Source organism: Pseudomonas sp. NPDC077649, from assembly GCF_044542855.1.
GTDB lineage: Bacteria > Pseudomonadota > Gammaproteobacteria > Pseudomonadales > Pseudomonadaceae > Aquipseudomonas.
Map to the genome: position 1 here is coordinate 53902 of NZ_JBITVF010000009.1, position 56306 is coordinate 110207.

The following is a 56306-nucleotide window of genomic DNA, read 5'->3' on the forward strand; positions in this document are numbered from 1 at the left end:
GCCGCCACCTGCGCACCGGGCAAACGCCTGAGCAAATCGGCTGGCAGCTGGGCCTATGACTGGGCGACGCCCTGCCGCCCCCCACAGCGGGCACAATTCGGCCACAGTGCGAGGGTACTTTTCATTTTGGGGGCATATTTGGGGGCATGAACTTACGACCAAATCAGACCAGACCAGCAGTAGCATGACTTTCAGCCATGAGTTCGAGTCTCCCCCGGGCACCACCTTAGAGCCCGCAAGACCTTGGTCTTGCGGGCTTTTTCATGCCCGCGCCAGGGACTTCGCGCCGTGCCGCACAAGTGCTGCAACTGCACTTTCCCAGCCCCTCGGCGAGCCCCGTAAAACCTGGCCAACAGCCGCGCCGGCGGGGGTTGGCAATTGCGCAAAAGTTAGCGTAGAGTGATTGCACTGTTTGCATGGGTCGCTGTGAATCGTGACCTGATGCAGTAGATCATCAAGATCCGCTACATCCCGCTCGACTTCTATTACTCCTTGCAACCAGTCTCAGCCCTCTATAGTTAGAGGCTGTCATCAACTCTAGTTTCAAGGAAAAAGACATGTCGAATCGTCAGAACGGTACCGTCAAGTGGTTTAACGACGAGAAAGGTTTTGGTTTTATCACTCCCGAGAGCGGTCCGGATCTGTTCGTGCACTTCCGCGCGATCGAAGGCAATGGTTTCAAGAGCCTGAAAGAAGGTCAGAAAGTCAGCTTCGTCGCTGTGCAAGGTCAAAAAGGCATGCAGGCCGACCAGGTTCAGATCCTGGGCTGATCGCCGCTGCTTTGAAGAACCCCTGATGCTGCATCGGGGGTTTTTTTATGCCCATAGGAAAGTCGCGGTTAGAATGGCGCGCCCTATCGTCACAGCGAGCCCATCATGCCGAGACACCAGCTGCGCCCGCAGGGGGACTTCCCCACTGCCGGCCTGATCCGTCGCCTGGCGGCGATCTTCTACGACTTCCTGCTCTGCGTCGCGCTGATCATGGTGGTCACCCTGATCTATCAGCAGGGCATCCTGCGCCTGATCCACGGCAGCGAGACCCTGCTGGCCATGGCCGAAGCCGGCGCCCTGGACAACGACCCGATCCTGGCCAGCCTGGTGCTGCTCAGCCTGTTCGCCTTCTTCGCCAAGTTCTGGACCCACAACGGCCAGACCCTGGGCATGCAGGCCTGGGGCCTGCGCATCCAGAACGCCGACGGCAGCGCCATCGACCTGTGGCAGGCGCTGCTGCGCTTCGTGGTCGCCATCGGCTCCTGGCTGTTCGCCGGCCTCGGTTTTCTCTGGATGCTGTGGGACAAACAGGGCCGCACCTGGCACGACATTTACTCCGACAGCCGCGTGGTGCAGCTGCCGAAGAATATCCACAAGAAGTAGCGCGGCGCAGGCAGAAAAAAGCCGGCTCTGATAGCCGGCTTTTTCATGCGCACGCGCAGCTCAGCCCGCACGCCTCAGCAGCCACACCCCGGCCAGCGCGCAGATCCCCGCCGGCACCAGCACCGCCAGCAGCGGCGAGAAGCCGAACACCAGACTGGACGGCCCGAGCAGGTCCTGGGCGATGCGGAACACGAAGCCCACCAGCACGCCGGTGAACACCCGCTGCCCCAGGGTCACCGAGCGCAGCGGGCCGAAGATGAAGGAAATCGCCATCAACACCAGCGCGCCGGTCACCAGCGGCTGCAGCACCTTGCTCCAGAACGCCAGCCAGTAGCGGGCGTTGTTCAGGCCCTGCTCGCCCAGGTAGTGGATGTACTGCCACAGGCCGCTGACCGACAGCGACTCTGGCTCCATCACCACGGTGCTGAGCAGTTGCGGGCTCAATTCGATGTCCCAGCGCTCCTCGGGACTCTTGACCACCTCGGTGGCGCCTTCGCGGAAGTGGGTGGTCTGCACATTGCGCAACACCCAGTGATCGCCGCGGTGCTCGGCGCGCCGTGCAAAGCTGGCGGACTGCATGCGCCGTTCGTCGTCGAAGCGGTAGCGGGTCACCCCGAGCAGCAGGCCATTGGGTTGCACGGCGTTGATATGCACGTACTCCTGCCCCTGACGGTGCCACATGCCGCGCTTGGAGCTCTGCGCGGCGCCGCCGCCCTGGGCCAGGGCGCGGTCGGCCTGGGCCTGGTTCTCGGTCAGCGGCGCGACGTACTCGCCGACCAGAATGCCGGCCAGCATCAGCACCAGCATGGGCTTCATCACGGCCCAGACGATGCGGCCGATGGACACCCCGGCGGCGCGCATGATGGTCAGTTCGCTGTTGCTGGCCAGGCTGCCGAGGCCGATCAGGCAGCCGATCAGCGCCGCCATCGGCAGCATCTCGTAGGCACGCCGCGGCGCGGTCAGCAGCACGTACCAGAGCGCCTGGCCGACGCCGTAGTCGCCCTTGTTGAGGTCGCCCAGCTCGTCGATGAAGGCGAACAGCAGGGCCAGGCCGAGGATGATGCCCAGCACCGCGAGAATGGCCAGGAACACCTGGGTGCCGATGTACCTATCCAGCTTAGCCATGGGCCACCTCCACTGCCGCAGCGCGGCGGCCGGCCCACCACAGGCTCAATTGTTCCCAGTACAGCAGCAGCACACCGATCGCCAGGAAGATGCCATGCACCCACCACAGCCCCAGCCCGGGCGGCAGCTTGCCCTTGTCCAGCGCGCCGCGGGCCGCGATCAGCAGACCCAGATAGGCCATATACAGGAAGATTGCCGGCAACAGCTTGAGGAAGCGCCCCTGGCGCGGGTTGACCTTCGACAGCGGTACCGCCAGCAGGGTGACCACGAACACCAGCAGCGGAATCGACAGGCGCCACTGCAGTTCGGCCTGCAGGCGCGGATCATCGCTGCCCAGCAGCTCGCGGGTCGGCATCGCCTCGCGCTCGCTGGCCTCGATGGCCACCTCCGGCTTGGGCAGCAGCACGCCGTAGGTGTCGTACTGGATGGCGCGGTAATCGGCTTCGCCCGGCTCGCCGTCGTAGCGGTAGCCGTTCTCCAGGATCAAGTAGCGACTGCCGTCGGCCTGGATTTCCTGGCGCCCGCTCTCGGCCACCAGCACGGTGATGCCGCGTTCGGATCGACCGTCGGCGGAGAAGCGCTTCTCCGACATGAACACCCCGCGCAACTCGCTGCGGTCGGCCGACAGCTCCTGCGAATAGGTCACCCGCGAGCCGTCCTTCATCGACTGGAAGCGCCCCGGCACCAGGGTGTCCAGCTCGGTCAGGGCATCCTGTTCGTTGAGAATGCGCGACACCTCGGCCACGCCCTGCGGCGCCAGGCCCATGCTCAACCAGCCGGCCAGCAGGGCGACGATCAGCGCCGGCGCCATGCTGTAGGCGGTCAGCCGCTGCTGGCTGACGCCGGTGGCCGAGAGCACGGTCATTTCGCTGTCGAGATAGAGACGGCCATAGGCCAGGAGGAAACCGAGGAACAGGCCCAACGGCAGGATCAGCTGGAGGAAGCCGGGAATCCGGTACCCCATGATCAGAAACAGCACGCCGGGGTCCAGCGCCCCCTGCGCGGCCTGCGCCAGGTACTTGATGAAACGGCCGCTCATGATGATCACCAGCAGCACGGCGCTCACCGCACTGAGGGTTACCAGCACTTCGCGGGACAGATAACGGAAGACGATCAAACCGGACGCTCCAGGGTTGTCAGGCTCGGGCGCGAACGCTCACACTAGCCGCACCTTTGCCGGCCCGCCTTGCGGCGGGCCCTCGAAAAAATAGCGGGCATTATCCGCCAAACCCGACTCTTTGTCTTGGGGACAGCTCATATGGAATTCCTCGTCAAAAGCACCCGTCCGGAAACCCTGAAGACCGCCACCCTGGTGCTGGCCATCGGCGAAGGCCGCAAGCTGGGCGAAGCCGCCAAGGCCGTCGACGCGGCCAGCGGCGGCGCCCTCTCCGCCGTGCTCAAGCGTGGCGACATCGCCGGCAAGCCGGGCCAGACCCTGCTGCTGCACAGCCTGCCCGGACTCAAGGCCGAGCGCGTGCTGCTGGTGGGCAGCGGCAAGGGCGATCTATCCGACCGTCAGTTGCGCAAATTGGTTGCAAGCCTGCATGGCGTGCTCAAGGGCCTCGGCGGCAGCGACGCCGTGCTGGCCCTCGGCGAGCTCAAGGTCAAGGGGCGCGACGCCTACGGCAAGACGCGCCTGATCGTGGAAACCCTGGCCGACGGCGACTACCTGTTCGAGCAGTTCAAGAGCCAGAAGGCTGATGCCCGCGCACTGAAGAAGATCACCCTGATCGCCGACAAGGCCGAACTGGCCGCGGTCGAGCGCGGCGCGCAGCACGCCCGCGCCATCGCCAGCGGCATGGCCCTGACCAAGAACCTCGGCAACCTGCCGCCGAACCTCTGCCACCCCAGCTACCTGGCCGAAGAGGCCAAGGCCCTGGGCAAGGCGCACAAGAACCTCAAGGTGGACATCCTCGACGAGAAGAAGCTCAAGGAGCTCGGCGCCGGCGCCTTCCTCGCCGTGGCCCAGGGCAGCGAGCAGCCGCCGCGGATGATCGTCATGCACTACCAGGGCGGCAAGAAGGACGACAAACCCTTCGCCCTGGTCGGCAAGGGCATCACCTTCGACACCGGCGGCATCAGCATCAAGCCGGCGGCCGGCATGGACGAGATGAAGTACGACATGTGCGGCGCCGCCAGCGTGTTCGGCACCCTCAAGGCGGTACTCGAGCTGCAACTGCCGATCAACCTGGTGTGCCTGCTGGCCTGCGCCGAGAACATGCCCAGCGGCCGCGCCACTCGCCCCGGCGATATCGTCACCAGCATGAGCGGGCAGACCGTGGAGATCCTCAACACCGACGCCGAAGGCCGCCTGGTGCTGTGCGACACCCTGACCTACGCCGAGCGCTTCAAGCCGCAGGCGGTGATCGACATCGCCACCCTCACCGGCGCCTGCATCGTCGCCCTGGGCAGCAACGTCTCCGGCCTGATGGGCAACAACGAGGCGCTGATCAAGCAGATCCTCAAGGCCGGCGAGCAGGCCGACGACCGCGCCTGGCAGCTGCCGCTGTACGACGAATACCAGGAGCAGCTGGACAGCCCCTTCGCCGACATCGCCAATATCGGCGGGCCCAAGGCCGGCACCATCACCGCCGGCTGCTTCCTCTCGCGCTTCGCCAAGAACTATCACTGGGCGCACCTGGATATCGCCGGCACCGCCTGGATCAGCGGCGGCAAGGACAAGGGCGCCACCGGCCGCCCGGTGCCGCTGCTGACCCAGTACCTGCTGGATCGCGCGTAGGTTGGCGCTGAGCGCAGCGAAGCCCGACGAGGAGCGCGCAGCGCTCCGCCCGGCGGCCTGAAGCCAAGGCCGCCGAGCACATTGGCAACTCAAGCCCCCCAGCCACCCATAGCGTTCCCCGAGCCCCCTCATGCGTATCGAGTTCTACGTCCTCTCCTCCAGCGACGCCGAAGGCCGCCTGCGTGCCGCCTGCCAACTGGCGCTGAAGGCCTGGAGCGCCGGCCTGCCGGTGTTCGTCCGCGGCGGCGACACGGCGCAGTGCGAGGCGCTGGACCAGTTGCTGTGGGAGTTCAAGGCCGAGCGCTTCGTGCCCCACGACCTGCACCGCGATGCCCCGCAGTCGCCGGTGACCCTGGGCCTGGACGAGGCGCCGGGCTTCGAGCAGGGCGTGCTGATCAACCTCGGCAGCAGCCTGTCGCCGCATGTCGAACGCTTCGCGCGGATCATCGAGATCGTCAACCAACAGCCGGATCTACTCGACGCCTGTCGCGAGAATTTCCGTACCTATCGCCAGCGCGGGTATGATCCCAAGCGCGTAGAACTGTAAAGCGCGTCGCCCCATGGACAAGCCCCCGCACAAGCCGACCCAACTGCTCAACGACCTCGAGTCGATCCGCGAACTGCTGGGCGACGAAAGCCTCGAGCCGCCGCTGCTGATCGATTCGCTCGACCCGGACAGCATCCCGGTGCTCTCCGATATCGTCAGCGCGCCGCCCGGCCCGCCGCCACCCTTCAATATCGCCCCGCCGCCCAGCGGCCCGTCGGCCGCTGCCAGCAGCGCCACGCTGCGCGCCAGCTTGGAGCCGCGCCTGCAAGACAGCGCCCGCGACCTGCAGCGCCTGGACGGCGAACTGCGCGCCGCTGCGCAACTGATCCTGCAGGACGTGATCGACGATTTCGTGCCGCAGATCGAGGCCGAACTCAAGCGCCGCCTGGAAGCCCGCCTGCCGCGCCTGCTGCCGCCGCGCAAACCCTGACCTGCCCCTAACGCCTCTGGTGCGGCCCCACTACCGCTCGCTGACGCGCTGCCCTTACGCCGCAAGGCCCATCCCCGTTATACTTGCCGGCTTTTCCGATCAGCCGTCACAAGGGTCCCGCCGCGCATGGACAAGACCTACCAGCCGCACGCCATCGAATCCAACTGGTACCAGACCTGGGAGCAGAACAACTACTTCGCCCCACAGGGTAGCGGTGAGCCGTACTGCATCATGATCCCGCCGCCGAACGTCACCGGCAGCCTGCACATGGGCCACGGCTTCAACAACTCGATCATGGACTGCCTGATCCGCTTCCGCCGCATGCAGGGCCGCAACACCCTGTGGCAGCCGGGCACCGACCACGCGGGCATCGCCACCCAGATGGTGGTGGAGCGCCAGCTGGCCGCGCAGGGCATCGGCCGTCACGACCTGGGCCGCGAGAAGTTCCTGGAGAAGGTCTGGGAGTGGAAGGAACAGTCCGGCGGCACCATCACCCGGCAGATCCGTCGCCTGGGCAGCTCGGTGGACTGGTCGCGCGAGCGCTTCACCATGGACGAGGGCCTCTCGGAAGCAGTCAAGGAAGCCTTCGTGCGCCTGCATCAGGACGGCCTGATCTATCGCGGCAAGCGCCTGGTCAACTGGGACACCAAGTTCCACACCGCCATCTCCGACCTCGAAGTGGAAAACCACGACGAGAAGGGCCACCTGTGGAACCTGCGCTACCCGCTGGCCGACGGCAAGAAGACCGCCGACGGCAAGGATCATCTGATCGTCGCCACCACCCGCCCGGAAACCATGCTCGGCGACGCCGCCGTGGCCGTGCACCCGGAGGACGAGCGCTATAAGGCGCTGATCGGCAGCTTCGTCGAACTGCCGCTGGTGGGCCGCCGCATCCCGATCATCGCCGATGACTACTGCGACCCCGAGTTCGGCACCGGCTGCGTGAAGATCACCCCGGCGCACGACTTCAACGACTATGAAGTCGGCAAGCGCCACAACCTGCCGCTGATCAATATCTTCGATGCCGACGCCGCGGTACTGGCGCGCGCCCAGGTGTTCAATATCGACGGCAGCGTCAACACCGGGGTCGACGGCAGCCTGCCGGCCGAATACGCCGGCCTGGACCGCTTCGAGGCGCGCAAGCGCATCGTCGCCGCCTTCGAAGCCGCAGGCCTCTTGGAGAAGATCGAAGACCACGCCCTGAAAGTGCCGAAGGGCGACCGCTCCGGCACCGTGATCGAGCCCTGGCTGACCGACCAGTGGTACGTCTCCACCAAGCCGCTGGCCGAGAAGGCCATCGCCGTGGTCGAGAGCGGCGAGATCCAGTTCGTGCCCAAGCAGTACGAAAACATGTACTTCAGCTGGATGCGCGACATCCAGGACTGGTGCATCAGCCGTCAGCTGTGGTGGGGCCACCGCATCCCGGCCTGGTACGACGAGGCCGGCAACGTCTATGTCGGCCGCGACGAGGCGGAAGTGCGCGCCCAGCACAACCTGGGTGACATCGCCCTGCGTCAGGACGAAGACGTGCTGGACACCTGGTTCAGCTCCGGTCTGTGGACCTTCTCCACCCTCGGCTGGCCCGAGCAGACCGATTTCCTCAAGACCTTCCACCCGACCGACGTACTGGTCACCGGCTTCGACATCATCTTCTTCTGGGTCGCCCGGATGATCATGCTGTCGACCCACCTGACCGGGCAGATCCCGTTCAAGACCGTGTACGTGCACGGCCTGGTGCGCGACGGCCAGGGGCAGAAGATGTCCAAGTCCAAGGGCAACGTGCTCGACCCGCTGGACATAGTCGACGGCATCAGCCTGGACGAGCTGCTGGAAAAACGCACCAGCGGCATGATGCAGCCCAAGCTGGCCGAGAAGATCGCCAAGCAGACCCGCGCCGAGTTCCCCGAAGGCATCGCCGCCTACGGCACCGACGCCCTGCGCTTCACCAACCTGGCGCTGGCCTCCACCGGCCGCGACATCAAGTTCGACATGGGCCGCGTCGAGGGCTACCGCAACTTCTGCAACAAGCTGTGGAACGCCGCCAACTTCGTCATCGAGAACACCGATGGCCAGGACACCGGCGTCAACGGCGAGCCAGTGGATCTGTCGCCGGTCGACCGCTGGATCATCTCCGCCCTGCAGCGCTGCGAGCAGGACGTCACCCGCCACCTCGACGCCTTCCGCTTCGACATGGCGGCACAAGCCTTGTATGAGTTCATCTGGGACGAGTACTGCGCCTGGTACCTGGAGCTGGTCAAGCCGGTGCTGTGGGACGAGAACGCCCCGATCGAACGCCAGCGCGGCACCCGCCGCACCCTGGTGCGCGTGCTGGAAGTGATCCTGCGCCTGGCCCACCCCTTCATGCCCTTCATCACCGAGGAAATCTGGCAGCGCATCAAGGCCCTGGCCGGCAAGGACGGCGCCACCCTGATGCTGCAGCCCTGGCCGGTCGCCGCCGAGGAGCGCATCGACGCCGCCGCCGAGGCCGATATCGAGTGGGTCAAGCAGCTGATGCTCGGCGTGCGCCAGATCCGTGGCGAGATGAAGATCTCCATGGCCAAGCGCATCGACATCATCGTGCAGAACGCCGCGGCCTCCGACCTGCGCCGCCTGGCCGACTTCGAGCCGCTGCTGAACAAGCTGGCCAAGCTGGAATCGGTGCGCGTACTGGCCGCCGGTGAAGAAGCGCCGATGTCCGCCACCGCCCTGGTCGGCGAGATGCAGGTGCTGGTGCCGATGGCCGGGCTGATCGACAAGGACGCCGAGCTGGCGCGCCTGGACAAGGAAATCGCCCGCCTGCAGGGCGAGGTGCAGCGCGTCGGCGGCAAGCTCGCCAACGAAGGCTTCGTCGCCAAGGCGCCGGCCGAAGTGCTGGACAAGGAACGCGCCAAGCTGGCCGAGGCCGAGCAAGCGCTGAGCAAGCTGGTGGAGCAGCGCGGCAAGATCGCCGCGCTCTAATCCCTGCGCAATACCCACAGGCCCGCGCCCTAACCGGCGCGGGTTTTGTTTTTTCTGCAGAGGCCCGACTCGGCCTCCGTTTCATCGATTGACCGGTACACCCATGACTGCCCGCTCCCCTTCCCTACTCGACGCGCTGCTGCCGATCGGCGTGCTGGTGCTGCTGCTCGGCCTTTCCGTCTACCTGTTCGGCGACGGCTCCTCCAGCGGGCCGAACCAGATCGCCCTGATGAGCGCCGCCTTCGTCGCCGGCCTGGTCGGCCTGAAGAACGGCCTGCGCTGGGCCGAGATCGAGGAAGGCATACTCGCCGGCATCCATATGGCGATGAAGGCCAACCTGATCCTGCTGGCGGTCGGCGCCCTGATCGGCACCTGGATTCTCGCCGGCACCGTGCCGACCATGATCTGGCTCGGCCTGAAGCTGATCAGCGCCGAGTACTTCTACCTCACCAGTTGCCTGATCTGCGCGCTCACCGCGCTGTCGATCGGCAGCTCCTGGACGGTGGCCGGAACCCTCGGCATCGGCCTGATGGGCGTGGCCGCGGGTCTGGGTCTGGATCCGGCGATCACCGCGGGGGCGATCATTTCCGGCGCCTACTTCGGCGACAAGCTGTCGCCGCTGTCGGACACCACCAACCTGGCCCCGGCCGCCGCCGGCGCCGAGCTGTTCGCGCATATCCGCAACATGCTGCGCACCACGCTACCGGCGCTGCTGATCGCCCTGGCGATCTTCTTCGTGCTCGGCCAGCAGGCCGGCGCCAGCCACGACACCGGGCGCATCGCCGAGGTGCTGGCGGCGCTGGAAACGCAGTTCAGTCTGGGCTGGCACCTGCTGCTGCCGGTGGCCTTTCTGCTGCTGCTCGCGGTGCGCCAGTGGGCGGCCTTCCCCGCGGTGTTTCTCGCCGCCCTGCTCGGCGCGCTGTTCGCCGTGCTGTTCCAACCCGAAGTGATGAGCCGCCTGGCCGATCCGGCGGCCGGCGCCCTGGCGCCGCTGAAGACGGTATGGAGCGCGCTGTTCGCCGGCTATCAGTCGGCCAGCGGCAACGCCGAGCTGGACGGCCTGCTGTCCAAGGGCGGTATGGCCAGCATGCTCACCACCGTGTGGCTGATCATCTGCGCCATGTGCTTCGGCGGTGTGCTGGAGCGCCTCGGCCTGCTCCAGCGCCTGCTGCACAGCGCGCTGCGCCTGGTACGCAGCGACAGCGGTCTGGTCGCCAGCACCATCACCACCAGCATCGGCACCAACGTCATCACCGCCGACCAGTACATCGCCCTGGTGCTGCCGGGGCGCATGTACCGCGCCGAGTACGAGAAGCGCGGCCTGCCGCCGACCAGCCTGTCGCGCGCCCTGGAAGACGGCGGCACCCTGACCTCGGTGCTGGTGCCCTGGAACACCTGCGGCGCCTACATGGCCGCCACCCTCGGCGTGGCCACCCTGAGCTACCTGCCCTACTGCTTCTTCAACCTGATCATGCCGCTGCTGGCCATCGCCCTGGCCTATATCGCGCCGCCCAAGCCGCAAGCGCTCGACTAGGCATCCGCGCTAGCCACCGGGGCGACCGCCGCGCCGTCCCGGGACTCCTCATCAGGTCGCAAAACGCTGATGCTGTTTGCCCCTTTTCGCCATAAAAGCCTTCCCTTTTTCCAATTGATTCAGGCATCTTCAGCCGCCTGGCTACAGCCTCCGGCACTTCCCGACCAATAAAAATCAGAACGGAACCCCCGAACATGTATGCGTTGATGGCACTCGTCTTTGTCCTCGGCTACCTGTGCATCGCACTGGAGCACCCGTTAAAGATCGACAAGGCGGCCTCCGCGCTGCTCACCGCCGTGGTCGCCTGGACCATCCTGGTACTGGGCGCCGACAGCATCCTGCCGCTGCTGGGCACCGGCACCGCCGGCGCCAGCACCAACACCCATCACGTGGTCGAGGAACTGCGCCACCACCTGGGCGAGATCTCCGAGATCCTGTTCTTCCTCATGGGCGCCATGACCATAGTCGAGCTGATCGACGCCCACGAAGGCTTCAAGGTGATCACCGACCGCATCCGCACCACCAAGCGTGTGCACCTGCTGTGGCTGGTGGGGCTGATCACCTTCTTCCTCTCCGCCGCGCTGGACAACCTGGCCACCACCATCGTGATGATCTCGCTGCTGCGCAAGCTGATCGCCGACCAGCACGAGCGCTGGTTCTACGCCGGCATCGTGGTGATCGCCGCCAACTCCGGCGGCGCCTGGTCGCCCATCGGCGACGTCACCACCACCATGCTGTGGATCGGCGAGCAGGTCACCGCCACCGGCATCATCGCCAAGCTGTTCCTGCCCAGCCTGGTCTGCCTGCTGGTGCCGCTGATCCTCATGAGCTTCGTGCTCAAGGGCGAGGTCACCCCGCCGCGGCTCAAGGAAAGCGCCGAAAGCCGCCGCGACCCGACCACCCCGTTCGAGCGCAACCTGGTGTTCTGCTTAGGGCTAGGCGCGCTGATCTTCGTCCCGGTGTTCAAGACCATCACCCACCTGCCGCCGTACATGGGCATCCTCTTCGGCCTCGGCCTGCTGTGGGTGACCACCGAAATCATCCACCGCAGCAAGAACAGCGAGGACAAGGACCCGCTGTCGGTGGTCGGCGTGCTGCGCCGCATCGACATCACCAGCGTGCTGTTCTTCCTCGGCATCCTGCTGGCGGTGTCGGCGCTGTCCAGCGCCGGCCACCTGATCCAGGTCGCCACCTACCTCAAGGACAGCCTGGGCAACGTCTACAGCATCGCCATCTCCATCGGCATGCTGTCGGCGGTGGTGGACAACGTGCCGATGGTCGCCGGTGCGATGAAGATGTACCCGCTGGTCAGCCCGGAAACCCTGGCCACCGCCGCCGCCAGCGAACTGCCCTGGCTGCGCAACTTCGTGGTCAACGGCAACTTCTGGGAAATGCTCGCCTACTGCGCCGGCACCGGCGGCAGCTGCCTGATCATCGGCTCGGCGGCCGGGGTGGCCGCCATGGGCATGGAGAAGATCAACTTCATCTGGTACCTGAAGAAGATCACCGGCCTGGCCTTTATCGGCTACCTGGCCGGCGCCGCCACCTATATCGCCATCGCCAGCCTGTAACAGGGAGCGCCGCACATGGACGTGAGCAAGACCCGCACCAGCTTCTACCGCCGCCTCTACGTCGCCTGGCTGATCGACAGCGGCCAGGCCACCAGCGTGCCGGCGCTGATGGCCGCCACCGGCATGCCACGGCGCACCGCCCAGGACACCCTGGCGGCGCTGGCCGAACTGGATATCGACTGCCAGTTCGAGCAGAACGCGGGCGAGCGCAACAACGCCGGGCACTACCTGATCCGCGACTGGGGCCCCTTCGACAAGCGCTGGATCGCCGCTAACCTGCAACAGATCAAGACCACCCTCGGTTATCCCTGAAATACTCGCCAGCATTTAGAGCCTGCTCACAGCCTAGCGAGCTAGGTTCCTGCAAGGCGAAAACAGGAGAGGAGGCGCAGTTTACTTGTGGTAAATGAGCACTCCGAGCCTGTTTTCAACGCAGCAGGTTGTGAGCAGGCGTTAGAGAGTTGCGATGAATCCGGATCTGCTCTGGGTGCTGGGCCTGCTGGCCGGCGCCGTCACCCTCTTCGTCATCGGCAAGCCGCGCATGGACGTGGTCGCCCTGCTGGTGCTGGTCGCCCTGCCGCTGAGCGGCGTGCTCGACCTGCAACAGAGCCTGGCCGGCTTCAGCGACGCCAACGTGATCCTGATCGCCGCGCTGTTCGTCATCGGCGACGGCCTGGTGCGCACCGGCATCGCCTACCGCCTCGGCGACTGGCTGGTGGCCAGGGCCGATAGCAGCGAGACGCGCCTGTTGATCCTGCTGATGCTGACGGTCGCCGGCCTCGGCTCGGTGATGAGCTCCACCGGCGTGGTGGCGATCTTCATCCCGGTGGTGCTCGGCGTCGCCGCGCGCCTGCGCATCGCCCCGGCGCGGCTGATGATGCCGCTGGCCTTCGCCGGGCTGATCAGCGGCATGCTCACCCTGGTGGCCACCCCGCCCAACCTGGTGGTGCACGCCGAACTGCGCCGCGCCGGCCTGGACGGTTTTTCCTTCTTCGACTTCACCCCCATCGGCCTGGCCGTGCTGCTGCTCGGCATCGGCTACATGCTGCTGGCGCGGCGCTGGCTGGTGCGCAGCGCGGCCGGCAAGGGCGATGAGCCGCCACGCCTGACCCTCGCCGACCTGGCCGAACGCTACCGCCTGAACGGCCGCGAGCGGCGCCTGCTACTGCGCGCCGACTCGCCGCTGGCCAACCAGGTGCTCAACGAGCTGGCGCTGCGCCGCGACTACGGCATCAACGTGATCGCCGTCGAGCGCCGCCGACGCCTGCGCAGCCTGCTGCTGGTGGCCAGCGGCAACACCCAGCTGGAGCCCGGCGACGTGCTGCTGGTGGACATCGCCAGCCCCGCCATCGACCTGCTCGGCAGCTACCAGGCGCTGGGCCTGGAACCCATGCCGCTGCCGCACTCCTACTTCAGCCGGCACGCCCACCAGCTGGGCCTGGCCGAGGTGGCGCTGCCGCCGGAGTCGCAGCTGCCGGGCAAGACCATCCAGGAACTGGGCTTTCGCTCGCGGCACAAGCTCAACGTGGTCGGCCTGCGCCGCCAGGGTCGGGCCCTGGAAGGCCTGCTGGTGGACGAGAAGCTCAAGGCCTCGGACTGCCTGCTGGTGGCCGGCGAATGGAAGGACATCCACCGCCTGCAGACGCAGAGCCGCGATTTCCTGGTACTCAGCCTGCCGGCGGAAGTGGCCGAGGTGGCGCCGGCCGCGCGCAAGGCGCCCTACGCCCTGCTCAGCCTGGCGGTGATGGTGGCGCTGATGGTTTCCGGCCTGGTGCCCAACGTGCTGGCCGCGCTGATCGCCTGCCTGCTGCTGGGCGCGTTTCGCTGCATCGACCTCGATAGCGCCTACCGCGCCATCCACTGGCCGACGCTGATCCTCATCGTCGGCATGCTGCCCTTCGCCCAGGCCCTGCAGCAGACCGGCGGCGTCGAGCTGGCGGTCCAGCTGCTGGTCGGCGGCCTGGGCGGCGCCGGGCCCTACCTGATCCTCGCCAGCCTGTTCGCCCTGACCGCGCTGATCGGTCTGTTCATCTCCAACACCGCCACCGCGGTGCTGATGGCGCCGGTGGCCATCGCCACCGCGCAGGCGCTGGACGCCTCGCCGCTGCCCTTCGCCATGACCGTGGCGCTGGCCGCCTCGGCGGCGTTCATGACGCCGATCTCTTCGCCGGTCAACACCCTGGTGCTCGGCCCTGGCCAGTACCGCTTCGGCGACTTCGTGCGCATCGGCGTGCCCTTCACCCTGCTGGTGATGGTCGTCAGCGTGCTGCTGGTGCCGCTGATTTTTCCGCTGTAGCGCGGGGGATCACCAAGCGTAGGAGCGAGCTCTGCTCGCGAAGCTTTTGCCGCTAGCCAGGTTCGCTGAAGGCCAACGAATTCGCGAGCAGAGCTCGCTCCTACAAAGCCCGGCCTGGCTGTGGGAAAATCCCGCGCCCCGACTCGCCAGATGCCCGCCATGCCCCAGCCGCCGAAACGCCCGCGCAAGCCCGCCCCGCCCGCCGTCAAGACCGCTCCGGCCAAGGGCCAGCTGCACCCGCGCAACCGCCACCAGGGCCATTACGACTTTCCCGCGCTGATCCAGCTCAGCCCCGATCTGGGCCGCTTCGTCATCAGCAATCCCTATGGCAAGCCGAGCATCGACTTCGCCGATCCGGCCGCCGTGAAAGTATTCAACCGCGCCCTGCTCAAGCAGTTCTACGGCATCGAGCACTGGGACATTCCCGACGGCTACCTGTGCCCACCGATCCCCGGGCGCGCCGATTACCTGCACAACCTCGCCGATCTGCTGGCCAGCGAAAATGCCGGGCAGATCCCGCGTGGCGGCGCCATCCGCGCCCTGGATATCGGCGTCGGCGCCAACTGCATCTACCCGCTGATCGGCCACTGCGAATACGGCTGGCACTTCACCGGCGCCGATATCGCCGCCGAGGCGCTGGCCTCGGCGCGCGCCATAGTCGCCGCCAACCCACAGCTGGCCGGCGCCGTCGAGCTGCGCCAGCAAGGCGCGCCGCAGCACATCTTCCAGGGCCTGCTGCAGCCCGGCGAACGCTTCGACCTGAGCCTGTGCAACCCGCCCTTCCACGCCAGCGCCGACGACGCCAGCCGCGGCAGCACGCGCAAGTGGCGCAACCTCGGCAAGCTCGACCCCAAGCGCAAGCTGCCGGTGCTCAACTTCGGCGGCCAGGCCGCCGAGCTGTGGTGCCCGGGCGGCGAGGCGGCCTTCCTCAAGCGCATGGCCAGCGAGAGCGCGCAGGTGGCCGAGCAGCTGCTGTGGTTCAGCAGCCTGGTGTCCAAGGGCGGCAACGTCGAACTGCTGCAAGGCTGGCTGGCCAAGGCCGGCGCGTGTGAGGTGCGGGTGCTGGGCATGGCCCAGGGCCAGAAGCAGAGCCGCCTGGTGGCCTGGAGCTTCAAGGATGCCGAGCAGCGCAGCGCCTGGCGAAAAAGCCACTGGGGCTGAGCCAGCCATGCAGGGCGTACTCGCGAGGTAGGGCGTACGCGGCGTTGGCATCCGGCGTCGCGCTAGCTCCTGCATCCGTGCAGTGGTGGCGAGGCAGTGCGCCGCTCTGCCGCTTCTACCAGGGCAACCAGCCGCCCAGGCCCAGCCACAGCCCGGCCGCGGTCATGCTCAGCAGGGTCACCGGCACGCCGCTGCGGGCGTAGTCGACGAAGCCCAGCACCACGCCCTGGCGGCGCGCGCCCTCGGCGACGATCAGGTTGACCACGCTGCCGATCAGCAGCAGGTTGCCGGCCAGGGTCGACATCAGCGCCAGGCCCACCAGCACCGGCTCGGACATTTCCGGCAGCAGGCCCAGCAGCAGCACCACGAAGGGCACGTTGCCGATCAGGTTGCTGGCCAGCAGCGAGGCCGAGGCCAGCGCCCACACACCCTGCGGCAACAACCCCTGTTCGGCGAGCCAGTGGCCGGCGCCGGCCAGCTCCGGCAACTCCAGCGCCGCGCCGCTGACCAGAAACAGCCCGGCGAACAGCAGCAGCAGGTTCCAGTCCACCTTGTGCACGTAGTCGCGGCTGTCCACCCGCCGCGACACCATCACCAGCGCCGCCACCAGCAACGCCGACAGCTCGCGCGGCAGCGCCGTGGCGAACAGCGCCAGCAGCGCCAGGCTGGCCGCCAGCGGCTTGAGGTAGCTGTGCGCGCCGTAGATCCGCGCCGCCGGGGTTTCCTCCACCGGCAGCGGCTGCGGCGTGCCCCAGCGCCCCCGCCACTGCAGCCAGAGCACGGCGTAGACGATGGCCATGGCCAGCAGCGCCACCGGCGCGGCCAGGGCCAGGTAGCCCCAGAAATCCAGGCCGCCGGCCTGGCCGATGAGGATGTTCTGCGGGTTGCCGATCAGGCTGGCGGCCGAGCCGGCGTTGCACGACAGCGCCAGGGCCAGGAGAAACGGCCGCGGGTCGAGGCCGCGCAGCTGCAGGCTGTGGCACAGCAGCGGGGTTAGGGCGAAGGCGACGATATCGTTGACCAGCAGCGCCGAGAGCAGCCCGCCGAGCAGCACCACCCCGGCCAGCAGCACCGCCGGACGCTGGGCATGGTGGGTCAGGTACTGGTTGAGCCAGGCGTACACCCCGGAGAAGTCGAACTGCGCGGAAATCAGCATCAGCGCCAGCAGCAGCAGCAAGGCCCCGGCATCCAGGTGCCGCGCCGCCTCGTCCATGCTCAGCGCGCCGCTGACCAGCAACAGCACCGCGGCGCAGCCGGCGATCCAGCTGCGGTCGATGCGCAGCCCGCGCACGCCGCCGGCGGCCATGCCCAGGTAGGTGAAAAAGAACAGGCCGATAACCAGCCAGGAATTGATCGTCATGCCCGCTCCGCCCAGTGCGCCGCCCCTGCCTGCGTGGCAGTAGCGGCGCACTCTAGCGCCAGCGGCGGGACAAGGGAATGGGGCGCCTCAGGCCCCGACCATGCCCTCAGGCGCCGCCCCCTGCTGCAGCTCGGCCAGCACCAGATCGGCCACCGGCCCGCCGGAGGCCGGGTTCTGCCCGGTGATCAGGCGCTGGTCGGCGATGGCGAACGGCAGCCAGGGCTCCGGCGCCTTCTCGTAGTGGGCGCCGCGCCGGACCAGTTCGGTCTCGGTGAGAAACGGCACGTGCTGATCCAGCTGGACGAGCTTCTCCTCGGTATTGGAGAACCCGGTGACGCGCTTGCCGGCCACCAGCAGCGCGCCGTCGGACAGCTTGATATTGAGCAGGCCCACCGCGCCGTGGCAGACCGAGGACACCACCCCGCCGGCCTCGTAGATGTCGCGGGCCAGCGCCTGCAGCGCGGCGTTGTCGGGGAAGTCCCAGAGCACCCCGTGACCGCCGGCGTAGTAGATCGCAGCGTAGTCCTCGGCCTTGACCCGATCCGGGCGCTGGGTGGCGCCGAGGCGGTTCATAAAGGCCTTGTCCTGATACCACTGCCAGTCCACCGGTTCGGCCATGGCCAGGCTGTGCGGGTCGATGGGCGTATAGCCGCCCAGCGGGCTGATGTAGTCGACCGTGTGGCCGTCCGCCTGCAGTTTCTTGACGAAATGCACCGCCTCGCCCAGCCACAGGCCGGTGGCCCGGTCGAGGTTGGGATACTTGGCCACGCTGGTCAGCACCACCAGGATCTTCTTGCCCATCGCATCTGCTCCTGTAGCGGGTGAAGGGCGCCGCCCGCGCGGCGCATACCCCACCACAGTAGAACAGTTGCCGGCCCTTTCCCCGCCAGCGGACGGACGGCCCTGGCGCTGGCGTGGATGTCGCTTTTCACATCCGCCAGAACGCTGGATCGGCGACGCGTGATCCATCCTCCGCGCTGCCACGGAAAGCGACAGATCATTCGTATCGCGACACGAGTGGATCCCCGCCTTCGCGGGGATGACGGGAGTTGGATTGGTCATTCCCGCGCAGGCGGGAACCCAGCAAGCCGCGTGAAAACGCTAGCGGATAAACTCGCGGCTGACCTGGCGGAACAGCTCGCTGCCGGCTTGCCCCAGCCACTCGAAGGCGACCATCTCGCGCGAGACGATCGCCGCCCCGGCGCGCTGCATGCGCGCCAGGCCCAGGGCCTTGTCGCGCGGCGTGCGCGAACCCACCGCCTCGTCCACCACGAACACCTCGCGCCCGGCGGCCAGCAGGCCGAGCACCGTCTGCAGCACGCAGACGTGGGTTTCCGCGCCCATCACCACGAACTGCCGACGCGCGCCGCCCGGCAGGTCGAACAGCCCGGCGCCGGCCGTGGCGGCAAAGTGGATCTTCTCGCGCAGCGCGCCCGCCGGCAGCAGTTCGCGCAGCGGCGCCAGGGTCGGCCCCAGGCCCTTGGGGTACTGCTCGGTGGCGATCACCGGCACCTGCAGGCGCTGCGCCAGACGCAGCAGCCAGGCGGCCTGCTCGGCCAGCTCGGCGGCGCCGTCGATGGCCGGCAGCAGGCGTTCCTGCAGGTCGATCAGCAGCAGGGTGGACTCATTGGCTTGCATCAACATCGCTATGCTCCTTCCTTCACCGCAAAACGCGCGTCGAGCCGGCTGTAGCCGAGGCCGACGCCCTTGTATACGCGCAGCTGCACCGGGATGCGCTCCTTCATCGCCTCGACGTGGCTGATCACGCCGATGGTCTTGCCGCTGGCGTTGAGGTTGTCCAACGCGTCCAGCGCCACCTCCAGGGTCTCGCCGTCCAGGGTGCCGAAGCCCTCGTCGAGAAACAGCGAATCGATGCTGGTCTTGTGGCTGACCAGGTCCGACAGCGCCAGGGCCAGCGCCAGGCTGACCAGGAAACTCTCGCCGCCGGACAGCGTGCGGCAGTCGCGCGCCACGTCGGCCTGCCAGGTGTCGAGCACCTCCAGCTCCAGCTCGCCGCTGCCCTTGCGCGCCAGCTGGTAGCGGCCGTGCAGGCGCGCCAGCTGGCGGTTGGCCAGGTGGATCAGGTGATCCAGGGTCAGGCCCTGGGCGAACTTGCGGAACTTGGCGCCGTCGGCCGAACCGATCAGGCCGTTGAGCTGCTGCCACAGGGCGTGCTCGCTCTGCTGCGCTTCGATCTCGGCGAACAGCGCCTGCTGGCTGCTGCGCCGCGCATCGTCGGCCTGCAGTTGCGCGCGCAGTTCGCCCTGGCGCTGGCTCAGCGTGCGCACTTCGCTCTGCAGCGCCTGCAGCTGCGCGTCCAGCTCGGCCAGCGCCAGCTCCGTCTGCGGCGCAGCGCGCAACTGCTGCACCTGCGCTTCGGCGGCGGCCAGCAGGGTCGCGGCCTCGGTCAGGGCGCGCTGCAATCGCGCCTGCAAGGCGGCGAGACGTTCGCGTTCGTCCTCGGCCAGCAGCGCGGCGAGAAACGCCGGCAGGTCGGCGAAGGGGCTGGTCGCCAGCGCCTGCTGCCAACGCTGCTCGGCGTCGTTCAGGCGCGCCTGCAGTTGCTGCAGCAGCGCCTGCTGGCTCTGCTCCCGGCCACGCAGGGCATCGCCTTCGCGCTGGGCGCTGGCCAGGCTGGCGGCCGCATCGTGCAGGGCCTGCTCGGCTTGCGCCGCAGGCTCGGGCTCGGCCAATGCCGAAGCGCCGGCGGACTGCCAGCGCTGCCGCCACTGAGCGGCCTGCGCCTCGGCCTCGGCGAGCAGACGCTGCGCCTCGCGCTGCAGCTCCTGCACCTGCTGATCCTGCGCCTGGGCCTGCTGCCAGTCGCGCCAGGCGCCTTGCTGTTCGTCCAGCCAGGCGGCGCCATCGGCCGGCAACTGGTTGGCGAAGCCGTCCAGGCTGGCCAGCAGCGTCTGGCCCTGGTGCTGCAGCTCCCGTTCCAGCTGCTGCAGACGCCCCTGCTGCTCGGCCTGGCGCGCCTGCAGGTTGTCCAGATCGCGCGCCAGCAGCGCCTGGCGTTGCTGCGTATCGGCCAGGGCCCGCTCGGCGACCTCGCGGGCGCCGCGCGCCTGCGCCAGTTCGGCCTGCCGGCTATCGACCTGGGCCAGCCGGCTCTGCACTTGCGCCAGGCTCTGCTCATGGCTGCGCTGCAGCTCGGCCAGGGCCGCGCCATCGGCCAGCGACAACGCCTGCTCGGCCAGTTGCTGCTGCCACTGCGTATCCAGCTGGGCGGCCTGTTCGCGGGCCTGCTCCAGCTGCTGCTGCAGCTGGGCGATCTGCGTGGTTAGGCGGGTCAGCTCGTCGCGCAGGCTGGCGCCCTGGTTTTCCAGCTGCGCCAGATCGTTGCGGCCCTGCTCCAACGCCTGGCGCGTGGCGGAGACGTCGAGCGCCTGGTACTGGCTGACCGCCGGGTGCTCGTGCGAGCCGCACAGCGGGCAGGCCTCGCCGGGCTGCAAGCGGGCGCGGTAGGCCTCCAGATCCTGAATGCGCTGCTCCTGCTCCAGCAGCTTTTCCTTGTCGGCCAGCTGCTGCTTGAGCAGCTTGTAGCGCTCGCGCAGGCCGCCGATTTCGTCCTGCTTGCCGGCGTGCTGGTGCTGCAGCTGCGCCAGGCGCGGGCTCAGCTCGGCGAGCTGCCCGGCCAGGCGTTCGCGCGTCTGCGCCAGCTGCTCCAGACGGTCCAGCGCCCTGCCCTGCACCTGCAGCTGCTGCCAGCGCTCGCGCAGCCCGGCCTCGCCGCCGTCACCGAGCAAGGCCTGCAGCTCGCCCTGCTGCCGGGCTTCGCTGGCGCGCGCCTGCTCCAGGCGCGCGGCGGCTTGCTCATGCTGCGCCAAGCGCTCCTCGCCTTGACGCTGCAGGGCGACGAGTTGCTCGGCCTCCTGCGCCAGGCGGGTCTGCAGCGCCTGCTGCTCCCTGAGCAGCTGCCCGCGCTGGTCGAACTGCGCGCGCCAGCCGCCGAGCAACTCGCCCAGCCGCGCCTGCTGCGGGGCAGCGTTCAGGCGCGCCTGCAGGCTTCGCCGCCGATCGAGCAGCGCCTGCAATTCGCCCTGGCGCAGACTCAAGACTTGCTCGGCATAGCGGCTGGCCAGCCAGAGTTGCTGGCACTCGCGCTCGGCACAGCCGCGCTGCTGCCGCTGCAGCTCGTCCAGCCCCTCGTGCGCCTGCTGCCTGTCCTGCTGCGCCTGCTGCCAGCCCTGATACAGCGGCTGCAACCGCGCCGCCGGCTCGCTGGCGGCCAGGCGCTGCAGCTCGCCAGCCGCCTGCGCCTGAGCCTGCTGCGCCTGCTCCAGGCCCAGCTGCGCCTGCTGGCACTGCTGCTCGGCCTGTTGCAGGGCCTCGCGCCAACGGCGCTGGGCCTGCAGGCTTTGTTGCCGGGCCAGCAGCGGCGCTTCCTCCTGGCTCAGGCGCTGGTGCTCGGCCTGCAATTCGCCGCGCTGCGCCTCGTCGAGCAGTTCCATGCCCTGGGCACGGCTTTGCAGCAGGTTCAGCGCCTGCTCGGCGGCCTTGGTGCGCTCGTAGACCTGCTGCGAAATCCGCCCGTACACCTCGGTGCCGGTCAGCTCCTCGAGCAGCTCGGCGCGCTGGTTGGCGCCCGCCTCGAGAAAGGCGGCGAAACCGCCCTGGGCCAGCAGCATGGACTTGGTGAAGCGCTCGAAGTCCAGGCCGGTCAGCTCGGCGGTCAGGCTCTCCTTCTCACGAATCTTGTCGGTGAGGATCTCGCCGCCGGCGATACGCGCCAGCTCCACCTTGGGCGCCTGCAGCGCGCCGTCGACCTTGTCGCGCGCGCGGCGCTGGCTCCAGAAGGCGCGATAGCCCTGCCCCTTGACCTCGAACTCGACCTCGGCCAGGCAGTCGGCGGTGTGCCGGGTCATCAGCTCGTTGCCGCTGGCCGACAGCGTGCCCATGCGCGGCGTGCGGTGATACAGGGCCAGGCAGATGGCGTCGAGCAGCGTGGTCTTGCCCGCCCCGGTCGGCCCGGTGATGGCGAACAGGCCGCTGTCGGCGAAGGGCGCGGCGGAAAAATCGATCTTCCACTCGCCCTTGAGCGAGTTGAGGTTCTTCAGGCGCAGGCTGAGGATTTTCATGCGGGAATGGCTAGCCGGGAATCAGGCGGGCATTCTGGCATTGTTGGCAGGGTTGTGCAGGCGCGGTGGACTGGACAGATGGCGCTGTTGCCCAACGATAACCACAGAGTCAAATACCGCGACACGTTTCACCCTGTGGCTATCGCAACGGTGCGCCAAGATTATCCTTATTGGGCCGACCATATATGGTGATCGCCAAGGCTGGCATGCAGTGCGGCCCTGACATCGCCGGCGGATGCGCTAGCAGCAGCTATGCAGACGGCAACGGTGTTCTTCGAGCCCTTCTTTCGTTGCACCTCGATCTTGTAGGGATAGGTCCTGTTACCAATCGGCACCGCATCGACGTGCAATTTGTCGCTCTCGTACTGCGAGTTCCTCGTCCGACTTCTAAAGATCTTGGAAGTGTCGTCAATCGAGTCGATAAGCCCCTGCGCCTCTTGAAACAAGCGCGGCTCGATACTGATGTCCTCGAGACCACGCCCACCGGTAGGCGCCCCCTCATCGTTGATGTTTGGATTTAAAGCCATGCTTCGCTCCTTGAATAACCTGGTCATGGTGAGTTGGCGGCGAGCAGCATCCCTGAGCCAAACTGCATGGACTAAATTCTGCGGATCGCTGGCGAGCCCCCGAGCCTTGCAGGGTAGTCGTACTTGGACCGTCATGCCCGACGACGCTTGGAGCGGCCGGCTTCAATCCCCCGTCAACTCGTCCAGCACCCGGCGATAAAGCCCCTGCAAGCGCTGCGTCTCTTCCTCGCCCAGTTGCTCCTGCTGCAGGCGTCTGTCGAACACCTCGGCGGCGGACAGTTCGTCCAGCGTCTCGCGCGCCTCGCTGGCCAGGCTGGCGGCGGCATTGCCGCGTTCGCGGCGGATGCGCAGCACTTCCACCGGCAGCCCTTCGCACAGTGCGGCGATGCGGCTCTGCAGGTCGCTCAGGTAGTCGTCGCCGCGCACCTGCACCTCCAGCCATACCGGCCGTTCGGCGCTGCCCTGGGCGGCCTGTTCGGCGATGGCATCCGCTAGTTCCGCGAGCGAGCCGCGCAGGCTGGCCAGGGGCTGGAAGCAGGGTACGGGCAGCGGCGTGACCGCCTGCAAAGCGCCGGCGCCGAACTCGACCAGCAGCACTTCCTTCTGCTGCCTGGCCTCGTCGAAGGACAGCGCAATCGGCGAGCCGCAGTAGCGGATCTGCTCCAGGCCGGCGACCTTCTGCGGCCGGTGGATATGGCCCAGGGCGATATAGTCGGCCGGCGGGAAGGCGCTGGTGGGAAAGGCCTCCAGGCTGCCGACGTAGATCTCGCGCACCGATTCGCTGGCGCTGGCGCCGACCGTGGTGAGGTGGCCGCTGGCGATGATCGGCAGGGCCAGGCCCAGTTCGGCGCGGCGGGCCTCGGCCAGGGCGAACAGCGTCTGGTAGTGCTCGGCGATGGCCTGCTGCAGCGACTGCTGCTTGTCCTGCGCGCTCTGCCCGGCCTGGCTGGCCAGCACCTCGCGCGGACGGATAAAGGGAATGGCACAGAGGATGGCGCCCGGCGCGCCGGCGCGGTCGTGCAGCACCAGCAGCTGTTCGGCGGGGTCGAGGCCGACGCCGGGGACCACCCGCGCGCCGAGCTGGGCCAGCAGGGTTCTGCTTTCGCCGAGCATGGCCGGCGAGTCATGGTTGCCGCCGAGCACGATCAGCGCGCAGCCGGCGTCGCGCAGCTCGACCACCAGGCGGTTGTACTGCTCGCGCGCATAGCTGGGCGGCGCGCCGGTGTCGAACACGTCGCCGGCGATCAGCAGCACGTCCACCGCGTGCGCCCGCACCTGTTCCAGCAGCCAGGCGCAGAATGCCTGATGCTCGGCCTGGCGGGTCTTGCCCATGAAGTGCTGGCCCAGGTGCCAGTCGGAGCTGTGCAGCAGGCGCAGGCTCACAGCGGCCACTCCTGCACCACCATATGGGTCTTGACCCGCTGCATCTGCGGGAAGGCCTCGAGGGCGTCGCGAATCTCGCTCAGGCGCGTCATGCTGGCCGCCTCGACGTAAACCAGCATGTCGGTCTCGCCGCTGATGCCGCAGCAGCGGCGGATTTCCGGGTACAGGCGCATGCGCTCGACGTAGTCCTGGCAGCGGCCGTCCTTGTAGAACAGCTCGAAGAAGGCCTTGACCGCGTCCGCCCCCGGCTCGGCGACCTGGGCGTGGTAGCCGCGGATCACCCCGCCGCCTTCCAGCTGGCGGATGCGCTCGCTGACCGCCGAACGCGAGAGGTTCACCTCGCGGGCGATCTGGCTGACGGGGGTGCGCGCATCGCGGCGCAGCAGGGCGAGGATCTGGCGGTCGAACTTGTCCACGGGGACTCTCAGACAACAAGCGGGTTGAGGGACAGAACCGCCGTTTCGACGGCGAAAGCCGACGCCCTGCACGGGAGCGCCGGCTTACCATGGCGGGATTCTGCGCAAGGACACGAGCATACCCCATGAGTCGACTGAACAAGGAACTGGGCCTGCTGCAGGGCATCGCCCTGCTCAGCACCTCGCTGCTCGGCACCGGCATCTTCGTGGTGCCGGCGCTGGCCGCCACCGCCGCCGGGCAGGCCTCGCTGTGGGCCTGGCTGGTGCTGATCGCCCTGGTGCTGCCGGTGGCCTTCACCTTCGCCCAGCTGGGCAAGCGCTTCCCCCATGCCGGCGGCGCGCCGCACCTGATCGGCCGCGCCTTCGGCCAGCGCCTGGAAGGGGTCAGCGCGCTGCTGTTTCTCGCCGTGCTGCCGGTCGGACTGCCCGCCGCGCTGCATATCGCCAGCGGTTTCTGGCTGGCCCTGTTCGACCTCTCCAGCGCCGGGCTGCTGGCGATCCAGCTGGCCACCCTCGGCGCCATCCTGCTGCTCGGCCAGCGTCCGGCCAAAACCTCGGGCGTGCTGCAGGGGCTGATCGCGGTGGCGATAGTCGCCAGCGTGGCGCTGATCTGGTGGGTCGGCGACTTGCCGCGCGCCAGCCAGCCGCTGCTGCCGCCGCTGAGCGGCCAGTGGCAGCTGCTGCCGGCGGCGCTGGGGGTGATGTTCTGGTGCTTCGTCGGCATCGAGGCCTTCACCCACCTGGGCGAGGAGTTCAAGCGCCCCGAGCGCGACTTCCCCCTGGCCCTGCTGCTCGGCGTGCTGCTCGCCGGCCTGGTGTACTGGGCCTGTTCGGTGGCGGTGCTGAGCTTCGCCACCCATGGCGACGTGCACAGCGACACCACCGCCCTGCCGCGACTGTTCGAGCTGCTGCTGGGCGAACGTGCCCGCGTGCTGGTGGCGCTGGTCGGCTACCTGGCCTGCTTCGCCTCGATGAACGTGTATATCCAGGGCTTCGCCCGGCTGATCTGGAGCCTGGCCGACGAGGGCAAGCTGCCGGCGCCGCTGGCCCGGCGCAACGGCCGGGGCGTGCCGGCTCGCGCCTTGCTGCTGGTGGTCGCCAGTTGCGCCCTGTGCGCGCTGCTGGCCGCCGTGCTCGAGCTGTCGGTGGACGACCTGATCCGCTACGCCAACGGCAACTTCGTGCTGATCTACCTGTTCAGCATGGCCGCCGGCGCGGTGCTGCTGCGCGGGGTGTGGCGCTGGCTGGCCGGGCTGGCCACGCTGCTGTGCGCCGCGGTACTGGCGATGCTCGGTGGCGATGCGCTGTACGCCCTGGTCCTGCTCGGCCTGTTGCTGCTGCTCGATCAATTGCGTGCGACGCGCAGGTCCCTGGCGTAGGGGGCGCCATGCGCACAGGGGGTCGATAGGCGATGTTTGCGTTGCGTACACCGCGACACCCTATGGCGTGACCACAGGGCGCTTGGGGTTCTATCCTTGCAGCGAACCCGCCTGCCCTTATCCGGCGCTGCGCGCCAGCTTCTCCTGCGGGAGAAGGACACCAGGAAGGCGTCGCTTCGCGACTTTCACCCCCAAGGATGCCCCATGCGCCGCGTGCTGAACGACCTGAAGATCATGATCCTGGCCAACCTGTGGATAGTGCCGGTGGTGGCCGCACTGGTCTGGGCGCTGTTCCAGTTCGTCGCCCCGCCGCCGCCGATGAGCGCCAGCATGGCCACCGGCACCCAGGGCGGCGCCTACCAGCAGTTCGCCGAACGGCTCAAGGAGGAACTGGCCAAGGAAGGCTTCGAGCTGCACCTGGTGCCCACCTCCGGCTCGCGCGACAACCTGCAGCAGTTGCTGGCCGACGCTCCCCAGGTGCAGATCGCCCTGGTGCAGAGCGGCCTGGAACGCCAGCTCGCGCCGGCCGAGCAGCAACGGCTGGAGAGCCTGGGGGCGATCTACCAGGAACCGCTGTGGCTGTTCTATCGGCTCTATCGGCGCGAGGCCAGCCTCGACCGCATCGCCGACCTGCTGCCGCTGCGCCTCGGCCTCGGCGGCGAAGGCAGCGGCACCCGGGCCGCCAGCGACGCCATTCTCGGCGCCAACGCCATCGCCCCAGAGCAATACCCCGCCACCTGGCAGAGCCTCGGCGGCGGCAAGGCGGCCCGCGCGCTGCTGGCCGGCGAGCTGGACGCGGCGTTCTTCGTCGGCCCGGCGGAGAACGCCCTGGTGCAACAGCTGGCGGCCAGCCCCGATATCGCCCTGGCACACTTTCGCCGCGCCGCCGCCTACGAGGCGCGCCTGCCCTTCTTCAACCGCGTCACGGTCGGCGAGGGCCTGCTCGACCTGGCCAGCAACGCGCCGGATCGCGACATCGTCACCCTCGCCCCGGTGGCCACCCTGGTGGTCAACGAAGAGTTCAACCCCGGTCTGGTGCCGCTGTTTCTCGCCGCCAGCCGCGAGGTGATGAAGAACGGCACCCTGCTCGACGCCGCCGGCGCCTTCCCCAGCGCCGAACCGCGCACCTTCGAGCTGCACCAGGATGCCGAGCACTACTACGCCAAGGGCCTGCCGATCCTGCAGCGCTACCTGCCGTTTCGCATCGCCTCGCTGGCCGACCGCTACATCATCCTGCTGATCCCGCTGATCGTGGTGATGATCCCGCTGGTCAAGGCGGTGGGGCCGATCTACCAGTGGCGCATCCGCGCGCGCATCTACCGCTGGTACAAGCACCTGCGCGAGATCGACCGCAAGCTGCACGCCGGCTCCTTGCCGGCCGAGCTGGACAGCGAGATCGAACGCCTGGAACAGCTGGAGGACGAACTGGCGGCGGTCGAAGTGCCGCTGTCCTACTCCAACGAGCTGTACGAGCTGCATATGCACCTGCGCTACGTGATCGAGCGCTTGCGAGCGCTGCAGCAACGCCGGCGAGACGCCCCGCAACATGCCCCCTCGTCCCTGGCGCCGTCTGCGGATCGAGACTAGCGCAGGGCAACGAAAAAGCCCGCGAATCGACCGCGGGCTTTTTCTTGTACGCCGTAGGGTGCGCCGTGCGCACCGGCGAACGACGCTACTTGACCCAGTGCTTACCCCAATGGGTGATGTCGTAGGCTTGCGCGCTGCGCATCAGCCCGCGCTCGGCCCGGCTGGCCTCGATCTCGTCGTCCACCACCTTGGTCGACAGCGCCAGCCAGCTGGCGACGAAGGCCATGGCATCGCCGTTGACCTCCAGGGCGCGCCGGTCGAGGTTGTTCAGGTCGTCGCAGGCGTCGTGGTAGCAGGGATCGAAGGCGATGCCGGCGGTACCACCGTAGCGACTGGCCTGCTCTTCGGACTTGACCACCTCGGCCCCGGTGAACAGCCCGCCGAAGGCGATGCCGTCGAGGAAGAACTGCGCGTAGTCGGAGCGGAAGCTGATCTCGTCGCCTTCGAACGGCAGACCGCGCAGGCGGTAGTACTCGCCGAACAGCCGCTCGATCGCGGCCGAGCCGGGCGGCCCCTGCAGGCCGAAGTCGGAGCCGTCGCCGTCGTAGATGAAGTAGGCGAAGTTCGGCGAGGCGATCATGTCGAAGTTCAGGTAGGCCTTGATCTTCGCCTTCTCCTCGTCGGCCAGCTGGTTGACGTAGTAGGTCGACCCCACCAGCCCCGATTCCTCGGCGCCCCACCAGGCGAAACGCAGCTTGTTCTGCGGCTTGGCCTTGGCCATCTGCACGGCCAGCTCCAGCAGCGCGGCGCTGCCCGAACCGTTGTCGTTGATCCCGGCACCCTCGAACACCGAGTCCAGGTGCGCGCCGGCCATCACCACGTTGTCCGGATTGCCGCGTTTGCTCTCGGCGATCAGGTTGTGGGTCTCGGTGCGCTCGCGTACCACGTCGGCGACCATGCGCAGCCGCAGCTCGGCGGTCTGCGCCAGGCTCACGCCCAGGTCATAGGTGGTGAACAGCACCGGAATGCCGCCGGCATAGCCGTCGCCCAGGGTGGCGTTGAGCAGCCCCTTGCGATCCTCGCTGTCGCCCTGGTTGAAGATGACCACCCCAACCGCGCCGGCGTCGGCGGCGTGCTCGGCCTTGATCTGGAAGTTGCAGGCCCCGCGCTGCAGCAGGGCGATGGCGCCGGCGGGGAACGCGGCGAAGTCCTCGGCCTCGCAGCCGCTGGTGGACAGGTTGCCCTCGCCCAGGGCGATATCCACCGCCACCACCGGCGCGGCGACGTCGCCGGCCTCGGTCTGCGACAGGTAGGTGAAGTCCACCTCCCATTCGTACTGCGCCGGCGTCGGCGCCAGACTCTGCAGCACGCCAGGGCCTTGCGGGTAGAAGGCGCTGAACGGGAAGGCCTGGCGGCTGACGGCATAGCCGGCGCTCTCCAGGGTGGCCTGCACGTAATCGAGCGAGCCCTGATAACCGGGCAGCCCCGCCGCACGGTTGCCGCCGTTGGCCTGGGCGATATCGTTGAGCATCTGCATGTGGATCAGGCTGTTGGCCGCCTGCATGCAGCGCGGCAGCAGCAGCGGCGTGGCGCTCAGCACCCCGGAGCGGCACTCGGCCGGGCCGAGCCGCGTCGGGCTCCAGAACTGATCGAACAACTCGGTGAGATCCGGCGCCTTGGCCGCCACGGCCTGCCCGGAAAGTGCCGCCAGCAAGGCGGCGCCCAGTACACGGCGATTATTGATCTTGTTGCGCATGTGTTCCTCCAATCCATATTTGGAGATCGAGAAAGGCGGCGACGCTTGTGGCGCCGCCGCGGTGCGTCCCTTTACTGCGTCGTGTGGACGTCACAGACGCTAGACCGGGAAGCGCCATCGCGCGAATCGGAAAGCGCATTTTTTCCAGAAAATAGAGCTCTATCACTGCAGATAGCGGCAAATAGCCAGCAATCTCCCTTCGCATCCTGTGCCCAGCGGCATCCCGGGCATGGAGTCGGCAGCGATGTCGGGTAGACTCTGCGCATGCCGCAACGCTGCCGATGCGCGAGCCCTTCTTGCTCCCCTGCGGCGTTACTCCCATCGCGAACCCGCCAAAGACCGAACCGCCATGCCGATCCGCCACTGCATCGTCCACCTGATCGACAAGAAACCCGATGGCAGCCCTGCCGTGCTGCACGCCCGCGACAGCGAGCTGAGCGCCTCGCCGGCCATGGAGAACCTGCTGGCCGACCTCAACGAGAGCTACAACGCCAAGCAGGGCAAGGCCTGGGGCCTGTTCCACGAGGAGTCCGGCGCCTACCCCTTCAGCGGCTGGCTGAAGAGCTATCTGGATGGCGAACAGGATTTCACCGCCTTCAGTCGTCAGGCCGTGGAACAGCTGCAGAAGCTGATGGAGGAATCCAACCTGTCCACCGGCGGCCACGTGCTGCTGGCGCACTACCAGCAGGGCATGACCGACTACCTGGCCATCGCCCTGCTGCACCACAGCGAAGGCGTGGCGGTGACCGAGGCGCTGGACGTGACCCCGGCCAAGCACCTGGACCTGGGCCAGTTGCACCTGGCCGCGCGCATCAACATCAGCGAGTGGCAGAACAACAAGCAGTCCAAGCAGTACATCTCCTTTATCAAGGGCAAGAACGGCAAGAAGGTCTCCGACTACTTCCGCGACTTCATCGGCTGCCAGGAAGGCGTCGACGGCCCGGGCGAGACCCGTACCCTGCTCAAGGCCTTCAGCGACTTCGTGGAAAGCGAGGATCTGCCGGAGGAGCAGGCGCGCGAGAAGACCAAGACCCTGGTCGGCTACGCCACCAGCCAGGCCAAGATGGGCGAGCCGATCACCCTCGACGAACTCTCCGGACTGATCGACGAAGAGCGTCCACGCGCCTTCTACGAGCATATCCGCAACAAGGATTACGGCATGGCCCCGGAATTTCCGGCGGACAAGCGCACCTTGAGCCAGTTCCAGCGCTTCACCGGCCGCGCCGAGGGCCTGTCGATCAGCTTCGAGGCGCACCTGCTGGGCTCGAAGGTCGAGTACGACGAGGGCCGCGACATGCTGATCATCCGCCAGTTGCCAACCCAGCTGAAGGATCAGCTCAAGCGCCGCCAGGACTGACGCGCGCCCCGACTGGGCTAGACTGCAAGAACACGCCGCGAGGTGCGCCCATGCCCTCGTCCCCTGCCTTGCGCCGCCACTGCGCCGCCGCCCTGCTGGGCCTCGTCCTGCTGGCGGCCGACGCCTCCGAGGAGCCGCCGATCGAGGCGCTGCTCAGCGACGAGGAGCGCTTCATCAGTGCCAACGCCGAGTTCACCCTGCTCCACGAGATGGGCCACCTGCTGATCGCCGAGCTGGATCTGCCGGTACTCGGGCGCGAGGAGGACGCCGCCGACCAGCTGGGCTTCCTCAGCCTGTTTCTCAGCGCCGACCGGCAGCGCGACGCCGGCTTCTATGCCCGCCTGCTGGACATCGCCGACTACTGGCGCCTGGAATGGCAACGCCCCAAGCCCGACTACGAGGAGGTGCACGCCTGGGCCAGTCACGGCCTGGACGCGCAGCGCTTCTACAACCTGGCCTGCCTGATCTATGGCAGCGACCCGGATCGCCTGGAATGGGTGCCCAAGGTCACCGGCCTGCCGATGGAGCGGGCGCTCTATTGCGACCAGGAATACCAGCAGGTCAGCCGGGCCCTGGCCTGGGTCAAGCGCCAGCACGGGCGCAGGCCGGGCGAGCCGCACGGCCATCGCATCCGGGTGATCTTCGATGCGCCCGCACAGCGCATCGCCAACGGCGCGCGCCTGCTCGCGCTGCTGCAGGACAGCGGCGAGGTGGAGGCCATCGCCGCCCGCGCCAGCGCCGTTTACCGCCTGCCGCGCGACCTGATCCTGCGCGTGGTCAATTGCGGCGCCGCGGATGCCTGGTACAGTCGAGACGCCGGCGAGCTGGTGCTGTGCTACGAACGCCTGGCACATTTCCAGCTGCTCGCCGCCCAGTTGCCGCGCCTGCGCCTGAACGGCGCAGCCATGCTGTGCCCGGCCTGCCGCCACCCCGCTGAAGGAAACCGCCCATGAGCCAGCGCCTGCCCAACGCCCTGCTCGACGCCTGCCTGTGCGACGTGCGGGCGCCGCTGGCGGGCGATCCGGCGCACACCTTCGGCCTCGACAAGGCCGAGGCCAAGGCCCGCCTGGAACGGCTCAAGCCCTGGCTGCAGGAGCAGCAGACGCGCCTCTGGGCCAACCGCCGCCAGGCCCTGCTGCTGGTGCTGCAAGGCCCGGACTGCAGCGGCAAGGACGGCGTGATCCGCCGCGTGCTCAGCGCCTGCAATCCGCAGGGCCTGGCCGTGCACAGCTTCCAGGCGCCGAACGCGGCCGAGCGCGGCCAGCACTTCCTGCAACGCTACCGCCAGCGCCTGCCAGCCCCCGGCCTGCTCGGCGTATTCAACCGCAGTCATTACGAGGCGCTGATCTGCGACCCGCTGGACGGCCTGTGCGGCGACGACGAGCTGCCGGCGCGCCTGGCCGCGGCGCTGGAATTCGAGCAGGGCCTGGCGGCGCAGGGCATCGTGGTGCTCAAGTGCTACCTGCAGATCGACCAGGCCGAGCAGTACCGCCGCCTGGTCGAGCGCCTGGAGCAGCCGGCGAAACGCTGGAAGCTCAAACTCAGCGACCTGCAGTCGCACCAGCAGTTCGGCGAACGCCAGCGGCGCTGGAGCACGCTGCTCGCCGCCAGCCACAGCGGCGCCGCGCCCTGGTACCTGATCCCGGCGCACAAGCGCTGGCTGCGCGACCTGCTGGTGGCCAGCCTGCTGGCCCGCGAGCTGGAAAGATTGCAGCTGCAGTGGCCGGATCGCCCGGCGCCCTTTACCCTGGAACAACTGCAAGCCGCCACCACGCACAAGGACGCGCACCAATGAAGAAAATCCTGCTGATCCTCGCCGCCCTGGCCCTGTGGCAGAACTGGGACAGGCTCGAACGCTGGCTCAAGCCACCGCAGGCCGGCAACGCCAGCGGCGAGGTCGTGCTCTATGCCACCAGCTGGTGCGGCTATTGCGCCAAGACCCGCGAACTGTTCGCCGCGGACGGCATCGCCTACCGCGAGGTGGATATCGAGAAGGACAGCGCCGGCCGCGCGCGCCACCAGGCCCTGGGCGGCCGCGGCGTGCCGCTGATCGATATGCGCGGACGGATCATCCACGGCTACGACCAGCGCGCCATCCGTGCCGCCTACTGAGCGGCCGGCTGAATCGCCCCGCGCTGCCGAAAACAGGCGCTCAGCGCGCCTCGATGCGAAAGCCCAGGCGCGGGAAGTGCACGTGCAGCACGCCGGCCCGCGCGTCCTCGCGGCGCAGGATCAGCTCCTCGCGCCCGGCGAACAGCAGCTCGCCCGCCACCGGATCGACGCCGTAATCCACCGCGGCGATGCTCACCTGCTGGCCGCGGACAAAGCCGTTGGGCTCGACGAAGTCCTCCTCCGGCAGCGCCGCCGGGGTCGCCTCGCGCGCCACGGCGATGGCCTGTTCGGCGCTCATCTCGCTCAGCGAACCGTGGCCGAAACCCAGCACCCGGCCGAGCCAGGCGGCGACGTCCGGGTAGTCGTCGACCAGCGGCGCGGTCACCGGAGTGGCGCGCAGGAACCACAGGCAGTGGGCCACGGCGAAGTCGGCCAGCGACGGCTCGCCGAACAGGAAGTCGCCCGGCTCGCGCTGCAACTGCTGCTGCAGGCGCCCCATCAGCACCGGCCACTGGTGCTTGGCCTGCTCCAGCGGCAGGCGGCTGGCACTGCCGCCGGAGAACAGCGCGCTGCGGTCGGCGACGAAGGCCTTGACGAACTCCGGCGGCAGCTTGGCGAAACGCAGGGCGATGGATTCGGGCTGGAACACCAGTGCCACGGCGTGCTGGAACAGCACCGAGTCGGCCCATTGCGCCAGCAGGCTGACGTTGAACTCCTGGCCTTCGGGCAGCAGCGCCGGGGTGGCCTTCTCCGCCTCCAGGCGGCGGGCGATCAGTGCAGTGTCGCAGTAGATATCGGCCCCCACCTGCAGCACCGGGGTCTTGCGGTAGCCGCCGGTCAGCGCGGTCAGATCCGGCTTGGGCATCAGCGGCGGAATCGTCACCGAACGCCAGGACAGTTGCTTGAAGCCCAGCATCAGGCGGGCCTTCTCGGCAAAGAGCGAGGTCGGGTAATGGTGCAGGATCAACTCGTGCATGGCGCACTCCGCGTCGGGGTCGAAAGGCCCAGCTTAACCGCCCGGTCCGACCGCGCCCACCGCCTCAGGCGAATGAGGGGGCATCACCGGCGGCAATCAGCGCTTCCTTGGCGCGCTTGGGCAGGCGCTTGATCGCCCGCTCGCGGCGCAGCGCCTCGCCCTTGCCGGCGCAGGCCTCGACGTAGGCCAGCGCCTGCGCCGGGCTGGTATGGAAGAAGCGCGCGCCCTTGCCCGCCTGGTGCTGGGCGAAACGTCGTTGCGGGTCGTCGCTGATGCCGCAGTACAGCGCGCCGTTGGCGGCGCGTACCAGGTAGACGAACCAGGCTTTGTCGAGCGCTGCGTTCATCCGCGCCGAGGCCACCATTCCCGCGCGCTGCGCCACAGGCAGACGCCGACGAAATAGGCGCTCGCCAGCAGCCAGATGGCCAGCAGCCAGGGCTGGTTGAGCGGGTACTGCAGGATCAGCAGCGCGCTGGCCAGCATCCACAGGCTGGTGACGGCGATGTTCAGCGGCATGAACTGGCGCACCCGAAACGGATGCAGGAACTTCATCTTGGTCAGCGTCAGGCCGGCCAGCAGGACGATGGTGCCGAGCGCCAGCCAGGGGTGGAAGTCGAGGAGGTAGAAGTACAGCACCACCACGTTCCACGCCGCCGGGAAGCCGACGAAGTAGTTGTCCTGGCTCTTCATGTTGAGGTTGCAGAAGCAGAACAGCGAGGACACCAGGATCAGGCCCACGGCGAACAGCGCGGTGAAATCGGGCAGCGGGATAAAGCGGTAGAGGAAGATCGCCGGGATGAACACGTAGGTGAGGTAGTCGATCACCAGGTCCAGGGTCGAGCCGTCGAAGTGCGGCAGCACGCCCTTGACGTCGTAGCGCCGCGCCAGCGAGCCGTCCAGGCCATCGACCAGCAGCGCCAGGCCGAGCCACAGCAGGCACTGCTTGGGCTGGCTGTCGAGCACGGCGAGCAGGGCCAGCAAGGCGAGTATCACCCCGCTGGCGGTGACGGCATGGACGCCCCAGGCCTTGGCCTGTTTCACGGCTACGAGCAATTCGGTCACGGCAGGATCTCGGCTGAGGGTGGCTGGGTGCGGCAACAGGCGCCTGCATCCCTAATTGAAGGCTATGACCGGCAAGCCTACCACTGCGTTCAGCCGCGCGCCTCAGCCGGCCGCCTCCTGGCGCCCCTGGCGAAACTGCGCCAGGCCCTTGGCCGCCTGCCGGCGGATGGCCCCCTGCACCGGCGGCGCCCAGCCCAGCAGCAGGCCCTTGGCGCCGAGCGCCTGGCCGGCCCAGCGCCACAGGTCGAACTGGTCACGGTGCTCGACTATCAGTCCGCCCTCGAAGCGAAACTGCGCCTGGATGCGGTTGACCACCTGGCGCCCGGTGGCGCTGAAGCGGTAGCTGGCGACCCAGTGGGCGCTGCCCTGGCGGTCGTCGGCCTGCACCGCATCGAAGGTCAGCGAAAAGCCTTCGGCGCGGCTGCACAGCATGCCCCACATATCGCCGGCCGCGGCGCCACGCAGGTCGGTGAACACCGGGTCGGAGAAATGAATGTCCGCGGCGTAGCAGGCCGCCATGGCCTCGGCATCCAGGCGCTGGAAGGCCGTATAGAAACGCTGGATCAGTTCGGCATTGGGGTGGTTCATAAGCGCTCCAGGGCTACAGGCCTGTAGGGTGTCGCGGGGCCGTCTAGGCCATGCGCACCAGCGAACGGAGGGTTTGGGTCTGCGGTGCGCGCGGCGCCTCTGGGCCCCATGAAAAAGGGAGCCCGAAGACTCCCCCTGTTCACAGCGCAACCGCCTCAGTGCAGGATCTGACTGAGGAACAGCTTGGTGCGCTCGTTCTGCGGATTGGTGAAGAAGGTGTTGGGCTCGGCCTCTTCGACGATCTCACCCTTGTCCATGAAGATCACCCGGTTCGCCACGGTGCGGGCGAAGCCCATTTCGTGGGTCACGCAGAGCATGGTCATGCCGTCCTCGGCCAGGCCGATCATGGTGTCGAGCACTTCCTTGACCATCTCCGGGTCGAGCGCCGAGGTCGGCTCGTCGAACAGCATGATCTTCGGCTTCATGCACAGCGCGCGGGCGATCGCCACGCGCTGCTGCTGGCCGCCGGAGAGCTGACCCGGGTACTTGTGCGCCTGTTCGGGGATACGCACGCGCTCGAGAAAGTGCATGGCGACTTCCTCGGCCTGGCGCTTGGGCATCTTGCGTACCCACATCGGCGCCAGGGTGCAGTTCTGCAGCACGGTCAGGTGCGGGAACAGGTTGAAGTGCTGGAACACCATGCCCACTTCGCGGCGGATCGCCTCGATGTGCTTGAGGTCGCTGGTCAGCTCGGTACCGTCGACCACGATGCGCCCCTGCTGGTGTTCCTCCAGGCGGTTGAGGCAGCGGATGGTGGTGGACTTGCCCGAACCGGACGGGCCGCAGAGGACGATGCGCTCGCCCTGCTGCACGCTGAGGTTGATGTCCTTGAGCACGTGGAACTGGCCGTACCACTTGTGCACCGCCTGCATGAGGATCATCGGCTCGGCGCTGGACGACTTCTTGATGGCTTCACTCATAACTCACTCCTAACGCTTGTGGCCGGTATCCAGCTTTCTCTCCAGATGCAGGGAGTAGCGGGACATGCCGAAACAGAAAATCCAGAAGATCAGCGCGGCGAACACGTAGCCCTCGGTGGCCATGCCCAGCCAGGCCGGGTCGGTGGTCGCCTGCTTGATGCTGTTGAGCAGGTCGAACAGGCCGATGATGATCACCAGGCTGGTGTCCTTGAACAGCGCGATAAAGGTGTTGACGATGCCGGGGATCACCAGCTTCAGCGCCTGCGGCAGGATCACCAGGCCCATCATCCGCCAGTAGCCCAGGCCCATGGCCGCGGCCGCCTCGTACTGCCCTTTGGGAATGGCCTGCAGACCACCGCGCACCACTTCGGCGATGTAGGCAGACTGGAACAGGATCACCCCGATCAGCGCACGCATCAGCTTGTCGAAATGCATGCCTTCGGGCAGGAACAAGGGCAGCATCACCGAGGACATGAACAGCACGGTGATCAGCGGCACACCGCGCCAGAACTCGATGAAGGTGACGCAGATGACCTTGATCGCCGGCAGGTTGGAACGTCGCCCCAGTGCCAGCAGGATACCCAGCGGCAAGGCACCGGTGATGCCGACGGAGGCGATCACCAGGGTCAGCATCAGGCCGCCCCACTGGCTGGTGGATACCACGCTCAGGCCGAATACGCCGCCGTGCAACAGGCACCAGGCGATCACCGGATAGATAACCAGGAAGCCCAGGCCGTAGAACGCCTTGCGCGGCATCTGCGGCACGAACAGCGGCGCCGCGCCGACGATTGCCAGCCACAGCGTGGCGTCCACGCGCCAGCGCAGCTCGCTGGGGTAGAAGCCGTACATGAACTGACCGAAACGCTGTTGGATGAACACCCAGCACGCGCCTTCCTTGGTGCAGTCGGCACGGGTGCTGCCCACCCAGTTGGCATCGATGATCGCCCACTGCAGCAGCGGTGGTACCACCAGCCAGATCAGATAAAGCGCAAAGAGGGTCAACAGGCTGTTGAACCAGTTGGAAAACAGGTTGGCCTTGAGCCAGCCCACCGCACCAACGCTCAGGCGTGGCGGCGGCAGGTCCGGTTTGAATGTATGAGTCTGCATGGCTGCTCCTTACCGCTCGATCAGCGCAATGCGCTTGTTGTACCAGTTCATCAGCAGGGAAATGCTGATGCTGATGGCCAGATACACACTCATGGTGATGGCGATCACCTCGATGGCCTGGCCGGTCTGGTTGAGCACGGTGCCGGCGAACAGCGAAACCATGTCCGGGTAGCCGATACCGGCGGCCAGGGACGAGTTCTTCGCCAGGTTGAGGTACTGACTGGTCAGTGGCGGAATGATCACGCGCAGTGCCTGCGGGATGATCACCAAACGCAGGGTGATGCCCGGACGCAACCCAAGCGAGCGCGCCGCTTCGGTCTGACCATGGCTGACCGCCATGATCCCGGAGCGAACGTTCTCGGCGATGAAAGCCGCGGTGTAGATGGTCAGCGCCAGGGTCAGCGCCATCAGCTCGGGGATCATCACCCAGCCGCCACGGAAGTTGAAACCGGTCAACTCCGGCACGCTCCACACCAGCGGGTTACCGCCGATCAGCACGGTGAGGCCGGGGATCACCACGATCATCGCCAGCGACGCCCAGAAGGCGTGAAACACCTTGCCGGTGGCCTCGCGGCGCGCCTTGGCCCAGCGCCCCATCACCACGATGGCGACGATGGTCGCCAGCAGCACGCCGACGAACAGGCCGAAGCTCTCCGACGGGCTCGGCGCCGGCAGGTACAGGCCGCGGCTGTTGAGGAAGAAGGTCTCGCCGATCTCCAGGCTCTGCCGGGGCCCCGGCAGGGTGAGGAACACCGCGAAGTACCAGAAGAGAATCTGCAGCAGCGGCGGGATGTTGCGGAAGATCTCGATATAGACGGTGGCCAGCTTGCTGATCAGCCAGTTCGGCGACAGCCGCGCCACCCCGAGGATGAAGCCGAGGATGGTGGCCAGGACGATGCCGATCACCGACACCAGCAAGGTGTTGAGCAGGCCGATGACGAACACCCGTCCGTAGGTATCGCTCTCGCTGTAGTCGATCAGGTGTTGGGCAATGCCGAATCCGGCACTGTTACCCAGGAAACTGAAGCCGGAAATGATCCCGCGCTTCTCGAGGTTGGCCTGGGTGTTCTGGAACAGGAACCAGCCGAGCGCCACGACGGCGACCACGGCGATGATCTGGAATAGCCACGCGCGCACCTGGGGGTCGGTCCAGACCGATCCTCGCGGGCGCGGGACATTAGCAGTAGTTTGCATAACAGCCCTCTTGGAAGCCCCATGCCCGCGGGCGCGGGCATGGGGTTCACGTCATCAGGAACAACCGGCGCGCCTAGCTGGCGCGCCGATACAGACGATCAACGCACCGGCGGTGCGTACTGCAGACCACCTTTGTTCCACAGGGCATTGAGGCCACGCTCGATCTTCAGCTCGCTGCCGGCACCGACGTTGCGGTCGAAGCTCTCGCCGTAGTTACCCACTTGCTTGACGATCTGCACCGCCCAGTCCTTCGGCAGCTTCAGATCCTTGCCGAACTCGCCTTCGGCGCCGAGCAGACGGGCGACGTCGGGGTTCTTGGTGGACTTGGCCTGCTCTTCGACGTTGGCCGAAGTCACGCCCAGTTCCTCGGCGTTGAGCATGGCGAACAGGCTCCAGCGCACGATGTCGAACCACTCCTCGTCACCCTGGCGCACCACCGGGCCCAGCGGTTCCTTGGAGATGACTTCCGGCAGCACCACGTAGTCGTCCGGGTTGGCCAGCTTGATGCGCTGCGCGTAAAGCTGCGACTGGTCGGAGGTCAGCACGTCGCAACGGCCGGCTTCGACCGACTTGGCGCTCTCGTCGGAGGTATCGTAGGTGATGGGGGTGTACTTCATGCCGTTGGCACGGAAGTAGTCGGAGAGGTTCAGCTCGGTGGTGGTACCGGCCTGGATGCACACGGTGGCGCCGTCCAGCTCCTTGGCGCTGGAAACGCCCAGCTTCTTGTTAACCAGGAAGCCCTGACCGTCGTAGTAGTTGGTGCCGGTGAAGTTCAGGCCCAGGGCCGCGTCGCGCGAGCTGGTCCAGGTGGTGTTGCGCGAGAGGATGTCGACTTCGCCGGACTGCAGCGCGGTGAAGCGCTCCTTGGCGGTCAGCGGACTGTACTTGACCTTGGTCGCATCGCCGAACACCGCAGCCGCTACGGCGCGGCAGACGTCGACGTCCAGACCCAGGTAATTGCCTTTCTCGTCGGCGTAGGAGAAGCCCGGCAGACCATCGCTGATCCCGCACTGCACGAAGCCCTTCTTCTGTACCGCATCCAGGGTAGCGCCCGCCTGCGCGAAGCCGCTGACACCAAGTACGGCTGCGGTGGTCAGCACAGCCAGGGTGGATTTCACCATCTTCATTAAAACCTCCAGTTGCTCTTGTTGTGTTGGAGTCTCGGTCCTGCTTCCCCACCCTTATGAGGCACGCGATCCGCTGGCAGCAACGGTATCGACGGGAAGATCGGACCTCAGGCGTGAGTCTAGTCGGCATTACCCTCTGCTGGCCAACTGCCCTCGCCCTGCCCATTGGTCGAACGGGCCAGAGACGGATCGTCATCCGCCGGCGCGAAGGTTCGCGCCGACGAACTGGTAAGGAACCCCACACAGCAGATTCCTGCCTGTTGAGCGTGCGGCGATGGCACAGTGTTACCGTTACCACACGCGTCGTCAGTCCGGGTCAGCTATAGCAAGCCCCGTACCAGCGCCTTGCAAAAAGCAGCATACGGACTGGTCAAGAGCAAAAGTTGCACCCGTGCGACAACTTATTCACAGATTAGCCAAGCCTCGAAAAGGGCGCCGACCCAATTTGAAGCACACGCACCACACCGGAGCTACCAATGACCGCACCCATGATCCTGCAGCCCCCACAACCTGCCGATGCCAGCGTGATCTGGCTGCACGGCCTGGGCGCCGATCGCTACGACTTCCTCCCGGTCGCCGAAACCCTGCAGGAACAGTTGCCCAGCACCCGCTTCGTCCTGCCGCAGGCGCCGACCCGCCCCGTCACCATCAACGGCGGCTGGAGCATGCCGAGCTGGTACGACATCCTCGCCATGAGCCCGGCGCGCGCCATCGACCAGGCGCAGCTGGAGCAGTCGGCGCAGCAGGTGATCGAGTTGATCGAGGCCGAGCGCGCCAGCGGCATCGAACCGGCGCGCATCATCCTCGCCGGTTTCTCCCAGGGCGGCGCGGTGGTGCTGCATACCGCCTTTCTGCGTTACCCGCACACCCTGGGCGGGGTATTGGCACTCTCGACCTACGCGCCGACCTTCAGCGACGACATGCCGCTGACGGATACAAAAAGACAACTGCCGGTGCTGTGTTTGCATGGCAGATTCGACGACGTGGTGACGCCCGACATGGGCCGCGCCGCGTTCGACCGTCTGCACGCCTGCGGGGTGCCGGTGCAATGGCGCGACTACCCGATGGCGCACGAGGTGCTGCCGGAGGAGATTCGCGATATCGCCGCCTGGCTGAGCCAACGGCTCGCCGACTGACCGGTAAGGGTGCGCCGCGCGCACCAGCGGTTCTCGGCGTCGCCGCGGCTCGCTGGCACGGCCCCGGCGTCACCCTGAACCGGCTGCAGATACCCGCCGCCCCGACTGAGAGATGCACCAATGACGACAGCGCCGCTGATCCGCACCCTGCAGGATATCGAGCAGATCGAGAAAACCCCGCTCAGTGCTCGCGACCTGCCCGCCAGCACCTACGAGCTGATCCGCCGCACGGCCGTCGCCCAGCCGGACGCCCCGGCGCTGTCGTTCATCCTCCAGGGCGACGGCGAGGAACAGCCGCTGCGCCTGAGCTACGCCGAGCTGCTCGGTAAAATCACCCAGACCGCCAACGCCTTCCACCGCCTCGGCCTGCGCCCGGGCAAGGCGGTGTCCTTCCTGCTGCCCAACCTGCCGCAGACCCACTTCACCATCTGGGGCGGCGAGGCGGCCGGGATCGTCAATGCGATCAACCCGCTGCTCGAGCCCGAGCATATCGCCGAGCTGATCCACGCCTCGGACTCCGAGCTGCTGGTGACCCTGGCGCCCTTCCCCGGCACCGACCTGTGGGCCAAGGTCGAGGCCCTGCGCGGCCAGTTGCCGGCGCTCAAGGCGGTGCTCTGCGTGGATCTCGCCAACCTGCTGCCGGAGCCTCAGCGCAGTGCGCTCAAGGCCCAGCGCGGGGCGCTGCCGGACGGCGTGCTGGACTTCGACGAGACCATTGCCGCCTGCCCGAGCGACCACCTGGAGAGCGGCCGGATCATCCAGGCCGAGGACATCGCCAGCTACTTCCACACCGGCGGCACCACCGGCACGCCCAAGCTGGCGCCGCACAGCCACGGCAACGAGGTGGCCATGGCCTACAGCATGAACCTGGTGACCCGCTTCGCCCCCGGCGACGTGACCCTCTGCGGCCTGCCGCTGTTTCACGTCAACGGCGTGATCGTCACCGGCCTGACCGCCTTCGCCGGCGGCGCCGAGGTGCTGCTGGCCACCCCGCAGGGCTATCGCAACCCCAAGCTGATCGGCAATTTCTGGAAGATCATCGAGCGCCACAAGGTCAGCTTCTTCAGCGGCGTGCCGACCATCTACGCCGGCCTGCTGCAGGTGCCCAGCGCGGGGCATGACCTGAGCTCGCTGAAATACGCCCTGTGCGGCGCCGCGCCGATGCCGGTGGCGCTGATCCGCCAGTTCGAGGCCAAGACCGGACTGTGCCTGATCGAAGGCTACGGCCTTACCGAAGGCACCTGCGGCAGCTGCGCCAATCCGCCGGCCGGCGAACGCCGCCCCGGCTCCATCGGCCTGCGCATGCCCTACTGCGAGGTGCGCATCAAGCTGCTCGACGAGCAGGGACAGTACCTGCGCGAGGCCGCGCCCAACGAGATCGGCAACCTGTGCATCCGCGGCGCCACGGTGTTCAAGGGTTACCTGCAGGCGAGCAAGAACGCCGGCATCTGGGTCGACGGCGACTGGTTCAATACCGGTGACCTCGGCCGCATGGACGAAGACGGCTACATCTGGCTGACCGGGCGCAGCAAGGACCTGATCATCCGCGGCGGCCACAATATCGACCCGCAGCTGATCGAGGAGGCGCTGCACAAGCACCCGGCCGTGGCCCTGGCCGCCGCCGTCGGCAAGCCGGACGAGAAGGCCGGCGAACTGCCGGTGGTCTACGTCCAGCTCAAGCCCGGCGCCCAGGCCGGCGAGGCCGAGCTGCTCGAACATGCCGCCGCGCATATTCCCGAGCGCGCCGCGGTGCCCAGGGACGTCTGGATAGTCGAGGCCATCCCGCTGACCGCGGTGGGCAAGACCTTCAAGCCGGCGCTGCGCTTCGATGCCATCGCCCGCGTCTACCAGGCGGCGCTGGCCGAGCTGGAGCCGGCGATCCGTGTCGAGGTGCTCGGCGACGACCAGGCCGGCCAGCTCGCCCATATCCACCTGCCGCGCCGCGACCCGGCGCTGGCCGCGGCCGTGCGCGAACGCCTGGCCGGCTTCGCCGTCGGCCACCGCCTCCACCTACCCGACTGAAGTCGCCGCGCAGGGACGCGCGCCAGTCGACAGCCTGGCACCAACGTACAACCGCTGGTCGGCCGAACTTTGGCCGAGCATTGCCAGGGGCCCGACCCGGGAATAATGTCGAGACGCTGTTGCACCACGACAAGGAGCGTTTGCGATGCCATCTGGCCTCGACGCCCCGCCAGGCCCGGCAACATCGCGATGAAACCGGCGCACTGGCAGGCAGACCTGCAGCAAATCCAACGACTGCGACTGTTCCACAAGGTCGCCGCCAGCAGCCTCGACCAGTTGCTGCGGGAATTTCGCGCCTGCGAACTGGAGGCCGGCGAAGTCCTGCTCTCCCCGTTCAACCGCAACCAGCACCTCTACCTGCTGATCGAGGGCCAGCTGCGCGTCTACCTCGGCTCGCTGGACAACCAGCCGGTCGGCACCCTGGAAGTCGGCGACTGCGCCGGCGAGATCAGCTTCATCGACAACGAGCATCCCAGCGCCTACGTGGTCGCCGAGCGGCCCTCCACCGTGCTGCGCCTGCACCGCGAGTCGCTGATCGCGCTGTTCCAGCAATCGCCGCAACTGATGCAGAACCTCCTGGAGCTGCTTTGCGAACGGGTGCGCCGGGGCAACCGGCTGATCCTCGACAGCGAGCAGAACGCCAATATCGACACCCTCACCGGCAGCTTCAACCGGCGCTGGCTGGAGCACGTGTTCGAGCGCGAAAGCACCCGCTGCGCCTTCAACGACGAGCCGCTGTCGCTGCTGATGCTGGATGTCGACCACTTCAAGGCCTACAACGACCAGCACGGCCACCTGGCCGGCGACTACGCCCTGTGCCTGGTCGCCCATACCCTGCGCAACCAGCTGCGGCCGAAGGACAGCCTGGTGCGCTTCGGCGGCGAGGAGTTCGTCATCCTCCTGCCGGAGATCGCCGACCAGGGCGCGCGCGGCATCGGCGAGCGCCTGCGCCAGAGCCTGGAACGCATCGGCTCCTTCTATTCGCCGGTCGGCGTGCTGCCGGGGGTGACCATCTCCATCGGCCTGGCGCAGATGCGCCACCAGGACAGCCTGCAGAGCCTGATCGCCCGCGCCGACGCCGCGCTATACCAGGCCAAGCAGCAGGGACGCAACTGCCTCTGCGGTTAAGCCCTGCTCACCATGGTGCGCAGGGCGTACCCTACTCCAGGGTGTACCGCTTCCCTGCTAGAGTGGCCGGCATAACAACACGCCTGGATGGCCACCCTTTATGCGCAAACTGCTGATCGCCCTGCTGCTGGTTCCCCTCTCCACCCTGGCCGTGCTGGGCCTGCCTCAAGTCATCGACGCACAGATGAACAGCGTGGCCTCGCCGCCGCCCTACCCCGCCAGCGCCAGCGCGCAGCAGCTGCACCAGGGCCTGTTCGTCGCCGACCTGCACGACGACGCCCTGCTCTGGGAACGCGACCTGCTCAAACGCTACGACTATGGCCACTCCGACCTGCCGCGCATGCTCGAAGGGCGCCTCGGCCTGCAGGTGTTCTCCACCGTGACCAAGACCCCGCGCGGGCTGAACATGGAAAGCAACGCCGGCGACAGCGACAACATCACCCTGCTGGCCATGGCCCAGCGCTGGCCGCGCGCGACCTGGGACAGCCTGCTGCAGCGCGCGCTGTACCAGGCCGAGAAACTGCGCGAGGCCGCAGACGCCAGCGACGGGCGCCTGGTGCTGATCCGCAACCGCGCCGAGCTGGCCCGCTTCGTCGAGGCCTGGCGGCAGGATCCGCAGCGAGTTGCCGCGCTGCTCGCCACCGAGGGCCTGCAGCCCATCGAGGGCAAGCTGGAGAACGTCGACGCGCTGTACGACGCCGGTTTCCGCATCGCCGGCCTGACCCACTTCTTCGACAATGAAGTCGGCGGCTCGGCCCATGGCCTGGAGAAAGGCGGCCTGACCCCGCTGGGTCGCCAGGTGATCGAACGCCTGGAAGAGAAAGCCATGCTGGTCGACCTGGCCCACGCCTCGCGGCCGCTGATCGACGACGTGCTGGCCATGGCCACGCGCCCGGTGCTGGTGTCGCACACCGGCGTCGAGGGCACCTGCCCCGGCACGCGCAACCTCAGCGACAAGCACCTGCAGGCCATCGCCGCCACCGGCGGGGTGATCGGCATCGGCTACTGGAGCACCGCGGTGTGCGACACCTCGGTCGCCGCCATCGTCCGCGCCATTCGTTATACGGCGGACAAGGTCGGCGTCGCGCACGTGGCCCTGGGCTCGGACTTCAACGGCACCGTGCACACGCCGTTCGACGTCACCGGCCTGGCCCAGCTCACCGAAGGCCTGCAGGGCGCCGGCTTCTCCCCCGAGCAGATCGCCGCGATCATGGGCGGCAACGTGCAGCGCCTGCTGCTGGCCAGCCTGCCGGCGAAATAAGCCGCCCAGCGCGTTCGCCCCTTGACAGGGACGAGCGAGGCACTTCGCCGCGCCCGCGTCTTGCATTACACTGGCGGCCGTTCATTCCTTAACCAATCGATGAGAAGCCCGTGCTCAAAGCACTCAAGAAAATGTTCGGCAAAGCCGAAGGCGAACTGCCCCAACCGGCCACCGCGCCCGTAGCGCCCGCCCAGGCCCAGGCCGGCGATCAGAAAAAACCCAGCCGCATGCCCAAGCCTGCGCGCCAGCCCGAGACCGCTGCCGCCAGCGCGGCAACCAACGCGGAACGCCCCGCCCGTCCGGCCAAGGCCGACAAGCCGCGCCGCGAGCGCCCGGCCAAGCCGGTGGACACCTGGAAGCTGGAAGACTTCGTGGTCGAGCCGGTCGAAGGCAAGACCCGCTTCCACGACTTCAAGCTGGCCCCCGAGCTGATGCACGCCATCCACGACCTCGGCTTCCCCTACTGCACGCCGATCCAGGCCGGCGTGCTGGGCTACACCCTCAAGGGCCAGGACGCCATCGGCCGCGCCCAGACCGGCACCGGCAAGACCGCCGCCTTCCTCATTTCGATCATCACCCAGCTGCTGCAGACGCCGCCGCCGAAGGAACGCTACATGGGCGAGCCGCGCGCGCTGATCATCGCGCCGACCCGCGAGCTGGTGGTGCAGATCGCCAAGGACGCCGCCGCACTGACCAAGTACACCGGCCTCAACGTCATGCAGTTCGTCGGTGGCATGGACTTCGACAAGCAGCTCAAGCAGCTCGAATCGCGCTTCTGCGACATCCTGGTGGCCACCCCGGGCCGCCTGCTGGACTTCAACCAGCGCGGCGAGGTGCACCTGGACATGGTCGAGGTGATGGTGCTCGACGAAGCCGACCGCATGCTCGACATGGGCTTCATCCCCCAGGTGCGCCAGATCATCCGCCAGACCCCGATGAAGGGCGAGCGCCAGACCCTGCTGTTCTCCGCCACCTTCACCGAAGACGTGATGAACCTGGCCAAGCAGTGGACAGTCAACCCGGCCATCGTCGAGATCGAGCCGGAGAACGTCGCCAGCGACAGCGTCGAGCAGCACGTCTACGCCGTGGCCAGCAGCGACAAGTACAAGCTGCTGTACAACCTCATCACGCAGAACGACTGGACGCGGGTGATGGTCTTCGCCAACCGCAAGGACGAGGTGCGCCGCATCGAGGAACGCCTGACCCGCGACGGCGTCAGCGCCGTGCAGATGTCCGGTGACGTGCCGCAGCACAAGCGCATCCGCGCCCTGGAGGGCTTCCGCGAGGGCAAGATCCGCGTCATGGTCGCCACCGACGTGGCCGGCCGCGGCATCCACGTCGACGCCATCAGCCACGTGATCAATTTCACCCTGCCGGAAGACCCGGACGACTACGTGCACCGCATCGGCCGCACCGGCCGCGCCGGCAGCAGCGGCACCTCGATCAGCTTCGCCGGCGAGGACGACGCCTTCGCCCTGCCGCCGATCGAGGCGCTGATCGGGCGCAAGATCCAGTGCGAGATGCCGCCGGACGAACTGCTCAAGCCGGTGCCGCGCAAGCACCACTGAGTCGCGCCGCCGCAGCAGCAGAAGGCGAAGCCCCAGGGCTTCGCCTTTTTTGTTGGCGATGTCAGCGCGGGTCGTTGCATAGCCTGCAGGAGCGGATCTATCCGCGAAATACGCCCGGGCGCCATCGCTTCTGTGCCGATAGCAGCTTCGTCCATGCGTCATCCTCGGACAGCCGGCGGCCATGCCCCTTGTCGAGCAGATACCAATAAGTCCAGAATGGACAAATAAGTTCATTCCGGATACCGCCGCCATGCCCAGCACCCCGCCCTATCTGATCCATCGGGCCGAAGCCGCCCAACTCCTCGCCCGCGTCGATGTCGTGCAGGCCATGCGCGAACTGTTCCGCAGCCTGGCGCGCGGCCAGGCGGTGCAGCCGGCGCAGCAGCTGGTGGAGTTTCCTGGCGGCGGCGACTTCATCAACTACCTCGGCGTGCTGGCCGAGCAGCGCGTCTACGGGGTCAAGACCTCGCCCTATATCCCCGGCGAGCGCGGCGCCATCGTCACCGCCTGGACCCTGCTGATGTCGATGGACGACGGCCAGCCGCTGCTGCTGTGCGATGCCGGCGAACTCACCACCGCCCGCACCGCGGCTACCACCGCCGTGGCGGTGGACTCCCTGGCGCCGGCCGCGGCCAACCGCCTGGCGGTGATCGGCAGCGGCCCGGTGGCGCGCGCCCATGTGCGTTACGCGCAGGGCCTGCGCGACTGGCAGAGCATCCGCCTGTACTCGCCGAGCCTGGCCGGCAAGCCCGCCGCCGCGCAGCAGGAGCTGCTGCAGCTCGACCCGCGCCTGCAGCTGTGCGCCAGCCAGGCCGAGGCCTGCGCCGATGCCGAGGTGATCATGCTGTGCACCTCCTCGGCCGGCCCGGTGCTCGACCCCGCCACGTTCGAGCAGCCCGCACTGATCACCTCGATCAGCACCAACGCGCCGCGCGCCCACGAGGTGCCGCCGGCCAGCCTGGCGCAGATGGACGTCTACTGCGACTACCGCGCCACCACCCCGGGCAGCGCCGGCGAGATGCGCCTGGCCAGCGAGCAGCACCTGTGGGACCGCGCGCTGATCCGCGGCGACCTGGCCGAGCTGCTCGACGGCTCGGCGCCCCTGCCCGACTACCGCCGTCCGGTATTCTTCCGCTCCATCGGCCTGGGTCTGGAAGACGTCGCCCTGGCCCAGGCGCTCCACCAACTCAAGCAGGCCGCGGAGGGCTGAGCATGCAACACGCCGACTACCTGATCGTCGGCGCCGGTATCGCCGGCGCCTCCACCGGCTACTTCCTCGCCGGCCAGGGCAAGACCATCGTCCTCGAACGCGAGAGCCAGCCCGGCTACCACAGCACCGGCCGTTCGGCGGCGCTGTACACCGTGGCCTACGGCACGCCGCAGGTGCGCGCGCTGACCGCCGCCAGCCGCGCCTTCTACGACGCGCCGCCGCCCGGCTTCGCCGAGCACCCGCTGCTCAGCCCGCGCGGCGAACTTGTGGTGGACTTCAGCGGCGATGCCGCCGAGCTGCAGCGCCAGTTCGACGAAGCCCGCGCCCAGGTGCCCGAGGCCCGTCTACTCGATGCCGACCAGGCCTGCGCGCTGGTGCCGGTGCTGCGCCGCAACAAGGTCCAGGGCGCCCTGTTCGACCCCAGCGCCGCCGACATCGACACCGATGCCCTGCACCAGGGCTACCTGCGCGGCATTCGCCAGCAGGGCGGGGAAATCCACAACGATCGCGAGGTGCAGGCCATCGCCCGCGACGGCGACGCCTGGCTGGTCGACTGCGGCGCCGAGCAGTACCGCGCGCCAGTGCTGGTCAACGCCGCCGGCGCCTGGTGCGACGAGCTCGCCCGGCTGGCCGGGGTCGCCCCCATCGGCCTGGTGCCCAAGCGCCGCGCCGCCTTCACCTTCCACGGCCCGGAGGGCGTCGACTGTCACGCCTGGCCCTGCGTGGTGGACCTGCACGAAGCCTTCTACTTCAAGCCCGACGCCGGCCAGCTGCTCGGCTCGCCGGCCAACGCCGACCCGGTGGCGCCGCACGACGTGCAGCCGGAGGAGCTGGACATCGCCATGGGCATCTACCAGATCGAGGAGCACACCAGCCTGAGCATCCGCCGCCCGGCGCACACCTGGGCCGGGCTGCGCAGCTTCGTCGCCGACGGCGACCTGGTGGCCGGCTACGACGGCCAGGCCGAGGGCTTCTTCTGGGTCGCCGCCCAGGGCGGCTACGGCATCCAGACCAGCGCGGCGATGGGTCAGGCCAGCGCCGCGCTGATCCGCCGCCAGCCGCTGCCCGAGGCGCTGACCCGCTTCGGCCTCGACGAAGCCATGCTCAGCCCGGCGCGGCTGCGCCAGTAGCCCAGATGCAGTCCGGGGGCGCCTTGATGACGCCCCCGGCGCTTTGCGGCACACTCGTCGCGCCGACCCAGGAGCCCACCGCATGACGCCCCGCCCCGCCGCCGATCTCGACAACTACCGCGCCATCGCCGACGCCATCGCCACCCTGTTCTTCCCCCACGCCGAGGTGGTGCTGCACGACCTGCGCACGCAGAAGATCGACCATATCGCCAACAACATCTCCAAGCGCGCGGTGGGCGATGACGCCGCCCTGGAGGACATGCTCGACGACGCCGGCGACGCACGCAGCATCGGCCCCTACGAGAAGCTCAACTGGGACGGGCAGAAGATCCGCTCGGTCAGCAGCGTGCTGCGCGACGCCGGCGGCAAGCCGGTCGCGGTGCTGTGCATCAACCTCAATATCTCGCTGTTCGAGAGCGCCCGTCAGGCACTCGACCTGTTCCTCTCGGCGAACAAGTTGATCCCCCAGCCCGACGCGCTGTTTCGCGACGACTGGCAGGAGCGCATCAACACCTTCCTCCACGCCTGGCTGCGCCAGCGCCAGCTCGGCCTCAACCTGCTGACCCGCGAGCACAAGCGCGAACTGGTCGAGGCGCTGCACGCCGAAGGCGCGTTCAAGGGCAAGAGCGCCGCCAACTACGTGGCCAACGTGCTGAACATGGGCCGGGCGACGGTGTACAAGCACCTCAAGGAAATCAAGGGCGAAAGCTGAGAGCCAGCCCGCCGGCAAGCGGCGGCGGGCCCGCCGCGTCACTTCTGGCTGTAGCTCTGAATCAGGTTGGCGTAGGCCGGCAAGTGGCCGCCGAGGATGCCGCCGAAGCCTTCGATGTCGTTGCGCCAGTCGCGGTGCAGTTCGCAACCGACGCTGAACCAGTTGAGCATCTGCGCCCCGGCGTGGGCCATGCGCATCAGCGCGGCGTCGCGCACGCTGGTGTTGAAGGTGCCCGAGGCGTCGGTGACGACGAACACCTCATAGCCGGCCTGCAGCGCCGACAGGGTCGGGAAGGCCACGCAGACGTCGGTGACCACCCCGGCGATGATCAGCTGCTTGCGCCCGGTGGCCTCGATGGCCTTGACGAAATCGGCGTTGTCCCAGGCGTTGATCTGCCCCGGTCGGGCGATATAGGGCGCATCGGGGAACATGGCCTTGAGCTCGGGCACGATAGGCCCGTTGGGGCCGTTCTCGAAGCTGGTGGTGAGGATGGTCGGCAGGTTGAAGAACTTGGCGATGTCGGCCAGCGCCAGCACGTTGTTCTTGAACTCGTCCGGCGTGTAGTCGCGCACCAGCGAGAGCAGGCCGGCCTGGTGGTCGACCAGCAGCACGACGGCATCGTCCTTGTTCAAGCGGTTATAGGTGAAAGACATGGCGCAGTCTCCTGTGGCAGTGAAGGAGCCCGGTTGCGGGCGTGAACCCAAAGCCTAGCCCGACTCGGCGGCCTCGACCTCCCGCCGCGCGACGAAATGGTTTTTCGCTCAAATCGAACAATCCAGCTCCCGGCGAGGCGTTATGCTGAACAGCACACTGGCTCAACGCGTGCACCGCCATGAAACTGGATATTGCGGAAATCGAGACCTTTCTACGCGTCGCCGAACTGGGCAGCGTCAGCCTGGCCGCCCAGCAGCTGGGGGTGGCCAAGTCGGTGGTGAGCAAACGCCTCAGCGACCTGGAACGCCACCTCGGCGCCCGCCTGCTGTTCCGCTCGACGCGCAAGGTCGCCCCGACCGACAGCGGCCAGCGTTTCTACCGCCAGGCCAGGGCCGCGCTCGAAGAACTGCGGGCCGCCGCCGAGGCCGTCGCCAGCGAGGACGGCAGCCTGGCCGGCAGCCTGCGCATCCTCGCACCGATGAGTTTCGGCACGCTGTGGCTGGCGCCGCAACTGACGAGCTTCATGCGCCTGCATCCGCAATTGGAAGTGGCGCTGCAACTGGACGACCGGGTCAGCGACTTCGAGCGCGAGGGCTACGACCTGTGCTTGCGCATCTCGCGCCTGCACGACCGCGCGCTGATCGCCCGCCGCCTGGGCAGCAGCCCGCGGGTGGTGTGCGGCAGCCCGGACTATATCCGCGAGCATGGCGCACCCGAACGGCTGGAGCAGCTGCTCGAGCACCCCTGCATCGGTTACTGCAACCTGAGCGCCGAACAACTCTGGTCGTTCGACGACCCCGCCGCCCAGCGCCCGCTGGCCCTGGCGCCTGCCGGGCGCTTCACCAGCAACAACGGCGAGGCCATGCGCGATGCGGCGCTGGCCGGACTGGGCCTGGCGGTGCTGCCGCGCTTTATCGTCCAGCCTGACCTGCAGGCCGGCCGCCTGCTACAGGTACTGCCCGAGACGCACCCCACGGCCGACGAGATCCACGCCCTCTACCCGCGTTCGCACCGCGCCTCGGTCAAGATCCAGGCACTGTGCGACTTCCTCCAGCAGGCGCTGCACGCGGCCGCCTGGACGACCGCCGGCGCGCGCTGAGCTCAGGTTTCCACGCCCGGCTCGAAGCCTTCGCCCGCGGCCGCATCCGGCTCGGCCTCGGGCTGCTCGGCCGACTCTTCCTGCGCAGGCTTGCCGAGCGCCTGGTTGGCCGACTCCTGCAGCCTGTCGACCTGCTTGTTCAGCTGCTCCACCGCCTCGCCGACGGCGTCGTCGAGCAGGGCCTGGGCCTGCTGCTCGGTTTCCTCGACGAGCTTCTGGGCGGACTGCTCGGCCGCCTCGCATCCGGCCAGCACGACCAGCACCAGGCCGAGCGCGGAAAGGGAAAGACTGCGTAACGGGCTATGCATACAACGTCCTCTTGGGCGACGCCTGCGCGTCGGTCGATGGGTGATGGGGCGCTCAGTCCGCGAGCGATTTCGGCGCGCTCGCCGGCGGCTGGCCACGGGTCTTGTACAGCGACAGCAGCACGCCACCGATCAGCAGGCCGAGGGTCACGCTCAGCGACACCGCCGCCGGAATCTTGCCGATGATACCGACCAGGAAGATCTTCGCGCCGATGAACACCAGCACCAGGGCCAGCGCGTACTTGAGGTAGGCGAAGCGATGGATCAGCGCGGCCAGGGCGAAGTACAGGGCGCGCAGGCCGAGGATGGCGAAGATGTTCGAGGTGTAGACGATGAAGGGATCCTGGGTGATGGCGAAGATCGCCGGCACGCTGTCGATGGCGAACATCAGGTCGGCGCACTCGATCAGAATCAGCGCCAGGAACAGCGGTGTCACCCACAGCACGCTGCGGCCGTTGCCGTCGTCCTGACGCACGAAGAAGCGCTCGCCATGCAGCTCATCGGTCACGCGCAGGTGCTTGCGCAGGAACTTCACCAGCAGGTTGTTTTCCAGATCGGGCGCATCGTCGAGCTTGGCGAACAGCATCTTCACCCCGGTGAAGAACAGGAAGGCGCCGAACACGTAGAGGATCCAGGCGAACTCGTGGATCAGCGCGGCGCCCAGGCCGATCATGATGGCACGCAGCACCAGCACGCCCATGATCCCCCAGAACAGCACCTTGTGCTGGTACTGCCGCGGGATCGCCAGGAAGCTGAAGATCATCGCCATGAGGAACACGTTGTCCATCGACAGCGATTTTTCGATCAGAAAGCCGGTGAGGTAATCCATGCTGGCGTCGCCGCCTTTCTGGAAGAACACCCAGACGCCGAACAGCAGACCCGCGGTGATGTAGCCAGCGGACAGCAGCAGGCTCTCGCGCACGCCGATTTCGCGGTTGTCGCGATGCAACACGCCCAGGTCGAAGGCCAGCAGGGAGATGACGACGGCGATGAAGACCAGCCACAACCAGGTGGCGGTGCCGAGGAACTCGGCGAAGAGAAACGGTTCTAGGGCAGTCATGGAGCCCCTCCTACAGTCAGATTGAACAGACTGTGATTCCGACATCGCGGTGTTAACCGCCAGAGGGGCCCGGCATCACGGCGCAAAGATACTCAGGCGGCGAACACCGCTCAACTGCGCAGAGTTTGCAAAGTATTTCCCGTTTTCCGCCGCCCCAAGGGACCGCAGCCGTCTTGAGGCGCCCGCTTGCCGGCGATCGGCCCTACGGCGCCAGGATCGCCCGCAAGCGGGCTCCTGCGGGGTTCGCTGTCGCACTGAACCGGGGCGAAGGCTTCAGAACAACCCCAGCTGGCCGTCCACCAGGCGCTCGAAATCGCCGCCGACGAAGGGCAGGATGGCATCGGCCACCGGCTTGAGCTGGCGACTGAGGTAGTGCTCGTAGTCGATGGGCGACAGCAGGCACTCCAGCGGCTGCGGCCCGGCGGTGGTGATCAGGTAGCCGATCCAGCCGCCGCGCTGGTACTGCAGCGGCCGGCCGAGGCGCTGGTTGTGCTCGTCGGCGCTGCGCGCGGCGCGCACGTGCGGCGGCACGTTGCGCTGGTAGTCGTCGAGGCGCCGACGCAGGCGTTTGCGATAGACCAGCAGCTCGTCCAGCTCGCCGGCCAGGGTGCGTTTGACGTAGTCGCGCACATAGTCCTCATAGGGCTGGCCGGCGAACACCAGGCGGTACAGCTCCTGCTGGAAGCGCTGGGCCAGCGGCGACCAGTCGCTGCGCACCGTCTCCAGGCCCTTGAACACCAGGCGTTCGCTGCCATCCGCCGCCCGTACCAGGCCGGCGTAGCGCTTCTTGCTGCCCTCCTCGGTGCCGCGAATAGTGGGCATCAGAAAGCGCCGGTAATGGGTCTCGAATTGCAGTTCCAGGGCGCTGACCAGACCATGCTCCTGCTGCAGATGTTCGCGCCACCAGGCATTGACCCTTGATACCAGGGCGCGGCCGATCTGCGCCGCCTCGGCCTCATCGTGGGCGCGGCCGAGCCAGACGAAGGTCGAATCGGTGTCGCCGTAGATCACCGCATGGCCCTCGGCTTCGATCAGCTCGCGGGTGCGCTTCATGATCTGGTGCCCGCGCAGGGTGATGGACGAAGCCAGGCGCGGGTCGAAGAAGCGGCAGCCACTGGAGCCGAGCACCCCGTAGAAGGCATTCATGATGATCTTCAGCGCCTGCGACAAGGCAGCGTTGCCGTCGCGCTTGGCCGCCTCGCGCCCCTGCCAGACCCGCTCGACTATGGCCGGCAGGCAGTGCCGGGTACGCGAGAAGCGCGCGCCGCGAAAACCTTCCACCGAATGCGCATCGTCCGGCTGCTGCAGCCCCTCCACCAGCCCCACCGGGTCGATCAGGAAGCTGCGGATGATCGAGGGATACAGGCTCTTGTAATCCAGTACCAGCACCGAGTCGTACAGGCCGGGGCGCGAATCCATGACGAAGCCGCCGGGGCTGTTCTCGCCGCGGATGTCGCCGAGATTCGGCGCGACGAAGCCCAGGCGGTGCATCGGCGGCAGGTACAGGTGGGTGAAGGCCGCCACCGAACCGCCGCTGCGGTCGGCGGCCAGGCCGGTGACGCTGGAGCGCTCGAGGAGGAAGGCGAGCAGGTCGGTGTGGGCGAAGATGCGCGTGACCAGCTCGCAGTCCTTGAGGTTGTAGTGCGCCAGCGCCGGCTTGTCCTCGTCGAACATGCGCTGGATCTCGTCCATCCGCGCGTAGGGGGTGTCGATGGCCTTGCCTTCGCCGAGCAGGGTCTGCGCCACCGACTCCAGACTGAACGAGGGGAAGCTCCAGGTCGCCGAGCGCAGCGCCTCGATGCCGTCGATGATCAGCCGCCCGGCGGCCTCGGCAAAGTAGTGCTGGCTGCTGTTGTGCTGACGCCAGCCCATCACGTCGCCGCCGCGTCCCAGGCGCAGCGGCACCTTGAGCTGCTCGGCGTGCTCGCGCAGCACGCGCAGGTCGAACTGCACCAGGTTCCAGCCGATGATGGCGTCGGGGTCAAAGCGCGCCAGCCAGTCATTCAGCCGTTCGAGCAGGGCCTTGCGGCTGTCGCAGTACTCCAGCTCGAAATCCACGCCGCCGGCATCGCCATTGGCCGGGCCGAGCATATACACCTGGCGCTGGCCGCAGCCCTCCAGGGCGATGGAATACAGCTCGCCGCGGGCGCTGGTCTCGATATCCAGCGACACCAGGCGCAGCGTCGGGCGGTAATCGGCGGCGGGCTTGAGCGACTTGCACAGCAGGCTGCCGTCTTCCTGGGCAGTGCCCGCGAAGCTGACGGAGGCGGTGATAAAGCGCTCCATCAGGTAGCGCTCCGGCGGCCGGATATCGGCCTCGTAGACATCCACGCCGACCTGACGCAGCTTCTTCTCCAGCTGCAGCAACTGGCGGTACTGGCGGCAGTACAGGCCCAGCACCGGACGACGCTTGAAGTCGCGCAAGGCCAACTCACGCAGCTCGACGCCCTGCTCGGTGCGCAGCAACGGCTCGGCCCAGGCGCGCTGCTCGGCGGGAATGAAAGCCACCGTCTCCTGGCACGGCAGACGTATCTGGCGCGGGCCGGCATCGGTCGCCAGCCAGAAGGCCACTTCCGTGCCCTCCGGCGTATCGCGCCAATGGCGGCTGAGCACGAAGCCTTGCTGGGGTTGCGTCATCATCTTTTCAGGCAAGCACGATCTGCCCCCTCTCCCGCTTGCGGGAGAGGGCTGGGGAGAGGGTGTGAGCTTTTCCCCTCTCCCCCGGCCCCTCTCCCATAAATGGGAGAGGGGAGAAACAGCCTCTGCAATTACCCATTACCTCAAACCAAACTGGCCGGCCATTCTACGCGAGCGGTTACAATGGCGCCTTTTCCGCGGAATAACGCGATGAGCCACACCCCTCCCTACGGCACCGGCGATGCCTCCTACCAGGCTGCCGGTGGCATCGACGGCCTGCGCCGTCTGGTCGACGACTTCTACCGACTGATGGACGAGCGCGCCGAAGCCGCCGCCCTGCGTGCCCTGCACCCGGCCGACCTGAGCGCCTCGCGCGACAAGCTGGCCAGTTTCCTCAGCGGCTGGCTGGGCGGCCCGCGGCTGTTCGCCGAGAAATACGGCAGCATCAGCATCCCCAGCTTCCATGCCCAATGGCCGATCGAAGCGGCCCTCGCCGAGAGCTGGCTGGACTGCATGGCCGGCGCCATCGCCCTGCAGCCCTATGAACCGGCCTTCGCCGACTACCTGCTGGCCCAGTTGCGCGTGCCCGCGCAGCGCATCGTCCAGGCCAGCCACAACCGACACCAGAGTGGAAAACCGACATGAGCCTCGAGCTGATCATCGAAGACCTGCAACCCGGCGACGGCAAGGCCGTGGTCAAGGGCGCCCTGATCACCACCCAGTACCGCGGCTGGCTGGAGGACGGCAGCGAGTTCGACTCCTCCTACTCGCGCGGCA

At 67.7% G+C, this 56306-nt stretch carries 51 protein-coding genes (2 of these 51 only partly in view); 29 read left to right on the forward strand and 22 right to left on the reverse strand.

The window, feature by feature from the left end:
* The 3 genes from ACIGFL_RS21940 to ACIGFL_RS21950 all read left to right on the forward strand — a co-directional run.
* Positions 1-59, forward strand: the 3' end of a protein-coding gene (locus ACIGFL_RS21940) for a hypothetical protein (protein ID WP_397498560.1). It extends 160 nt beyond the left edge of the window; 59 of the gene's 219 nt are visible here — the last part of the coding sequence; the start codon falls outside the window, past its left edge; it ends in the stop codon at positions 57-59.
* Positions 60-557: 498 nt separating this feature from the next.
* Positions 558-770: a cold-shock protein gene (locus ACIGFL_RS21945; protein ID WP_003298189.1), complete on the forward strand. Its 213-nt coding sequence runs from the start codon at positions 558-560 to the stop codon at positions 768-770.
* A 105-nt stretch (positions 771-875) separates the two neighbouring features.
* Positions 876-1373 (forward strand): RDD family protein, encoded by a 498-nt coding sequence (locus tag ACIGFL_RS21950; protein ID WP_397498561.1) that lies wholly within the window; start codon positions 876-878, stop codon positions 1371-1373.
* Positions 1374-1433: 60 nt separating this feature from the next.
* Here the strand turns inward: ACIGFL_RS21950 and lptG are convergent, their stop codons facing one another.
* Together lptG and lptF are read right to left on the reverse strand one after the other, a co-directional pair.
* Positions 1434-2498 carry an LPS export ABC transporter permease LptG gene (lptG, locus tag ACIGFL_RS21955; protein ID WP_021442063.1) on the reverse strand — a complete coding sequence of 355 codons (1065 nt, stop codon included), beginning with the start codon at positions 2496-2498 and terminating at the stop codon, positions 1434-1436.
* On the reverse strand, positions 2491-3615 hold the full coding sequence (lptF, locus tag ACIGFL_RS21960) for an LPS export ABC transporter permease LptF (protein ID WP_021442064.1): 1125 nt from the start codon (positions 3613-3615) through the stop codon (positions 2491-2493). Before lptF ends, lptG begins: the two co-directional genes overlap by 8 nt.
* 141 nt (positions 3616-3756) lie before the next feature.
* Between lptF and ACIGFL_RS21965 the strand changes: the two genes are divergently transcribed.
* The 9 genes from ACIGFL_RS21965 to rlmF all read left to right on the forward strand — a co-directional run bounded on the left by ACIGFL_RS21965 (position 3757) and on the right by rlmF (position 15735).
* The gene (locus ACIGFL_RS21965; RefSeq protein WP_397498562.1) at positions 3757-5238 is read left to right on the forward strand and encodes a leucyl aminopeptidase; all 1482 of its coding nucleotides are present in this window, start codon (positions 3757-3759) and stop codon (positions 5236-5238) included.
* Between the two features lie 130 nt (positions 5239-5368).
* A complete protein-coding gene (locus tag ACIGFL_RS21970) occupies positions 5369-5785 on the forward strand; it encodes a DNA polymerase III subunit chi (RefSeq protein ID WP_397498563.1) in 417 nt (138 codons plus the stop codon).
* Between the two features lie 13 nt (positions 5786-5798).
* Positions 5799-6215 (forward strand): DNA polymerase III subunit chi, encoded by a 417-nt coding sequence (locus ACIGFL_RS21975; protein WP_122108843.1) that lies wholly within the window; start codon positions 5799-5801, stop codon positions 6213-6215.
* Between the two features lie 126 nt (positions 6216-6341).
* Complete coding sequence (locus tag ACIGFL_RS21980) at positions 6342-9173, forward strand: valine--tRNA ligase (RefSeq protein WP_397498564.1); 2832 nt, start codon at positions 6342-6344, stop codon at positions 9171-9173.
* Between the two features lie 103 nt (positions 9174-9276).
* Positions 9277-10707 (forward strand): Na+/H+ antiporter NhaC, encoded by a 1431-nt coding sequence (gene nhaC / locus ACIGFL_RS21985; RefSeq protein ID WP_397498565.1) that lies wholly within the window; start codon positions 9277-9279, stop codon positions 10705-10707.
* A gap of 194 nt (positions 10708-10901) precedes the next feature.
* Complete coding sequence (gene nhaD, locus ACIGFL_RS21990; RefSeq protein ID WP_021443322.1) at positions 10902-12278, forward strand: sodium:proton antiporter NhaD; 1377 nt, start codon at positions 10902-10904, stop codon at positions 12276-12278.
* Positions 12279-12293: 15 nt separating this feature from the next.
* Positions 12294-12590, forward strand: coding sequence for a helix-turn-helix domain-containing protein (locus tag ACIGFL_RS21995; RefSeq protein WP_021443321.1), 297 nt, complete (start codon positions 12294-12296; stop codon positions 12588-12590).
* A 154-nt stretch (positions 12591-12744) separates the two neighbouring features.
* Complete coding sequence (locus ACIGFL_RS22000) at positions 12745-14574, forward strand: SLC13 family permease (protein WP_397498566.1); 1830 nt, start codon at positions 12745-12747, stop codon at positions 14572-14574.
* A gap of 159 nt (positions 14575-14733) precedes the next feature.
* A complete protein-coding gene (rlmF, locus tag ACIGFL_RS22005) occupies positions 14734-15735 on the forward strand; it encodes a 23S rRNA (adenine(1618)-N(6))-methyltransferase RlmF (RefSeq protein ID WP_397498610.1) in 1002 nt (333 codons plus the stop codon).
* Positions 15736-15850: 115 nt separating this feature from the next.
* On the opposite strand, the gene ACIGFL_RS22010 is transcribed toward rlmF, so the two are convergent.
* From ACIGFL_RS22010 to ACIGFL_RS22040, 7 genes are all read right to left on the reverse strand, one after another.
* Complete coding sequence (locus ACIGFL_RS22010; RefSeq protein ID WP_397498567.1) at positions 15851-17095, reverse strand: SLC13 family permease; 1245 nt, start codon at positions 17093-17095, stop codon at positions 15851-15853.
* Positions 17096-17182: 87 nt separating this feature from the next.
* Positions 17183-17896, reverse strand: coding sequence for a type 1 glutamine amidotransferase domain-containing protein (locus ACIGFL_RS22015; protein WP_397498568.1), 714 nt, complete (start codon positions 17894-17896; stop codon positions 17183-17185).
* 300 nt (positions 17897-18196) lie between these two features.
* Positions 18197-18739, reverse strand: coding sequence for an isochorismatase family protein (locus ACIGFL_RS22020; RefSeq protein ID WP_397498569.1), 543 nt, complete (start codon positions 18737-18739; stop codon positions 18197-18199).
* A 2-nt stretch (positions 18740-18741) separates the two neighbouring features.
* Entirely contained in the window at positions 18742-22176 is a 3435-nt protein-coding gene (locus ACIGFL_RS22025) for an AAA family ATPase (RefSeq protein ID WP_397498570.1), read from the reverse strand.
* Between the two features lie 167 nt (positions 22177-22343).
* The gene (locus tag ACIGFL_RS22030; protein WP_397498571.1) at positions 22344-22703 is read right to left on the reverse strand and encodes a hypothetical protein; all 360 of its coding nucleotides are present in this window, start codon (positions 22701-22703) and stop codon (positions 22344-22346) included.
* A 162-nt stretch (positions 22704-22865) separates the two neighbouring features.
* Positions 22866-24080, reverse strand: a complete 1215-nt coding sequence (gene sbcD / locus ACIGFL_RS22035) for an exonuclease subunit SbcD (protein WP_397498611.1) — start codon at positions 24078-24080, stop codon at positions 22866-22868.
* A 2-nt stretch (positions 24081-24082) separates the two neighbouring features.
* Complete coding sequence (locus tag ACIGFL_RS22040; protein WP_021444208.1) at positions 24083-24502, reverse strand: Lrp/AsnC family transcriptional regulator; 420 nt, start codon at positions 24500-24502, stop codon at positions 24083-24085.
* Positions 24503-24627: 125 nt separating this feature from the next.
* Between ACIGFL_RS22040 and yjeH the strand changes: the two genes are divergently transcribed.
* Positions 24628-25881 carry an L-methionine/branched-chain amino acid transporter gene (yjeH, locus tag ACIGFL_RS22045; protein WP_397498572.1) on the forward strand — a complete coding sequence of 418 codons (1254 nt, stop codon included), beginning with the start codon at positions 24628-24630 and terminating at the stop codon, positions 25879-25881.
* 204 nt (positions 25882-26085) lie between these two features.
* Positions 26086-27468 carry a TAXI family TRAP transporter solute-binding subunit gene (locus tag ACIGFL_RS22050; RefSeq protein ID WP_397498573.1) on the forward strand — a complete coding sequence of 461 codons (1383 nt, stop codon included), beginning with the start codon at positions 26086-26088 and terminating at the stop codon, positions 27466-27468.
* A gap of 85 nt (positions 27469-27553) precedes the next feature.
* Here the strand turns inward: ACIGFL_RS22050 and ACIGFL_RS22055 are convergent, their stop codons facing one another.
* Positions 27554-29164, reverse strand: a complete 1611-nt coding sequence (locus ACIGFL_RS22055; RefSeq protein ID WP_397498574.1) for a M28 family metallopeptidase — start codon at positions 29162-29164, stop codon at positions 27554-27556.
* A gap of 349 nt (positions 29165-29513) precedes the next feature.
* On the opposite strand from ACIGFL_RS22055, the gene yejK reads away from it, so the two are divergent.
* The 4 genes from yejK to ACIGFL_RS22075 are packed head-to-tail and all read left to right on the forward strand — an operon-like array spanning position 29514 to position 32633.
* Complete coding sequence (gene yejK, locus ACIGFL_RS22060) at positions 29514-30521, forward strand: nucleoid-associated protein YejK (RefSeq protein ID WP_021445742.1); 1008 nt, start codon at positions 29514-29516, stop codon at positions 30519-30521.
* A gap of 50 nt (positions 30522-30571) precedes the next feature.
* Positions 30572-31474 (forward strand): DUF4344 domain-containing metallopeptidase, encoded by a 903-nt coding sequence (locus ACIGFL_RS22065; RefSeq protein ID WP_397498575.1) that lies wholly within the window; start codon positions 30572-30574, stop codon positions 31472-31474.
* Complete coding sequence (locus ACIGFL_RS22070) at positions 31471-32316, forward strand: polyphosphate kinase 2 family protein (RefSeq protein WP_397498576.1); 846 nt, start codon at positions 31471-31473, stop codon at positions 32314-32316. Before ACIGFL_RS22065 ends, ACIGFL_RS22070 begins: the two co-directional genes overlap by 4 nt.
* Positions 32313-32633, forward strand: coding sequence for a glutaredoxin family protein (locus ACIGFL_RS22075; RefSeq protein ID WP_397498577.1), 321 nt, complete (start codon positions 32313-32315; stop codon positions 32631-32633). The genes ACIGFL_RS22070 and ACIGFL_RS22075 overlap by 4 nt, the downstream gene beginning before the upstream one ends.
* A gap of 40 nt (positions 32634-32673) precedes the next feature.
* On the opposite strand, the gene ACIGFL_RS22080 is transcribed toward ACIGFL_RS22075, so the two are convergent.
* The 8 genes from ACIGFL_RS22080 to ACIGFL_RS22115 form a co-directional block, all read right to left on the reverse strand.
* Positions 32674-33609: a glutathione S-transferase family protein gene (locus ACIGFL_RS22080; protein ID WP_397498578.1), complete on the reverse strand. Its 936-nt coding sequence runs from the start codon at positions 33607-33609 to the stop codon at positions 32674-32676.
* A gap of 64 nt (positions 33610-33673) precedes the next feature.
* Positions 33674-33955, reverse strand: coding sequence for a GIY-YIG nuclease family protein (locus ACIGFL_RS22085; RefSeq protein WP_031303765.1), 282 nt, complete (start codon positions 33953-33955; stop codon positions 33674-33676).
* Positions 33952-34671 (reverse strand): phosphatidylcholine synthase, encoded by a 720-nt coding sequence (gene pcsA / locus ACIGFL_RS22090; RefSeq protein ID WP_397498579.1) that lies wholly within the window; start codon positions 34669-34671, stop codon positions 33952-33954. The genes ACIGFL_RS22085 and pcsA overlap by 4 nt, the downstream gene beginning before the upstream one ends.
* Positions 34672-34773: 102 nt before the next feature.
* Positions 34774-35259, reverse strand: coding sequence for a nuclear transport factor 2 family protein (locus ACIGFL_RS22095; protein WP_397498580.1), 486 nt, complete (start codon positions 35257-35259; stop codon positions 34774-34776).
* 155 nt (positions 35260-35414) lie between these two features.
* Positions 35415-36179 (reverse strand): amino acid ABC transporter ATP-binding protein, encoded by a 765-nt coding sequence (locus tag ACIGFL_RS22100; protein ID WP_021445750.1) that lies wholly within the window; start codon positions 36177-36179, stop codon positions 35415-35417.
* A 9-nt stretch (positions 36180-36188) separates the two neighbouring features.
* Positions 36189-37286, reverse strand: coding sequence for an amino acid ABC transporter permease (locus ACIGFL_RS22105; protein WP_397498581.1), 1098 nt, complete (start codon positions 37284-37286; stop codon positions 36189-36191).
* Between the two features lie 9 nt (positions 37287-37295).
* On the reverse strand, positions 37296-38480 hold the full coding sequence (locus ACIGFL_RS22110; protein WP_397498582.1) for an amino acid ABC transporter permease: 1185 nt from the start codon (positions 38478-38480) through the stop codon (positions 37296-37298).
* A 98-nt stretch (positions 38481-38578) separates the two neighbouring features.
* The gene (locus ACIGFL_RS22115) at positions 38579-39607 is read right to left on the reverse strand and encodes an amino acid ABC transporter substrate-binding protein (RefSeq protein ID WP_397498583.1); all 1029 of its coding nucleotides are present in this window, start codon (positions 39605-39607) and stop codon (positions 38579-38581) included.
* Positions 39608-40083: 476 nt separating this feature from the next.
* On the opposite strand from ACIGFL_RS22115, the gene ACIGFL_RS22120 reads away from it, so the two are divergent.
* The 8 genes from ACIGFL_RS22120 to ACIGFL_RS22155 all read left to right on the forward strand — a co-directional run bounded on the left by ACIGFL_RS22120 (position 40084) and on the right by ACIGFL_RS22155 (position 49774).
* Positions 40084-40743 (forward strand): alpha/beta hydrolase, encoded by a 660-nt coding sequence (locus ACIGFL_RS22120; RefSeq protein WP_397498584.1) that lies wholly within the window; start codon positions 40084-40086, stop codon positions 40741-40743.
* Positions 40744-40863: 120 nt separating this feature from the next.
* Positions 40864-42765, forward strand: a complete 1902-nt coding sequence (locus tag ACIGFL_RS22125; protein WP_397498585.1) for an acyl-CoA synthetase — start codon at positions 40864-40866, stop codon at positions 42763-42765.
* Between the two features lie 189 nt (positions 42766-42954).
* Positions 42955-43893 carry a GGDEF domain-containing protein gene (locus tag ACIGFL_RS22130; protein ID WP_397498586.1) on the forward strand — a complete coding sequence of 313 codons (939 nt, stop codon included), beginning with the start codon at positions 42955-42957 and terminating at the stop codon, positions 43891-43893.
* A gap of 100 nt (positions 43894-43993) precedes the next feature.
* On the forward strand, positions 43994-45154 hold the full coding sequence (locus ACIGFL_RS22135) for a dipeptidase (RefSeq protein WP_397498587.1): 1161 nt from the start codon (positions 43994-43996) through the stop codon (positions 45152-45154).
* Positions 45155-45264: 110 nt separating this feature from the next.
* Positions 45265-46722: an ATP-dependent RNA helicase RhlB gene (gene rhlB, locus ACIGFL_RS22140; RefSeq protein WP_397498588.1), complete on the forward strand. Its 1458-nt coding sequence runs from the start codon at positions 45265-45267 to the stop codon at positions 46720-46722.
* Positions 46723-46972: 250 nt separating this feature from the next.
* Positions 46973-47932, forward strand: a complete 960-nt coding sequence (locus ACIGFL_RS22145; RefSeq protein ID WP_397498589.1) for an ornithine cyclodeaminase family protein — start codon at positions 46973-46975, stop codon at positions 47930-47932.
* A 2-nt stretch (positions 47933-47934) separates the two neighbouring features.
* Positions 47935-49062: an NAD(P)/FAD-dependent oxidoreductase gene (locus tag ACIGFL_RS22150; protein WP_397498590.1), complete on the forward strand. Its 1128-nt coding sequence runs from the start codon at positions 47935-47937 to the stop codon at positions 49060-49062.
* A gap of 82 nt (positions 49063-49144) precedes the next feature.
* On the forward strand, positions 49145-49774 hold the full coding sequence (locus tag ACIGFL_RS22155) for a transcriptional regulator (protein ID WP_021442469.1): 630 nt from the start codon (positions 49145-49147) through the stop codon (positions 49772-49774).
* A gap of 38 nt (positions 49775-49812) precedes the next feature.
* Here ACIGFL_RS22155 and ycaC read toward each other — a convergent pair whose 3' ends face one another.
* Positions 49813-50427, reverse strand: a complete 615-nt coding sequence (gene ycaC, locus ACIGFL_RS22160; protein ID WP_021442468.1) for an isochorismate family cysteine hydrolase YcaC — start codon at positions 50425-50427, stop codon at positions 49813-49815.
* A 179-nt stretch (positions 50428-50606) separates the two neighbouring features.
* Here ycaC and ACIGFL_RS22165 point away from each other — a divergent pair, with 179 nt between their 5' ends.
* Positions 50607-51527 carry a LysR family transcriptional regulator gene (locus ACIGFL_RS22165; RefSeq protein ID WP_397498591.1) on the forward strand — a complete coding sequence of 307 codons (921 nt, stop codon included), beginning with the start codon at positions 50607-50609 and terminating at the stop codon, positions 51525-51527.
* Between the two features lie 2 nt (positions 51528-51529).
* Here ACIGFL_RS22165 and ACIGFL_RS22170 read toward each other — a convergent pair whose 3' ends face one another.
* The 3 genes from ACIGFL_RS22170 to ACIGFL_RS22180 all read right to left on the reverse strand — a co-directional run bounded on the left by ACIGFL_RS22170 (position 51530) and on the right by ACIGFL_RS22180 (position 55529).
* Positions 51530-51835: a hypothetical protein gene (locus ACIGFL_RS22170; RefSeq protein ID WP_397498592.1), complete on the reverse strand. Its 306-nt coding sequence runs from the start codon at positions 51833-51835 to the stop codon at positions 51530-51532.
* A gap of 52 nt (positions 51836-51887) precedes the next feature.
* Positions 51888-52892: a TerC family protein gene (locus tag ACIGFL_RS22175; RefSeq protein ID WP_397498593.1), complete on the reverse strand. Its 1005-nt coding sequence runs from the start codon at positions 52890-52892 to the stop codon at positions 51888-51890.
* A 273-nt stretch (positions 52893-53165) separates the two neighbouring features.
* Positions 53166-55529, reverse strand: coding sequence for a DNA polymerase II (locus tag ACIGFL_RS22180; protein WP_397498594.1), 2364 nt, complete (start codon positions 55527-55529; stop codon positions 53166-53168).
* Between the two features lie 210 nt (positions 55530-55739).
* Between ACIGFL_RS22180 and ACIGFL_RS22185 the strand changes: the two genes are divergently transcribed.
* Entirely contained in the window at positions 55740-56174 is a 435-nt protein-coding gene (locus ACIGFL_RS22185; RefSeq protein ID WP_397498595.1) for a group II truncated hemoglobin, read from the forward strand.
* Positions 56171-56306: the 5' end (the start) of an FKBP-type peptidyl-prolyl cis-trans isomerase gene (locus ACIGFL_RS22190; RefSeq protein ID WP_021442462.1), read on the forward strand. The gene runs 203 nt beyond the window's last position; the window shows 136 of its 339 coding nt (coding positions 1-136); its start codon is at positions 56171-56173; its stop codon lies off the right edge, out of view. The genes ACIGFL_RS22185 and ACIGFL_RS22190 overlap by 4 nt, the downstream gene beginning before the upstream one ends.

Bases quoted from the DNA above. Each gene is read 5' to 3' on its own strand.
- ACIGFL_RS21945 (WP_003298189.1), top strand. From the start codon at position 558: ATGTCGAATCGTCAGAACGGTACCGTCAAGTGGTTTAACGACGAGAAA.
- ACIGFL_RS21950 (WP_397498561.1), top strand. From the start codon at position 876: ATGCCGAGACACCAGCTGCGCCCGCAGGGGGACTTCCCCACTGCCGGC.
- lptG (WP_021442063.1), bottom strand. From the start codon at position 2,498: ATGGCTAAGCTGGATAGGTACATCGGCACCCAGGTGTTCCTGGCCATT.
- ACIGFL_RS21965 (WP_397498562.1), top strand. From the start codon at position 3,757: ATGGAATTCCTCGTCAAAAGCACCCGTCCGGAAACCCTGAAGACCGCC.
- ACIGFL_RS21970 (WP_397498563.1), top strand. From the start codon at position 5,369: ATGCGTATCGAGTTCTACGTCCTCTCCTCCAGCGACGCCGAAGGCCGC.
- ACIGFL_RS21975 (WP_122108843.1), top strand. From the start codon at position 5,799: ATGGACAAGCCCCCGCACAAGCCGACCCAACTGCTCAACGACCTCGAG.
- ACIGFL_RS21980 (WP_397498564.1), top strand. From the start codon at position 6,342: ATGGACAAGACCTACCAGCCGCACGCCATCGAATCCAACTGGTACCAG.
- nhaC (WP_397498565.1), top strand. From the start codon at position 9,277: ATGACTGCCCGCTCCCCTTCCCTACTCGACGCGCTGCTGCCGATCGGC.
- nhaD (WP_021443322.1), top strand. From the start codon at position 10,902: ATGTATGCGTTGATGGCACTCGTCTTTGTCCTCGGCTACCTGTGCATC.
- ACIGFL_RS21995 (WP_021443321.1), top strand. From the start codon at position 12,294: ATGGACGTGAGCAAGACCCGCACCAGCTTCTACCGCCGCCTCTACGTC.
- ACIGFL_RS22000 (WP_397498566.1), top strand. From the start codon at position 12,745: ATGAATCCGGATCTGCTCTGGGTGCTGGGCCTGCTGGCCGGCGCCGTC.
- rlmF (WP_397498610.1), top strand. From the start codon at position 14,734: ATGCCCCAGCCGCCGAAACGCCCGCGCAAGCCCGCCCCGCCCGCCGTC.
- ACIGFL_RS22010 (WP_397498567.1), bottom strand. From the start codon at position 17,095: ATGACGATCAATTCCTGGCTGGTTATCGGCCTGTTCTTTTTCACCTAC.
- ACIGFL_RS22015 (WP_397498568.1), bottom strand. From the start codon at position 17,896: ATGGGCAAGAAGATCCTGGTGGTGCTGACCAGCGTGGCCAAGTATCCC.
- ACIGFL_RS22020 (WP_397498569.1), bottom strand. From the start codon at position 18,739: ATGTTGATGCAAGCCAATGAGTCCACCCTGCTGCTGATCGACCTGCAG.
- ACIGFL_RS22025 (WP_397498570.1), bottom strand. From the start codon at position 22,176: ATGAAAATCCTCAGCCTGCGCCTGAAGAACCTCAACTCGCTCAAGGGC.
- ACIGFL_RS22030 (WP_397498571.1), bottom strand. From the start codon at position 22,703: ATGGCTTTAAATCCAAACATCAACGATGAGGGGGCGCCTACCGGTGGG.
- yjeH (WP_397498572.1), top strand. From the start codon at position 24,628: ATGAGTCGACTGAACAAGGAACTGGGCCTGCTGCAGGGCATCGCCCTG.
- ACIGFL_RS22050 (WP_397498573.1), top strand. From the start codon at position 26,086: ATGCGCCGCGTGCTGAACGACCTGAAGATCATGATCCTGGCCAACCTG.
- ACIGFL_RS22055 (WP_397498574.1), bottom strand. From the start codon at position 29,164: ATGCGCAACAAGATCAATAATCGCCGTGTACTGGGCGCCGCCTTGCTG.
- yejK (WP_021445742.1), top strand. From the start codon at position 29,514: ATGCCGATCCGCCACTGCATCGTCCACCTGATCGACAAGAAACCCGAT.
- ACIGFL_RS22065 (WP_397498575.1), top strand. From the start codon at position 30,572: ATGCCCTCGTCCCCTGCCTTGCGCCGCCACTGCGCCGCCGCCCTGCTG.
- ACIGFL_RS22070 (WP_397498576.1), top strand. From the start codon at position 31,471: ATGAGCCAGCGCCTGCCCAACGCCCTGCTCGACGCCTGCCTGTGCGAC.
- ACIGFL_RS22075 (WP_397498577.1), top strand. From the start codon at position 32,313: ATGAAGAAAATCCTGCTGATCCTCGCCGCCCTGGCCCTGTGGCAGAAC.
- ACIGFL_RS22080 (WP_397498578.1), bottom strand. From the start codon at position 33,609: ATGCACGAGTTGATCCTGCACCATTACCCGACCTCGCTCTTTGCCGAG.
- ACIGFL_RS22085 (WP_031303765.1), bottom strand. From the start codon at position 33,955: ATGAACGCAGCGCTCGACAAAGCCTGGTTCGTCTACCTGGTACGCGCC.
- ACIGFL_RS22095 (WP_397498580.1), bottom strand. From the start codon at position 35,259: ATGAACCACCCCAATGCCGAACTGATCCAGCGTTTCTATACGGCCTTC.
- ACIGFL_RS22100 (WP_021445750.1), bottom strand. From the start codon at position 36,179: ATGAGTGAAGCCATCAAGAAGTCGTCCAGCGCCGAGCCGATGATCCTC.
- ACIGFL_RS22105 (WP_397498581.1), bottom strand. From the start codon at position 37,286: ATGCAGACTCATACATTCAAACCGGACCTGCCGCCGCCACGCCTGAGC.
- ACIGFL_RS22110 (WP_397498582.1), bottom strand. From the start codon at position 38,480: ATGCAAACTACTGCTAATGTCCCGCGCCCGCGAGGATCGGTCTGGACC.
- ACIGFL_RS22115 (WP_397498583.1), bottom strand. From the start codon at position 39,607: ATGAAGATGGTGAAATCCACCCTGGCTGTGCTGACCACCGCAGCCGTA.
- ACIGFL_RS22120 (WP_397498584.1), top strand. From the start codon at position 40,084: ATGACCGCACCCATGATCCTGCAGCCCCCACAACCTGCCGATGCCAGC.
- ACIGFL_RS22125 (WP_397498585.1), top strand. From the start codon at position 40,864: ATGACGACAGCGCCGCTGATCCGCACCCTGCAGGATATCGAGCAGATC.
- ACIGFL_RS22130 (WP_397498586.1), top strand. From the start codon at position 42,955: ATGAAACCGGCGCACTGGCAGGCAGACCTGCAGCAAATCCAACGACTG.
- ACIGFL_RS22135 (WP_397498587.1), top strand. From the start codon at position 43,994: ATGCGCAAACTGCTGATCGCCCTGCTGCTGGTTCCCCTCTCCACCCTG.
- ACIGFL_RS22145 (WP_397498589.1), top strand. From the start codon at position 46,973: ATGCCCAGCACCCCGCCCTATCTGATCCATCGGGCCGAAGCCGCCCAA.
- ACIGFL_RS22150 (WP_397498590.1), top strand. From the start codon at position 47,935: ATGCAACACGCCGACTACCTGATCGTCGGCGCCGGTATCGCCGGCGCC.
- ACIGFL_RS22155 (WP_021442469.1), top strand. From the start codon at position 49,145: ATGACGCCCCGCCCCGCCGCCGATCTCGACAACTACCGCGCCATCGCC.
- ycaC (WP_021442468.1), bottom strand. From the start codon at position 50,427: ATGTCTTTCACCTATAACCGCTTGAACAAGGACGATGCCGTCGTGCTG.
- ACIGFL_RS22165 (WP_397498591.1), top strand. From the start codon at position 50,607: ATGAAACTGGATATTGCGGAAATCGAGACCTTTCTACGCGTCGCCGAA.
- ACIGFL_RS22170 (WP_397498592.1), bottom strand. From the start codon at position 51,835: ATGCATAGCCCGTTACGCAGTCTTTCCCTTTCCGCGCTCGGCCTGGTG.
- ACIGFL_RS22175 (WP_397498593.1), bottom strand. From the start codon at position 52,892: ATGACTGCCCTAGAACCGTTTCTCTTCGCCGAGTTCCTCGGCACCGCC.
- ACIGFL_RS22180 (WP_397498594.1), bottom strand. From the start codon at position 55,529: ATGACGCAACCCCAGCAAGGCTTCGTGCTCAGCCGCCATTGGCGCGAT.
- ACIGFL_RS22185 (WP_397498595.1), top strand. From the start codon at position 55,740: ATGAGCCACACCCCTCCCTACGGCACCGGCGATGCCTCCTACCAGGCT.